This window comes from Kitasatospora sp. NPDC002227 (genome assembly GCF_040296285.1).
GTDB lineage: Bacteria > Actinomycetota > Actinomycetes > Streptomycetales > Streptomycetaceae > Kitasatospora.
The window spans coordinates 1-57,537 of the sequence record NZ_JBEOWY010000052.1 but is presented as its reverse complement, the minus strand read 5'-3'; the positions used below and the strand labels follow the sequence as shown (position 1 = coordinate 57,537).

General features: G+C 71.4%; 50 protein-coding genes and 1 tRNA gene (1 of these 51 only partly in view). 38 read left to right on the top strand and 13 right to left on the bottom strand.

Annotated elements, in window-relative coordinates; all coding sequences use genetic code 11:
- Positions 1-829, bottom strand: the 5' portion of a protein-coding gene (locus tag ABT095_RS31995) for a ketoacyl-ACP synthase III family protein (protein ID WP_350533065.1). It extends 200 nt beyond the left edge of the window; only the first 829 of its 1,029 coding nucleotides appear in the window; its start codon is at positions 827-829; its stop codon lies beyond the left edge, outside the window.
- A 102-nt stretch (positions 830-931) separates the two neighbouring features.
- Positions 932-2,362 carry a DHA2 family efflux MFS transporter permease subunit gene (locus tag ABT095_RS31990; protein WP_350533064.1) on the bottom strand — a complete coding sequence of 477 codons (1,431 nt, stop codon included), beginning with the start codon at positions 2,360-2,362 and terminating at the stop codon, positions 932-934.
- Positions 2,363-2,657: 295 nt separating this feature from the next.
- Between ABT095_RS31990 and ABT095_RS31985 the strand changes: the two genes are divergently transcribed.
- The 17 genes from ABT095_RS31985 to ABT095_RS31905 all read left to right on the top strand — a co-directional run bounded on the left by ABT095_RS31985 (position 2,658) and on the right by ABT095_RS31905 (position 21,576).
- Positions 2,658-3,947, top strand: coding sequence for an FAD-dependent monooxygenase (locus ABT095_RS31985; protein ID WP_350533063.1), 1,290 nt, complete (start codon positions 2,658-2,660; stop codon positions 3,945-3,947).
- Between the two features lie 52 nt (positions 3,948-3,999).
- Positions 4,000-5,199 (top strand): cytochrome P450, encoded by a 1,200-nt coding sequence (locus tag ABT095_RS31980; protein WP_350533062.1) that lies wholly within the window; start codon positions 4,000-4,002, stop codon positions 5,197-5,199.
- On the top strand, positions 5,196-5,753 hold the full coding sequence (locus tag ABT095_RS31975; protein ID WP_350533061.1) for an SRPBCC family protein: 558 nt from the start codon (positions 5,196-5,198) through the stop codon (positions 5,751-5,753). Before ABT095_RS31980 ends, ABT095_RS31975 begins: the two co-directional genes overlap by 4 nt.
- On the top strand, positions 5,710-6,078 hold the full coding sequence (locus ABT095_RS31970; RefSeq protein WP_350533060.1) for a YrdB family protein: 369 nt from the start codon (positions 5,710-5,712) through the stop codon (positions 6,076-6,078). Before ABT095_RS31975 ends, ABT095_RS31970 begins: the two co-directional genes overlap by 44 nt.
- Positions 6,079-6,264: 186 nt before the next feature.
- Positions 6,265-8,142, top strand: coding sequence for an HAD-IIIC family phosphatase (locus ABT095_RS31965; protein WP_350533059.1), 1,878 nt, complete (start codon positions 6,265-6,267; stop codon positions 8,140-8,142).
- Complete coding sequence (locus ABT095_RS31960; protein WP_350533058.1) at positions 8,117-8,341, top strand: DUF6059 family protein; 225 nt, start codon at positions 8,117-8,119, stop codon at positions 8,339-8,341. The genes ABT095_RS31965 and ABT095_RS31960 overlap by 26 nt, the downstream gene beginning before the upstream one ends.
- Before the next feature lie 119 nt (positions 8,342-8,460).
- Complete coding sequence (locus ABT095_RS31955) at positions 8,461-10,239, top strand: fatty acyl-AMP ligase (protein ID WP_350533057.1); 1,779 nt, start codon at positions 8,461-8,463, stop codon at positions 10,237-10,239.
- Between the two features lies 1 nt (position 10,240).
- Positions 10,241-11,995 (top strand): acyl-CoA dehydrogenase family protein, encoded by a 1,755-nt coding sequence (locus tag ABT095_RS31950; RefSeq protein WP_350533056.1) that lies wholly within the window; start codon positions 10,241-10,243, stop codon positions 11,993-11,995.
- The gene (locus ABT095_RS31945; protein ID WP_350533055.1) at positions 11,989-13,746 is read left to right on the top strand and encodes an acyl-CoA dehydrogenase family protein; all 1,758 of its coding nucleotides are present in this window, start codon (positions 11,989-11,991) and stop codon (positions 13,744-13,746) included. The genes ABT095_RS31950 and ABT095_RS31945 overlap by 7 nt, the downstream gene beginning before the upstream one ends.
- A 34-nt stretch (positions 13,747-13,780) precedes the next feature.
- Positions 13,781-14,086: an acyl carrier protein gene (locus ABT095_RS31940; RefSeq protein WP_350533054.1), complete on the top strand. Its 306-nt coding sequence runs from the start codon at positions 13,781-13,783 to the stop codon at positions 14,084-14,086.
- Positions 14,083-17,091, top strand: coding sequence for a type I polyketide synthase (locus ABT095_RS31935; RefSeq protein ID WP_350533053.1), 3,009 nt, complete (start codon positions 14,083-14,085; stop codon positions 17,089-17,091). The genes ABT095_RS31940 and ABT095_RS31935 overlap by 4 nt, the downstream gene beginning before the upstream one ends.
- A 20-nt stretch (positions 17,092-17,111) precedes the next feature.
- Positions 17,112-18,125: a 3-oxoacyl-ACP synthase III family protein gene (locus ABT095_RS31930; RefSeq protein ID WP_350533052.1), complete on the top strand. Its 1,014-nt coding sequence runs from the start codon at positions 17,112-17,114 to the stop codon at positions 18,123-18,125.
- Positions 18,126-18,151: 26 nt separating this feature from the next.
- Positions 18,152-18,382: an acyl carrier protein gene (locus tag ABT095_RS31925; protein WP_350533051.1), complete on the top strand. Its 231-nt coding sequence runs from the start codon at positions 18,152-18,154 to the stop codon at positions 18,380-18,382.
- Entirely contained in the window at positions 18,379-19,236 is an 858-nt protein-coding gene (locus tag ABT095_RS31920; protein ID WP_350533050.1) for a 2-oxo acid dehydrogenase subunit E2, read from the top strand. The genes ABT095_RS31925 and ABT095_RS31920 overlap by 4 nt, the downstream gene beginning before the upstream one ends.
- Positions 19,145-20,011 (top strand): 4'-phosphopantetheinyl transferase family protein, encoded by an 867-nt coding sequence (locus ABT095_RS31915; RefSeq protein ID WP_350533049.1) that lies wholly within the window; start codon positions 19,145-19,147, stop codon positions 20,009-20,011. The genes ABT095_RS31920 and ABT095_RS31915 overlap by 92 nt, the downstream gene beginning before the upstream one ends.
- Positions 20,012-20,022: 11 nt before the next feature.
- Positions 20,023-20,421, top strand: a complete 399-nt coding sequence (locus ABT095_RS31910) for a DUF4260 family protein (RefSeq protein WP_350533048.1) — start codon at positions 20,023-20,025, stop codon at positions 20,419-20,421.
- A 21-nt stretch (positions 20,422-20,442) separates the two neighbouring features.
- The gene (locus tag ABT095_RS31905) at positions 20,443-21,576 is read left to right on the top strand and encodes an alpha/beta hydrolase (protein ID WP_350533047.1); all 1,134 of its coding nucleotides are present in this window, start codon (positions 20,443-20,445) and stop codon (positions 21,574-21,576) included.
- Here the strand turns inward: ABT095_RS31905 and ABT095_RS31900 are convergent.
- Positions 21,573-22,058 (bottom strand): SseB family protein, encoded by a 486-nt coding sequence (locus tag ABT095_RS31900; RefSeq protein WP_502885075.1) that lies wholly within the window; start codon positions 22,056-22,058, stop codon positions 21,573-21,575. The two genes, ABT095_RS31905 and ABT095_RS31900, sit on opposite strands and share 4 nt — an antisense overlap.
- Before the next feature lie 171 nt (positions 22,059-22,229).
- Here ABT095_RS31900 and ABT095_RS31895 point away from each other — a divergent pair, with 171 nt between their 5' ends.
- Together ABT095_RS31895 and ABT095_RS31890 are read left to right on the top strand one after the other, a co-directional pair.
- Positions 22,230-24,059, top strand: coding sequence for an acyl-CoA dehydrogenase (locus tag ABT095_RS31895; protein ID WP_350533046.1), 1,830 nt, complete (start codon positions 22,230-22,232; stop codon positions 24,057-24,059).
- Between the two features lie 233 nt (positions 24,060-24,292).
- Complete coding sequence (locus ABT095_RS31890; RefSeq protein WP_350533045.1) at positions 24,293-25,588, top strand: M18 family aminopeptidase; 1,296 nt, start codon at positions 24,293-24,295, stop codon at positions 25,586-25,588.
- A gap of 126 nt (positions 25,589-25,714) precedes the next feature.
- Here ABT095_RS31890 and ABT095_RS31885 read toward each other — a convergent pair whose 3' ends face one another.
- Positions 25,715-27,535: an NHL domain-containing thioredoxin family protein gene (locus ABT095_RS31885; protein ID WP_350533044.1), complete on the bottom strand. Its 1,821-nt coding sequence runs from the start codon at positions 27,533-27,535 to the stop codon at positions 25,715-25,717.
- On the opposite strand from ABT095_RS31885, the gene ABT095_RS31880 reads away from it, so the two are divergent.
- The 8 genes from ABT095_RS31880 to ABT095_RS31845 all read left to right on the top strand — a co-directional run bounded on the left by ABT095_RS31880 (position 27,534) and on the right by ABT095_RS31845 (position 32,880).
- Complete coding sequence (locus ABT095_RS31880; protein WP_350533043.1) at positions 27,534-27,899, top strand: hypothetical protein; 366 nt, start codon at positions 27,534-27,536, stop codon at positions 27,897-27,899. The genes ABT095_RS31885 and ABT095_RS31880 overlap by 2 nt on opposite strands.
- Before the next feature lie 42 nt (positions 27,900-27,941).
- Positions 27,942-28,220, top strand: a complete 279-nt coding sequence (locus ABT095_RS31875) for a hypothetical protein (protein WP_350533042.1) — start codon at positions 27,942-27,944, stop codon at positions 28,218-28,220.
- Positions 28,217-28,606 (top strand): twitching motility protein PilT, encoded by a 390-nt coding sequence (locus ABT095_RS31870; RefSeq protein WP_350533041.1) that lies wholly within the window; start codon positions 28,217-28,219, stop codon positions 28,604-28,606. The genes ABT095_RS31875 and ABT095_RS31870 overlap by 4 nt, the downstream gene beginning before the upstream one ends.
- Positions 28,607-28,722: 116 nt before the next feature.
- Positions 28,723-29,832 carry a hypothetical protein gene (locus ABT095_RS31865; RefSeq protein ID WP_350533040.1) on the top strand — a complete coding sequence of 370 codons (1,110 nt, stop codon included), beginning with the start codon at positions 28,723-28,725 and terminating at the stop codon, positions 29,830-29,832.
- Between the two features lie 75 nt (positions 29,833-29,907).
- Positions 29,908-30,450, top strand: coding sequence for a hypothetical protein (locus tag ABT095_RS31860; protein WP_350533039.1), 543 nt, complete (start codon positions 29,908-29,910; stop codon positions 30,448-30,450).
- Positions 30,447-31,691: a serpin family protein gene (locus ABT095_RS31855; protein ID WP_350533038.1), complete on the top strand. Its 1,245-nt coding sequence runs from the start codon at positions 30,447-30,449 to the stop codon at positions 31,689-31,691. The genes ABT095_RS31860 and ABT095_RS31855 overlap by 4 nt, the downstream gene beginning before the upstream one ends.
- Before the next feature lie 70 nt (positions 31,692-31,761).
- Complete coding sequence (locus ABT095_RS31850; protein ID WP_350533037.1) at positions 31,762-32,340, top strand: Uma2 family endonuclease; 579 nt, start codon at positions 31,762-31,764, stop codon at positions 32,338-32,340.
- 51 nt (positions 32,341-32,391) lie between these two features.
- Complete coding sequence (locus tag ABT095_RS31845) at positions 32,392-32,880, top strand: LURP-one-related/scramblase family protein (protein WP_350533036.1); 489 nt, start codon at positions 32,392-32,394, stop codon at positions 32,878-32,880.
- Between the two features lie 94 nt (positions 32,881-32,974).
- On the opposite strand, the gene ABT095_RS31840 is transcribed toward ABT095_RS31845, so the two are convergent.
- Both ABT095_RS31840 and ABT095_RS31835 read right to left on the bottom strand, forming a co-directional pair.
- The gene (locus ABT095_RS31840; RefSeq protein ID WP_350533035.1) at positions 32,975-33,574 is read right to left on the bottom strand and encodes a GNAT family N-acetyltransferase; all 600 of its coding nucleotides are present in this window, start codon (positions 33,572-33,574) and stop codon (positions 32,975-32,977) included.
- A gap of 126 nt (positions 33,575-33,700) precedes the next feature.
- Entirely contained in the window at positions 33,701-34,984 is a 1,284-nt protein-coding gene (locus ABT095_RS31835) for an adenylosuccinate synthase (RefSeq protein ID WP_350533034.1), read from the bottom strand.
- 126 nt (positions 34,985-35,110) lie between these two features.
- On the opposite strand from ABT095_RS31835, the gene ABT095_RS31830 reads away from it, so the two are divergent.
- The 3 genes from ABT095_RS31830 (at position 35,111) to purM (ending at position 39,083) form a co-directional block, all read left to right on the top strand.
- Complete coding sequence (locus ABT095_RS31830; protein ID WP_350533033.1) at positions 35,111-35,926, top strand: diacylglycerol kinase; 816 nt, start codon at positions 35,111-35,113, stop codon at positions 35,924-35,926.
- Between the two features lie 344 nt (positions 35,927-36,270).
- Positions 36,271-37,848, top strand: coding sequence for an amidophosphoribosyltransferase (purF, locus tag ABT095_RS31825; protein WP_350533032.1), 1,578 nt, complete (start codon positions 36,271-36,273; stop codon positions 37,846-37,848).
- A 146-nt stretch (positions 37,849-37,994) separates the two neighbouring features.
- Positions 37,995-39,083 (top strand): phosphoribosylformylglycinamidine cyclo-ligase, encoded by a 1,089-nt coding sequence (gene purM / locus ABT095_RS31820; RefSeq protein ID WP_350533031.1) that lies wholly within the window; start codon positions 37,995-37,997, stop codon positions 39,081-39,083.
- A gap of 117 nt (positions 39,084-39,200) precedes the next feature.
- Here the strand turns inward: purM and ABT095_RS31815 are convergent, their stop codons facing one another.
- The gene (locus ABT095_RS31815) at positions 39,201-39,449 is read right to left on the bottom strand and encodes a DUF3073 domain-containing protein (RefSeq protein WP_350533030.1); all 249 of its coding nucleotides are present in this window, start codon (positions 39,447-39,449) and stop codon (positions 39,201-39,203) included.
- Between the two features lie 377 nt (positions 39,450-39,826).
- Positions 39,827-40,978, bottom strand: a complete 1,152-nt coding sequence (locus ABT095_RS31810; protein WP_350533029.1) for a Glu/Leu/Phe/Val dehydrogenase dimerization domain-containing protein — start codon at positions 40,976-40,978, stop codon at positions 39,827-39,829.
- Positions 40,979-41,129: 151 nt separating this feature from the next.
- Here ABT095_RS31810 and ABT095_RS31805 point away from each other — a divergent pair, with 151 nt between their 5' ends.
- Both ABT095_RS31805 and bldC read left to right on the top strand, forming a co-directional pair.
- Positions 41,130-42,077 carry a DUF8083 family protein gene (locus ABT095_RS31805; protein WP_350533028.1) on the top strand — a complete coding sequence of 316 codons (948 nt, stop codon included), beginning with the start codon at positions 41,130-41,132 and terminating at the stop codon, positions 42,075-42,077.
- Between the two features lie 501 nt (positions 42,078-42,578).
- Complete coding sequence (bldC, locus tag ABT095_RS31800; RefSeq protein WP_014137253.1) at positions 42,579-42,785, top strand: developmental transcriptional regulator BldC; 207 nt, start codon at positions 42,579-42,581, stop codon at positions 42,783-42,785.
- A gap of 321 nt (positions 42,786-43,106) precedes the next feature.
- On the opposite strand, the gene ABT095_RS31795 is transcribed toward bldC, so the two are convergent.
- A tRNA-Asp gene (locus ABT095_RS31795) sits at positions 43,107-43,180 on the bottom strand.
- A 154-nt stretch (positions 43,181-43,334) separates the two neighbouring features.
- On the bottom strand, positions 43,335-47,345 hold the full coding sequence (gene hrpA / locus ABT095_RS31790) for an ATP-dependent RNA helicase HrpA (RefSeq protein ID WP_350533027.1): 4,011 nt from the start codon (positions 47,343-47,345) through the stop codon (positions 43,335-43,337).
- Between the two features lie 101 nt (positions 47,346-47,446).
- Here hrpA and ABT095_RS31785 point away from each other — a divergent pair, with 101 nt between their 5' ends.
- From ABT095_RS31785 to ABT095_RS31765, 5 genes are all read left to right on the top strand, one after another.
- A complete protein-coding gene (locus ABT095_RS31785) occupies positions 47,447-48,244 on the top strand; it encodes a class I SAM-dependent methyltransferase (protein ID WP_350533026.1) in 798 nt (265 codons plus the stop codon).
- A gap of 86 nt (positions 48,245-48,330) precedes the next feature.
- A complete protein-coding gene (locus ABT095_RS31780) occupies positions 48,331-48,675 on the top strand; it encodes a WXG100 family type VII secretion target (protein ID WP_350533025.1) in 345 nt (114 codons plus the stop codon).
- Positions 48,676-48,716: 41 nt separating this feature from the next.
- Complete coding sequence (locus ABT095_RS31775) at positions 48,717-49,844, top strand: hypothetical protein (RefSeq protein ID WP_350533024.1); 1,128 nt, start codon at positions 48,717-48,719, stop codon at positions 49,842-49,844.
- Between the two features lie 124 nt (positions 49,845-49,968).
- On the top strand, positions 49,969-50,574 hold the full coding sequence (locus ABT095_RS31770; protein WP_350533023.1) for a hypothetical protein: 606 nt from the start codon (positions 49,969-49,971) through the stop codon (positions 50,572-50,574).
- 106 nt (positions 50,575-50,680) lie between these two features.
- Positions 50,681-53,461 carry a PKD domain-containing protein gene (locus ABT095_RS31765; protein WP_350533022.1) on the top strand — a complete coding sequence of 927 codons (2,781 nt, stop codon included), beginning with the start codon at positions 50,681-50,683 and terminating at the stop codon, positions 53,459-53,461.
- Here the strand turns inward: ABT095_RS31765 and ABT095_RS31760 are convergent.
- A complete protein-coding gene (locus ABT095_RS31760; protein ID WP_350533021.1) occupies positions 53,446-54,645 on the bottom strand; it encodes an MFS transporter in 1,200 nt (399 codons plus the stop codon). The two genes, ABT095_RS31765 and ABT095_RS31760, sit on opposite strands and share 16 nt — an antisense overlap.
- Positions 54,646-54,745: 100 nt before the next feature.
- Here ABT095_RS31760 and ABT095_RS31755 point away from each other — a divergent pair, with 100 nt between their 5' ends.
- The gene (locus tag ABT095_RS31755) at positions 54,746-55,825 is read left to right on the top strand and encodes a DUF5937 family protein (protein ID WP_350533020.1); all 1,080 of its coding nucleotides are present in this window, start codon (positions 54,746-54,748) and stop codon (positions 55,823-55,825) included.
- Positions 55,826-55,829: 4 nt separating this feature from the next.
- Here the strand turns inward: ABT095_RS31755 and ABT095_RS31750 are convergent, their stop codons facing one another.
- Positions 55,830-56,168 (bottom strand): carboxymuconolactone decarboxylase family protein, encoded by a 339-nt coding sequence (locus tag ABT095_RS31750; protein WP_350533019.1) that lies wholly within the window; start codon positions 56,166-56,168, stop codon positions 55,830-55,832.
- Between the two features lie 189 nt (positions 56,169-56,357).
- Positions 56,358-57,537 (bottom strand): IS110 family RNA-guided transposase (locus tag ABT095_RS31745; protein ID WP_350533018.1); only part of this gene is annotated, 1,180 nt, incomplete at its 5' end.

The window sequence follows — 57,537 nt, the reverse complement described above, 5'->3', positions numbered from 1 at the left end:
GGGGCTTGTGGAACTGGGCCTCGGCGAAGGGGGTGCCGAAGTTGGCGTGCACCAGGTGGTTGATCTCGCCGAGGGTGGCGCCGGCCTCCCGCAGAGCCGCGCCGACCACGGTCAGCATCCGCTCGGCCAGGCCGGCCATCGCCGCCGCCGGGTTGGCCTCCTTGGCGAACCAGGCCATCTTGCGGCCGCGGATGTCCACCGGTCCGGGCCGCTCGAACGGGGTGTCCGTCCAGCCGTCGTAGCCGCGGCAGACCGGCTCCAGCTCGGGGATGGAGACGGAGGTGCTGGCCAGCAGCTGCAGCGGGCCGCCGTAGCGGGAGAGGACGAGGGCCGCCGCGCCGTCCCCGAAGACGCCGTTGTTGTCGGATCGCCAGCGGTCGAAGCGGGGCATCCGGAAGGCGTCCGCGCAGGTCACCAGGACGGCCCGGTGGTCCGGGTGGGAGGCCAGGTGGCCGGCGGCGAGGTCGAGGCCGGCCAGGCCGCCGTTGGCGCCGGGGGAGATGTCCAGGGCCAGGGCGTTGCCGCCGAGCACCTCGCGCTGGACGTAGTGGGCGGGCGTCCACATGTCCTGGCCCTGGTGGTACATCGAGGCGTGCAGGACCAGTCCGAAGTCGGGCGTCTTGTGTCCGCTGCGCCGGACGGCTCTGGAGGCCGCGGCCACCGCCATGTCGACGGCGGGCATCCCGGGCGGGGCGGCCGTCACGGCGCGGATCTGGTAGTCCAGGAAGTCCTGCTGGTCGTAGGCGCCGGAGGCGGCCGCGTCAGCCGCGCTGACCGTCGGCGGCAGGTAGGCACCCAGACCGGCTATGTAGAGATTGTCCCATCTCATGCTGCTCCTAGGGCAGTTCGGTTGTGGGAAAGGAACAGGCCGCCGGTTCCGCCAGGGGGATGGGCGGAAGCGGCGGCCTGGGTCGGTGGCCCGGTGGGGCCGTCAGTGGGCGGTGATCTGCTCGGCGGCGGCCGGGTCCGGCTTGCCGAGGCCGCGGAAGCCGACCAGACCGTTGACGATGCTCAGGCCGAGCATCACCAGCAGGGCGGTGGCCGCGATGCTGATGCCGCTCACCAGCGAGGCGTTGGCGCTGTGGCCGGTGGCCAGCTGGTGGGTGACGCGGTTGTTGAAGACGGTGACGGCGATCGCCAGGCCGAAGGCGGCGCCCAGCTGGGTGGAGGCGTTGAGCAGGGCGGACGTGGTGCCCGCGTCCTCCTCGGTGGCCTGCGAGGTGCCGACCACCGGGGTGGCGATCAGGCAGAGCACCAGACCGACCCCGAAGAGGCCGGAGAGCGGGAGCATGAAGCCCCAGAAGCTGCTGTGCTGCGGGATGCCGATGGCGACGGCCAGCGTGCCGCCGAGCACCGCGGTGCCGACCAGGTACATCGGGCGGGCGCCTACCTTGGTGATCAGCTGGGAGGCGATCGGCGCGCAGATCATCAGGCCGAGGCTGGTCGGGATCCAGGCCAGACCGGTCTGCAGGGTCGAGTAGCCGAGCACGTTCTGCAGGTAGAGCGGGATGAGGAAGAAGAGCGGCATCATCAGGCCGGCGGTCAGGAACTCGCCCAGCGCGCCGGAGACCACGGCCCGGCTGCGGAACAGCCGCAGCGGGACGAGCGGGGCGGAGCTCTTGCTCTCGACCACCACGAAGGCGATCAGGAGGACGATCGCGGCGGCGAAGCAGCCGAGCGTGGTCGCCGAGCCCCAGCCGTGCTGGTCGGTGGTGACGATGCCGTAGACCAGCAGCAGCACCCCGCCGGTGGCCGTGACGGCACCGACCAGGTCGACCGGCTGACGTGCGCCGGTGCGGGTGGAGCGGGCGACCAGGGCCACCGCGCCGAGACCGACCACCAGGCCGACCGGCACGTTGATCCAGAACGCCCACCGCCAGTCGGCGTTGGCGATCGCGCCGCCGATGATGGTGCCGACGCTGGCGCCGATACCGATCACCGCGCCCCAGATGCCGAACGCCTTGCTGCGCTCACCGGGGTCGGGGAAGGAGGTGACGAGGATGGAGAGCGAGGCGGGCGACAGGGCGGCCGCGGCGATGCCCTGAGCGGCCCGCGAGGCCAGCAGCTGGCCCTCGCTGTGGGCGAAGCCGGCGGTGAAGGACGCGATGGTGAACACGGCCAGACCGCCGATGAACATCGCCTTGCGCCCGATCACGTCGGACAGCCGGCCGCCGAGCAGCAGCAGACCGCCGAAGAGCAGGACGTAGATGTTCATGACCCACTGGAGGCCGGTGGTGGACAGGCCGATCGACTCCTTCAGCCGCGGGCCCATCACGTTCACCACCGAGGAGTCGATGGCGATGATGAACTGCGCGAGGGAGACGACGATCAGCACCCACCACCGCTTGGGGTTCGCTTCCACAGCGGCGGCTCCTGGCGCCTGGTCGGCGGAGGCCCCGGAACCAGGGCCTGAGGCACGCGCTGCCTCGGCGGACTCGGTCTTCATGGTGGCTGCTCCTTAGACGGATGACGGTGGAGGACGGTCGCCTTCGTCACGGTAGGCAGACGCTCTGTAGCCGCGCTAAAGCGCTGAGTTGACCATCCGTTGACCATACGTGTGCTGATCATCCGTACCCGGCGCGGTCGTACAAGACGGGCTTTAGCGCCCCCGCCAAGGCTGGGCCCCGGCTCTGTGGGACTCCAGGAGAGGGAAGGCGATGACAGCTGCACTGAACACCCAGGTGTGTGTGGTGGGAGGCGGCCCGGCGGGTCTCGCCCTCGCGCTCGAACTCGCCCGGTACTCCCGCGAGGTGGTCGTCGTCGAGCAGAGCGGCCACTTCAACCGCTCGTTCCGCGGGGAGTCCATCTCGCCCGACTCGGTCTGGATGCTCGAACAGCTCGGCATCCTCGACCAGGTCAGACACAGCACCCTGCGCACCGAGCGCACCGTCATCACCGACGGCGGCCGCGACGTGCTCTCGGCCGACTTCGCCGACTTCGACGAGCCCAGCCGCTTCCCGATGGAGCTGCCGCAGCCCGTGCTCCTGGAGGCACTGGCCGCCGAGGCGGCGTACCACCCCGGCTTCTCGCTGCTGCGCCGCACCACCGCGACCGGGCTCGTCTACGACGGCGAGCGGATCGCCGGCGTCTCCTGCACCGGCCCGGACGGGCCGCTGGAGATCCGGGCCAAGCTGGTGGTGGCGGCCGACGGCCGGTTCAGCAAGATCCGCGAGATGGCCGGGATGCGCTACGACAAGATCCCGCTGGAGCGGGACTTCGTCTGGTTCAAGGTGCCGATCCCGGAGGGCTGGGACGGCCACACCCTGCGGGTGCGCATCCTGGGCGACCGGCACGGCCTGTTCATCCCCACCGTGCCCGACCTGATCCGGATCGGCTTCAACATCCCCAAGGGCGGCCTGCGCGAGCTGCGCAAGGAGGGCATCGGCGCGCTGCACCAGCGGATCGACGAGCTGGCCCCCGAGCTCTCCCAGGGCGTCCGGGAGCACGTCAAGGGCTGGTCCGACACCTCGATGCTGGACATCTTCACCGCCGTGGTGCCCGAGTGGTCGATGCCGGGCCTGGTGCTGATCGGCGACGCCGCCCACACCCTCACCCCGGTGCTCGGCCAGGGCGTCAACCAGGCCATGGTGGACGCGATCACGCTCGCCCCGCTGGTCAACCGGGCGCTGTCCTCCGTCGACCCGTACCGGGCGCTGGACGCGGCAGGCCGCACCTTCCAGGCCGCCCGCGAGGAGGCCGTCTCCACCGCCCGGCGCCTCCAGATGCGCCAGGAGCGCGCCTTCGCGCTCTCCCACCCGCTCGCGGTCGCGCTGCGCCGGGCGGTCTACCGGGTGGTCTCGCTGAGCCCGGCCCTGAAGCGCACGATCGTCGGCGGCGTCTACTACCAGCTGCAGGAGCAGGTCCGCCGCAGCGGCAAGCCGCTGGAGCTGGCCCCGACCGCCCGGCCGGTCGCCGCTCCCGCCCCCGTGGCGGACAACGCCCGCTGAAACAGCGCCACTTGACGCCTTCCCCGCCCGCCGCCACGAACGGAGAGCCCCGATGACCGGAGCCGAGCCGCAGGACTTCCCCTTCGAACGCACCTCGCCCCTGCACCCCTGCCCGCACTACGCCCGCCTGCGCGAGGAGGCGGCCCTGACCGCCGTCAGGATGCCCAGCGGCGACGTCGGGCACCTGGTCACCCGGTACGAGGACGTCCGCTCGGTGCTCTCGGACCCGCGCTTCAGCCGGGCCGCCACCATGGCGGACGGCGCCCCGCGCTACGGCCCGGCGCCGCAGAAGTTCAAGACCCTGCTCAACATGGACGACCCGGAGCACAGCAGGGTCCGCCGGCTGGTCTCCCGCGAGTTCACCGTCCGCCGGGTGGCCGGGCTGCGCCCGCGGATCCAGGAGTACACCGACCGGCTGCTCGACGAGATGGCGGCCACCCCGGGCCGCGAGATCGACCTGGTCAAGGCCGTCGCGTTCCCGCTGCCGGTCCTGATGATCTGCGAGCTGCTGGGCGTGCCGTTCGAGGACCGCGAGCAGTTCGCCGAGTGGTCCGACGCCTTCATGGCGATCACCGCCCGCTCGGTGGAAGAGATCCTGGCGGCCCAACGGGCGCTGTACGTCTACCTCTCCGGCCTGATCGTGGCCAAGCGCGAGAAGCCGGGGCAGGACCTCCTCTCCGCGCTCACCCAGATCTCCGACTCGGACGACGGCCGGCTCAGCGAGGAGGAGCTGACCTTCCTCGGCGTCAGCCTGCTGCTGGCCGGGCACGAGACCACGGCCAATGCGATCGGCAACAGCATGCTGGCGCTGCTGACCCACCCGGAGCAGCTCGAAATCCTCCGCAAGGAGCCCGAGTTGATGCCCGGCGCGGTGGAGGAGCTGCTGCGGTTGTTCCCGCCCGGGGACGAGACCCTGCTGCGGATCGCCCTGGAGGACGTGGAGGTCGGCGGCTCCCTGGTGAGGGCCGGCGAGGCCGTACTGCCCTCGCTGGGCTCGGCCAACCGGGACGAGCGCCACTTCGAGAGCTCCGAGGTCTTTGACGTGCGCCGCCAGCAGGTGGACCACATGACCTTCGGCCAGGGCGCCCACTACTGCCTCGGCTCCGGCCTGGCCCGGGCCGAACTCCAGATCGTCATCGAGTCGTTGATCACCCGCTTCCCCACCCTCCGGCTGAACGCGAAGCTGGAGGAGATCCCCCGCCACACCGGCCGTCTCGTGCACGGTGTCAGCCGGCTCCCGGTGGCGTGGTGAACGGCCGTCTCTCGGGGCTGCTCCGGGTCGGGCCCTCGCTGGCCACGCTGGACCGGGACTACGCCCGGGCCGGACGTGTCGACAGCGCGGCTCCCGTCCAGGCGCGGCACCAGGTCGCCGTCGCCGCGCCACCGGGTCAGGTCTTCGCCCTGATCACCGACTTCGCCGGCTGGGCCGGCTGGTTCCCGGCGGTCTCCGGCATCGAGGTGACCCCCGGCCCGGTCCAGCCCGGGACACAGTTCCGCTGGCGCAGCGGGAAGGACCGCATCCGCTCGACCGTGGCCACGCTGATACCCGGGCAGGAGATCAGCTGGACGGGAGTCTGCTCCGGAGCCCGTGCCGTCAGACGGCACCTGCTCGCCCAGGCGGCCGACGGCGGCACCGTGCTGACCGTCGAGGAGTCCATGTCGGGTCTTCTGCTCACCCTGTTCTACGACAGTGACCGACTCCAACAGGCCACCGGCGCATGGCTGGAGGCCCTGCGGACCACAGCGGAAAGAGGTTGGCGAGATGGGCTTCAGCCCGGTCAGTCTGGGAGTTCGATTCCTGCTTGAACTGTCCGCCCTGGCGGCGTTCGGCTACTGGGGGTGGCGGACGGCGCCCGGGGGCACGCGGGTGATCGCGGCGATCGCGCTGCCGATCATCACGGCCGTCCTCTGGTCGGTCTTCGCCACCCCGGGAGACCCGTCCCGCAACGGCGGCACGGTGGTGGCCACTCCGGGGCCGCTGCGGTTCCTGCTGGAGCTGGTGATCTTCTTCGGTGCGGCCTGGGCGCTGTACCACGCGGGGGCGAAGACCCCGGCGATGGTGCTCGTGGTCATCCTGGTGATCTACCACCTCACGGCGCTGGACCGGGTGTTCTGGCTCTTCCGCCACTGAAGGCAGCCACGTTCAGTTGCACCACCCAGGGGCGCGGGGAACTGCGCGCGCAGGCATGCACGGAGTTGCATGGCCGGTCGCGCAGTTCCCCGCGCCCCTTGATAGTGCAACTCACCCTTTAGTCACGGGCGACAAGGTTTCAGGGCCACCCATCCGAGCTCCGAGAGCCAGAGCGGGGAGACTCCCTTGACCATCGCCACCAACGAAGCGACCGTGCAGGAACGGCTGCGAGCCCTGGCCGCCGACGGCGGACTGGCCGTCCACTACCCGGCGGTTGCGCCGCTGCTCTCCGGCGCCGGCCCGGAGGACGTCGCCCGCGCCGGGCGCCAGCTCTCCCGTCTGAAGCCGGCCGAGGTGCTCGAGCTGCACCCCGGCACCGACACCGTGGCCGTCGCGGTGACCGGCTCCTCGACCCTGGGCGGCCTGCTGCCCGCCCTCACCGGGGAGTTGGCCCGGCACAGCCTGCTGCTCGACCCCTGGGTCGGCGACTTCGACGGCTGGATAGCCGAACTGCAGGACACCACCAGCGAGTTGTACCAGGCCAAGGCCGACCTCACCCTCTGCGTGCTGGACGCCGCCGCCGTACTGCGCTCGCTGCCGAACCCTTGGCAGGCCGCCGACGCCGCCACCGCGACCGCCGCCACCCTGGCCCAGGTGGACCGGCTGGCCGCGCACTACCTGGAGCACGGCACCGGCACGCTCGTCCTCAACACCGTGCCGCTGCTGCGCACCTGGACCCACCAGCTGGTCGACCTCGCCTCGCGGGCCGAACTCGGCGTGATCTGGCGAGAGTTCAACACCGGCCTGCTCAAGCTCGCGGCCAAGTACGAGCGGGTCGTGGTGCTCGACCTGGAGCCGCTGCTGGCCGAGGCCGGCCCGGTCAACGACCCGCGGCTGGCGGTGTACGCCAAGGCCGAGTACAGCGACGAGCTGCTCGGCCGGTACGCCCGCGAGGTCGGCCACCTGGCCCGCACGGTCAAGGGCCGGACCAAGAAGGTGCTGGTGGTCGACCTCGACAACACCCTGTGGGACGGCATCCTGGGCGACGACGGCGCGGACGGCATCGCGGCCGCCGTGACCTTCCGGGGCGAGGCCTTCGGGAAGTTCCAGCAGCTGGTCAAGCAGATCGGCTCCCAGGGCGTGCTGCTCGCGGTGAGCAGCAAGAACGACCAGGAGCCGGTGCTCGACGTGCTGGGCAACCACCCGGACATGGTGCTGCGTACCGGGGACTTCGTCCGGATCAATGCCAACTGGCAGCCCAAGGACGCGAATCTGCAGGACATCGCGCAGCGGCTCAACCTCGGTGTGGACAGTTTCGTCTTCGCCGACGACTCCTCCTTCGAGACCGGCCTGGTGGCCAGCTCGCTGCCCCAGGTGGCGGTGGTCCGCCTCGACGAGGAGCCGGCCCTGCACGTGGCGAAGCTGCTGGCGGACAACTGGTTCGACGTCCGGGCGCTGACGGCGGAGGACCGGGCCCGGGCGGGGCTGTACCGCAGCGAGGAGGCCCGGCAGACGCTGCTGGAGAGCACCGGCTCGATGGCGGAGTACCTGGCGCAGCTCGACGTCACGGTGGACCTCTCCCCGGTGCGCGAGCACGAGATCGCCCGGCTCGCCCAACTCACCCTGCGTACCAACCAGTTCAACCTGACCACCGAGCGCCTGCAGGTGGCCGACGTACGGGAGCGCCTCGCCGACGACGCCCAGCTGGTGCTGGCCGTCCGTACCGCCGACCGGTTCGGCGACCAGGGGCTGGTGGGCGGGGTGTTCGCGCACACCGAGGGTGACACGCTGCGGATCGACAACGTGATCCTCAGCTGCCGGGTCTTCTCCCGCGGCATCGAGCAGACGGCGATCGCCACCGTGCTGGCCGAGGCGGCCGGGCGGGGCCTGCGGCGGGTGACGGCCTCCTACCGGCCGACCAAGAAGAACCACAAGGTGCGGGAGTTCTACCCCTCGGTCGGGTTCGTCCGCGACGGCGGCTCCGACGACGAGCCCGACTTCTCGCACGACCTGGCCGAGCGGCTGGAGGTGCCCGGCCATGTCCGGGTCGCAGCCCGCTCCTGAGCCCGAGGAGCCGGCCTCCTGGTCCTGGTGGCGCGGCATGGTGGTCTTCGGCATCTTCCACGGCTACGCCAACGAGGACCTGGCCGCTCTGGTCCTCGGCCTGCGAGGACCGGCCCCCGGCCACCCGGAGCGGCCGGTCCCGTGGCTGCCTCCGACGGAGGAGGAACGCTCCCTCTGGGCGCGAGCCACGCAGCAGTGAGAGGCGTGCAACTGACTGGTCCGCCGCAAGGGCGCCTAAAGCCCTTCGGCGGAGCATCACACCTGTTGGTCCAGATCCGACGGCCTGCCGTCGGCGAAGTCAGAGGCGAGGGGAAGACGTTGACGGGTTTCGAGACATTCACCGAGCTGGTGCTGCACCGCACGGCGGATCTTGGCGACAAGGACGCCTTCATCTTCCTGCACGACAACGCGGCCGGCTCCGGTGCCGAGCACCTCAGCTACACGGGCCTCGACGCCGAGGCCAAGCGGATCGCCTCCTGGCTGCAGGCCCAGGGTGCCGAGGGCGGCCAGGTGCTGCTGCTCTACCCCTCCAGCGCCGACTTCGTGAAGGCCTTCACCGCCTGCCTGTACGCCGGCTCGGTGGCCGTCCCGGCCCCGCTGCCGGGCGACCAGGGCCACCACTTCGCCCGGGTCTCCGGCATCCTGCGCGACGCCGAGGTGAAGGCGGTGCTGACCGACAGCGCCAACGAGCCGAACATCAGCGCCTGGCTGCGCGAAGCCGGCTTCACCGACGTGGCCTGCCTGGCCACCGACCTGCCCGGCCACGGCGACGCGGCGGCCTGGAAGGCCCCGCGGCTGACCCCCGAGTCGCTGGCCTTCCTGCAGTACACCTCGGGCTCGACCAGCAGCCCCAAGGGCGTGATGGTCTCGCACTTCAACCTGCTCTCCAACGAGGCCGCGATCCAGCGCTCGGCGGGCAGCGGTGCGGACGACCGGCTCGGCGGCTGGCTGCCCTTCTACCACGACATGGGCCTGATCGGGCACATCCTGCAGCCGCTCTGGCTGGGCAGCTCGGCGGCGCTGATGTCCCCGGTGTCCTTCCTCAAGCGGCCGTTGCGCTGGCTGCAGATGATCGACCAGTACAAGGTGGCCATCGGCGGCGGTCCCAACTTCGCCTTCGACCTGTGCGTGCGCCGGGTCACCGACGAGCAGCTGGCCACCCTGGACCTGTCCAGCTGGAAGGTCGCCTGCAACGGCGCCGAGCCCGTCCGGGCCGAGACCATCCGGGCCTTCACCGAGCGGTTCGCCCCGGCCGGCTTCGACCCGGCGGCGTTCTTCCCCTGCTACGGCATGGCGGAGACCACCCTGCTGGTCTCCGGCACCCCGTACGGCCAGGTCCCGCTGGTGCGCCAGGCGGACATCGCGGCCCTGGAGCTCGGCACCCTGCGCGAGCCCGCCGAGGGCGCCCCGGCCCGCACGCTGGTCTCCAGCGGGGTGATCCAGCCGCAGGACTTCGAGGTGCGGATCGTCGACCCGCAGGAGCACACCGAGCGCCCCGAGGGCGGGGTCGGCGAGATCTGGGTCAAGGGCGACAGCGTGGCGAGCGGCTACTGGAAGCGCCCGGAGACCAACAAGGAGATCTTCCAGGCCGTGATCGAGGGCGGTGGGGACGGCCCGAGCGGCGGCTGGCTGCGCACGGGTGACCTGGGCGTGCTGGAGAACGGCCAGCTCTACGTCACCGGCCGGCTCAAGGAGATGATCCTGATCAACGGCCGCAACATCTACCCGCACGACGTCGAGCGCACCGTGCAGGCACTGGACCCGGCGCTGGCCCCCGGCAACGGCGCGGTCTTCTCGGTGGACACCGGCGAGGAGCACCTGGTCATCGTCCAGGAGATCAAGCCCAACTCCCCTTCGGCGGCCGACCTTCCGGCGCTCGCCGCGCAGGTCCGCACGCTGATCAGCAAGGAGTTCACCGTCGCGGGCAGCGTGGTGCTGGTCAAGCCGGGCACCATCCGCAAGACGACCAGCGGCAAGCTGCAGCGCACCCTGATGCGCCAGCTGCTGATCGAGGGCAAGCTCACCCCGCTGCACGAGGTGCTCGAGGACGGGGTCAAGGCCCTGGTGGACGCCGCCGCGCTGGCCACGGTGGGCTGACATGGACCACGCTCCCTACCTGCTGGCCGAGCAGCTGGAACACGACCTCGGCGACCCGGAGGGCCCGGGCGTGGTGTTCAGCCACGCCAACTCGCTGGCCCTGGACGAGACGGAGGAGTTCCCGGCCGCGATCTGCCGGCGGCTGGAGGAGCTCGGCGTCCACGAGTACTACGTCCCGGCGCAGTACGGCGGGCGGCTGGAGTCCTACGAGCAGGTGCTGCAGCTGATCCGCACGGTGGCCCGGCGCGACCTGACGGTGGCGATCGGGCACGGCAAGACGTACCTGGGCGGGGTCTGCGTCTGGGTGGCGGGCACGCCCGAGCAGGCCACGGCGCTGGGCGCGGACATCAAGGCCGGGCTGCCCGTCTCGCTCGGGCTGACCGAACGCGCCCACGGCAGTGACCTGTTGGCGGGCGAGGTGCAGGGGGTGCCGACCGGTGACGGCGGCTACCTGGTCTCCGGCGAGAAGTGGCTGATCAACAACGCCACCCGGGGCAGCCTGCTCTCGCTGCTGACCCGCACCGACCCGGAGGCCGGCCCGCGCGCCTTCAGCGTCCTGCTGGTCGACAAGCGGGCCATTCCGCAGGCGAGTTACCGGCACCTGCCGAAGATCCACACCCACGGCATCCGGGGTGCGGACATCTCCGGCATCACCTTCACCGAGGCGCCGGTGCCGGCCGGGGCCGTGGTCGGCGAGGCCGGCACCGGCATCGAGGTGGTGCTCAAGGCCCTCCAGCTGACCCGCACCATGTGTGCCGCGCTCTCGCTCGGCGCCGCCGACCACGCGCTGGCGATCGTGCTCGACTTCGTCGAGGAGCGCGAGCTGTACGGCCGCAAGCTGGTCGAACTCCCGCAGGCCCGGCACCTGTTGGCCGGAGCCGCCGCCGACGTGCTGCTGGACGAGGCGCTCTCGCTGGCCGCCTCGCGCAGCGTGCACACCCTCACCGAGGAGCTGTCCGTCACCTCGGCCGTCACCAAGTACCTGGTGCCCACCGGCACCGAGGGGGTGATCGCCGACCTCACCAAGCTGCTCGGCGCCCGCGCCTTCCTCAAGGACGTGCACGCCCGGGGGATGTTCCAGAAGGTCGACCGGGACCACCGGATCGTCGGCCTGTTCGACGGCAACACCCTTGTCAACCTCAGCTCCCTGGTGAGCCAGTTCCGCTCGCTGGTGCGCGGGTACCGCCGGGGCACCGGCGGACTCGACGGTGCCGGTGCGGCGTACGACCTGGCACGGCCGCTGCCGCCCCTGGCGCCCGAGCGGCTCTCGCTCGTCGCCCGGTACGGCAGCGGCGTCATCGCCTCGCTGCCCGGCTCCGTCGAGGCGCTGCGCGAGGCGGCCGACGCCAACCCGGCGTACAAGCCCGCCCTCGCGCACGCCGAGCGGCTGCTGGCCTTGGTCGGCGAGGTCCACGAGGCGATGGAGACCCACCAGAACGCGCTCACCGACATCCCGCCGGCCGCCTTCGAGGCCGCCCGCCGGTACGCCCTGTGCTTCGCCGCCGCCGCCGCGCTCGGCATCTGGCGGCACAACCACCAGGCGGCCGAGCAGGGCCGGACCAAGGGGCTCTGGCAGGACGGACTCTGGCTGAGAGCCGCGCTCGCCCGGGTGCTGACCCGGCTCGGCGAGCCCACCGACGACCGGGACGCCGCCGAGGCGCTCCTGGAGCAGGTCAGGGCGGTGCGCGGCGAGGGGCTGCTCCCCTCGCTCCTCCCGCTGGCCCTGAAGCACAAGGACGAGGGGACGTCATGCTGAATCAAGCCGCCGACCACGTGGTCGGCCCGGACCTCGGGGCGGAGGCCCGCGCCGTCGCCCGGGTGGCCGAGATCGAGCGGGCCTTCGGGGACCCCGCGGACGCCACCAACCCGGTCGGGTTCGCCCGGCTGCTGGAGGCCGACGAGGCCGGGGAGATCTCGACCGAGGGCGAGAAGATCCTCGACGAGCTGGTCTTCAACGCCGAGTTCGTGCCCGTGGCCCTGGGCGGCCGGCTGGAGCAGCTGGACACCCTCACCAGGGTCGTCCGCCAGGTCTTCCGCCGGGACATCGCGCTGGGCCTCGGCTACGGCGTGACCTCCTTCATGGCCTCGGTCAACGTCTGGGCCGCGGGCAACCCGGACCAGCAGCGCCGCCTGGCGGACATCCTGCTGCGCGGCGGCAAGGTCTCGGTGGCCTACCACGAGCTGGCGCACGGCAACGACTTCGTCCGCAACGAATTCCGGGCCGACCCGGCGCCGGAGGGCGGGTACGTCCTCGGCGGCGAGAAGCAGGTCATCAACAACGCCGCCCGCGCGGCTGCCTGGCTGCTCTTCTCCCGCACCTCGGACGACCCGGGCAGCCGCAGCCACTCCGTGCTGATGGTCGAGCGGGCCGGGATCGACACCGAGCGGCTGCGGGTGCTGCCCCGCTACGGCACCGTCGGGGTGCGCGGCTGCCACCTCTCCGGCCTGGACTTCGACCAGGCCCCGGTCGGCCCCGAGGCGCTGGTCGGCGCCGAGGGCCAGGGCGTCGAACTCGCCCTGCGCTCCTTCCAGATGACCCGCAGCGCGATCCCCGGCATGGCGCTCGGCGCGGCCGACACCGCGCTGCGCACGGTGGTCGGCTTCGCCCTCGGGCGCCAGCTGTACCGCAAGTCGGTGATGGAGATCCCGCACGCCCGGGCCACCCTGTCCACCGCCTTCCTGGACCTGCTGATCAGCGACAGCCTCTCGCTGGTCGGCACCCGCGCGGTGCACCTGCTCCCGGACGAGACCAGCGTCTACGCCTCGGCGGTCAAGTACCTCGTCCCGAAGATCCTCACCGAGACGATGTACGAGCTGTCCATCGTGCTCGGCGCCCGGTTCTACGTCCGCGAGGGTGAGTTCGGGATCTTCCAGAAGCACGTCCGCGACCTGCCGGTGCTCAGCCTCGGCCACGCCGGTTCGGCCGCCTGCCAGGCCACCATCATCCCCCAACTCCCGCGCCTGGCCCGGCGGTCCTGGTTCAAGGCCGAGCCCGCGCCCGCCGAGCTGTTCCAGCCGCGCACCCCGCTGCCGCCGATCCGCTACGAGCAGCTCGCGCTGGCCACCGGCCGCGACAGCCTCTCCGCCGCGCTGGTGGCCGCCGTCGACCAGCTGCCCACCACCAACCCGGAGGAGCGGGCGATCCAGAGCCTGGCGCTGCGCCTGATGGACGAGCTGCGCCAGCTCCAGGAGGCCGCCCTCCAGCTCTCCCCGCAGGACCGCACCGCGCTCGCCAGCCCGAGCAGCTTCTCGCTGGCCGACCGCTACGCGGTGCTGCTCGCCGCCTCCGCCGTGCTCGGCGTCTGGCGCGAGGCCCGCGGCGGTGGCGATCCGTTCCTGGCCGACCCGGCCTGGGCCGCCGCCGCCCTGCACCGCCTGGCCCGCCGGCTCGGCCACCAGCCGCCGCCGCTGCCCGCCTCCTGCGAGGAGCGGCTGCACGAGGAGGTCGTCCGCCGCTTCACCGAGCACCGCAGCTACGACCTGTACGACACGCCCCTCGCGGGCTGAACCCGTCATCTGAAAACGACCCGAGGAGCTCACCATGTCCGTCCCCACCACCAACCGGCCCGCAGGCGGGGCCGGGCACACGGCCGAGTCCCTGACCGTCTGGCTGGCCGACCGGATCGCCGTCTACCTCAAGCGCAACCCCTCCGAGATCGACCCGACCGTCCCGCTCGCCGAGTACGGCCTCAACTCCGTGGCGGCGCTGGGCCTGTGCGGCGACATCGAGGAGGACTTCGACCTCATCCTGGAGCCCACCGCGGCCTGGGACTACCCGACGGTCGAGGCGCTGGCGGGGCACCTGCTGGACGAGTTCGCCGCCCAGGCCGCCGAAGGCGCGCGATGAGCAGTCCCGAGGAGAAGACCGGGCCGGACCGCCGCATCGCGGTGGTCGGCCTGGACTGCCGCTTCCCCGGTGCGCCTGACCCCGCCGCCTACTGGGAGCTGCTGATGCGCTCCGGTGACGGCGTGGGCCAGGTGCCCGGGACCAGATGGTCGGGCAGCGACTTCTACTCGCCCGAGGGCGCGGAGGGCCGGACCAACACCACCGAGGGCGGGTTCATCACCGACCCGGACGTCTTCGACAACGAGTTCTTCACCATCTCGCCCCGCGAGGCCGCCGCCATGGACCCGCAGCAGCGCCTGCTGCTGCACACCGCCTGGCGGGCCCTGGAGAACGCCGGGGTCGCCCCGAGCAGCCTCGCGGGCACCCGCACCGGCGTCTTCGTCGGCATCATGGGCAACGAGTGGGCCCAGCTGCACCTGACCGACTACGACCGGATCACCGCCCAGGTCGGCTCCGGCAACGGCTACTGCATGACCGCCAACCGGATCTCCTACCACCTCGACCTCAAGGGGCCCTCGCTCGCGGTCGACACCGCCTGCTCCTCCTCACTTGTCGCCGTCCACCTGGCCGGCAACGCGCTGCTCTCCGGCGAGTGCGACTACGCGCTGGCCGGCGGGGTCAACGTCCAACTCACCCCGGCGCTCGGCATCTTCTACACCCAGGCCGGGCTCTCCGCCCCGGACGGCCGGTGCAAGCCGTTCAGCTCCGAGGCCAACGGCATCGGCCGCGGCGAGGGCGTCGGCGTGGTCGTGCTGCGCCGCCTGGAGGACGCGCTGGCCGACGGGCAGCAGGTCTACGCCGTGATCCGCGGCACCGCCGTCAACCAGGACGGGCGCAGCAACGGCATCACTGCCCCCAACCGCTGGTCCCAGCAGGAGGTGCTCGCGGCCGCGTACGCGCGGGCCGGGGTGGAGCCCGCCGACGTCGCCTTCACCGAGGGCCACGGCACCGGCACCGAGCTCGGCGACATGATCGAGGTCAAGGCGCTCGGCGGGCTGCACGCCCGCCGGGAGAAGCCGATGGCGCTCGGCTCGGTCAAGGGCAACCTCGGGCACACCGAGGGCGCGGCGGGCATCGCCGGGCTGATCAAGGTCGCGCTGTCGCTGCACCACCGGGTCGTCCCGGCCAGCCGCTTCGCGACCAAGGAGAACGCCAAGCTCAACCTCACCAGGCACGGCCTGAAGCTGCTCAAGGCGCCCCTGCGGCTGCCCGCCGGCAGCACGGTGGCGGGCCTGTCCAGCTTCGGCATGGGCGGCACCAACGCGCACGCGATCCTGGAGTCCGCCCCGCCGAGCGCGGTGCGCCCGGCCGGCGCCGGCGACTCGGTCGGCGTCTTCACCCTGAGCGCCACCAGCCCGGAGGCGCTGGCCCGCAACCTGCTGGCCCAGGCCGCCGAGCTCGGCCGCCGACGGGTGCCGGTCGGCCCGGTCTGCTGGAGCAGCAACCGGGTCAAGGGCGGCCACCGGGTCCGCTTCGCGGTGCCCGCCACCGACACCGCCGAGCTGGCGGCGAAGCTGCGCGCGGCCGCCGAGGACGAGGACGTGCTCGCCCAGCTGGCCGCCCAGCCGGCCGGGCGCCCCCGTACCGCCCTGTTCTTCACCGGCCAGGGAGCGCAGACCCCGGGCATGACGGCCCGGCTGTACCGCGAATCCCCGCGCTACCGGGCGTACCTGGAGGAGGCGGACACCGCGCTGCGCCCGCACCTGGACGAGTCGGTGCTGCAGCTGATCCTGGCCGGGGACGAGCGGGTGCACCTCACCCGCTACACCCAGCCGGCCCTGTTCGCCGTCGGCTACGCGCTCTCCCGCACCCTCGGCGAGCTGGGCGTCGCCCCGGCGCTGCTGCTCGGCCACAGCGTGGGCGAGTACGCGGCGGCCGTCACCGCCGGGGTGTTCGGCCTCGAGGAGGCGGCCCGGCTGATCGCCGCCCGCGGCGCGCTGATGCAGGCCCTCCCGGCCGGGGGCGGCATGCTCTCGGTGCAGGCACCGGTCGCCGAGGTGCGCGAACTCATCGACGCCGAACCGCTGGTGGGCATCGGCGCGGTCAACGGCCCGCAGGGCACGGTCCTTTCGGGCGACTTGAAGGCGCTGGAGCGGATCGCCGCCGTGCTGGCGGAGCGTGCGGTCGAGACCAAGCCGCTGCAGGTCTCGCACGCCTTCCACTCCCCGCTGATGCGGCCGATGCTGGAGCGCTTCGGCCTGATCGCCGAGGAGGTCGGCGGCGGCATCCCGCAGTTGCCGGTGTACTCCACCGTGCGGGGGCGGCTGCTGCGCGACGACGAGCCCATGGACGCGGCGTACTGGGTCGAGCACGTGGGCGCCCCGGTGCTCTTCGCCGAGGCCGCCGAGCGGCTCTTCGAGGCCGGGCCCACCCATGTGGTGGAGATCGGCCCGAGGCCGGTGCTGAACGGCCTGGTCCGCCGGCTGCGCCCGCCCGCCGGGTTGCGCACCCTGCACCCCGCCCAGGCCCCCAAGGGCGAGCAGCCGGGCCTGCCGCACCTGGCCGAACTGCTCGCCGCCCTGCACCGGGACGGCCAGGCGGTCGACTGGGACGCCTTCTACCCGGAGACCGACCGGCAGGCGCTGCGCCTGGCGCCGTACGTCTTCTCCGACGCCCACCGGTACTGGAGCAAGCCCGTCCGCCGGGGCGCCCCCGCCGCCGCCGAGCCGGTGGCCGAGACCCCGGTGGCGGCTCCGCAGCCGGCCACCACCCGGCTCACCCTCGGCCGGGGCGCCGGGCTGACCGGCCCGACCGCCGAGGCGGTGCTCGCGGCCGTCGCCACGGTCGGCGGCTACGCCGTGAGTGAGCTCAATGCGCACTCCCGGCTGTACGAGGACCTGGGCTTCGACTCCGTCATGGTGATGGAGCTCAAGACCAGGATCGAGAAGAAGCTCGCCCTCCCCGAGGCGATCCCGGTGCAGGACCTGCTGCCGCACCTGGGCTCGGTCGGCACCCTGATCACCTTCTTCGAGGAGCGCCGCAGCCGGGTCACGGTGGCGTCATGAGCACGGGAAAGGACACAGCGATGAACGAGGCCTACATCGCCTCGATCGGGACGGCCCTGCCGGGCGCGCCCGTGGACAACGAGCAGCTGGCCAAGGCCCTGGGGGTCAACCAGGAGTGGGTCGAGCTCTTCATCGGCACCAGGACCAGACACTTCGCCCGGGACATCGGCACCAACGAGGTGCGCTGGTCGCTGGCCGACCTCGCGGCCCAGGCGGGGGAGAAGGCGATCGCCTCCGCCGGGATCGACCCGGCGCAGATCGACTTCATCGTGATGGGCACCGCCACCCCCGACACGCTGATGCCGGCCACCGTCAACCACGTCGCCGACCAGCTGGGCCTGGACCAACTGCCCACCTACCAGCTGCAGTCGGGCTGCGCCGGGGCCGTCCAGGCGCTCGAACTCGGCCGCACCCTGGTCACCGCCACCGGCGCCACCGGCCTGGTGATCGGCGGCGACGTCTGCAGCAAGCACCTCGACCTGCGCCGCGACCTGACCGACGCGCCCTCCAGCGAGCTGGTCAACTTCGTGCTCTTCGGCGACGGCGCGGGCGCCGCGGTGCTCACCCCCGAGCCGATCGGCCAACGCGTCGCGCTGCGCCGGGTGCTGAACCGCCTCACCGGCCTCGGCCGGGCGCCGGGCCAGACCATCGAGTGGTTCGGGGTGGCCGACAAGGACACCGACAAGCAGGCGATCAACGAGGACTACAAGGCCATCGAGGAGTCCGTCCCGGTGATGGCGGTGGAGATCCTCTGGGAGCTCCTCGGCGAACTCGACTGGTCGGTCGAGGAGTTGAACTACATCCTGCCGCCGCAGCTGTCCGGCCGGATGACCAGCCTGATCTACGACCGGCTCGACATCCCGAACGTGCGCGAGATCTCCTGCGTGGCCGACACCGGCAACAACGGCAACGCGCTGCCCTTCCTGCAGACCGAGCGGCTGCTCGCCGAGATGAAGACCGGTGAGAAGGCCCTCGCCGTCGCCATCGAGTCCAGCAAGTGGATCAAGGGTGGCTTCGCCCTCGAAAAGCTGTAACTCCAGAAGACCCTAGGGAGCCCCACATGAGCATCACCACCGAGGAGTTCGTCCAGCTGGTCAACGACGACATCGGCATTCCGGTCGAACTCGCCGAGCTGGAGGCCGACTTCGACGCGCTCCCCGGCTGGGACTCGCTGCACCTGCTCAAGCTGGTCACCGCGCTGGAGAAGGCGACGGGCCAGAAGGTCCCGGTCGGCCGCCTGCTCGAGGCCCGCTCGCTCGGCCAGATCCACCGACTGGCCATCGCCTCATGACCGCCGGCCAGGTGAGCACCGAGCCGGTCAGCACCCGCCGGCACACGCTCTTCTTCCTGGAGTACGCGGCCGACCAGCGCCCGGTCTACCTCGACACCGAGGTGGACATGAGCCTGGTCACCGCACACCGGGCGCGAAGCGAACGCCGGTACTCCCTGGTCAGCTACCTGCTGCTCGCGGTCGGCGAGGTGCTGGGCCGCCACCCGGAGGCGAACGCGGTGCTCGCCCCCGGCTGGCCGTCCCGGTTCAGCACCCCGAAGGTCACCCGCTTCCCGTCCGTCACCGCCAAACTCGCCCTCGACCGCCCGGTCGAGGGGCAGCGCACAGTGCTCTCCGCCCTGCTGCCCGGTCTGGAGCACCAGACCCTGGCGGGCATCCAGGACACCGTCGACCGCTACCGGGGGCCGGACGCCGCCGACCTCCCGGAGTTCGCCGCCGTGCGCAAGCTCGGCAAGCTGCCCGCCCCGCTCGGCCGGCTCGCCTTCACCGCCGCGCTGCGCCGGCCGGCGCGCCGGGCCCAGATCCTCGGCACCGTCGCCGTCAGCTCGCTCGGCCACCGCCCGGTGGACGGCTTCCACTCGGTCGGCGGCACGGCCGTCACGATCAACGCCGGCCGGATCACCGACCGCCCGGTGGCCCGGGCCGGCCAGGTGGTGATCGCCCCGGTGATGCGGCTCGGGCTGGCCTTCGACCACCGGGTCGTCGACGGTGCCACCGCCGCGGACGTCCTGGGCGATCTCAAGAAGACACTGGAGGAGTTCCATGACCGGAGCGGAGACGGCCGCGGCGAAGCCGTTCGGCCCACCGATCAGGATCAAGGGGCGGACCGGCCCCTGGCCGCCCGTCCTCGGTAGCGTCGCCCGGCACGGCACCGCCCTGGTCTACGCCCACCTGGAGGACTGGCGCCCCGACAAGGCGCCGGGCCCCCGGCTGCAACGCCTGCTCGGCCGGGACTGGTCCAAGTACCTGGAGCTGACCCACGCCGACGTCCGGGTCCGCTTCGCGGCCTCCCGCATCCTGCTCAAGACCGCCGTCGGCAAGCTCTACGACGTCGGCCCCGAGGAGGTCGAGCTCGGCTACCGGGAGAAGGGCCGCCCCTTCATCCGGGGCAACGACTCGGTGGACGTGAGCATCAGCCACACCGACGGCCTGCTCCTGGTCGGCCTCTCCACCCAGGGCCAGATCGGCGTGGACGTGGAGCCGGCCGACCGCGAGCTGTACGCCCAGGGCCTGGCCCGGCACCTGTGCACCGAGGCCGAGCTGGCCCGGGTCGAGGCGCTCCCGCTGGAGCGCCGCAACGCCGAGCTGATCCGGATCTGGACGCTGAAGGAGGCGTACACCAAGGCCATCGGCACCGGCCTGATGTCCTCCTTCGGCAGCTTCAGCGTGGACGGCGGCGGTGGCTGCCAGGGCCTGCGCGGCCCGGACGGCACGCTGGCCGACACCGGCCGCTGGTCCTCCCAGACCTTCACCGACGACCCCGACTACGTGCTGAGCGTGGCCGTGGTCGACTCCGGCTTCGGCACCGACACCAAGACCACCACCCGCCTGGACGAAGGCCTCTTCGAGGCACTGATCGACGCCCTCGGCGAGGAGGAACCCGAGTACGGCGGCGCCGCCGACTGGTGAGGAGATCCGAGATGAGCATCACCGCGCACGAAGCCCCGCCGGACATCTGGACCTGGCGCCACCCCGAGGGCCGCCTGCTCAGCGCGGTGGTCGGCGTCGGCGCGCTCGCCACCGCCACCGCGCTGGCCGGGCCGGTCACCTGGACCTTCTGGGCCGGGCTGATCGGCCCGGACCTGGCCTTCCTCAAGGGCAGGGGCCGGCCCACCAAGGGCCCCGGCTACGTCCCCACGGAGACCGTGGGCCTCTACAACGACCTGCACCACCCGATCGCCCCGGCCGCCACCATCGCGCTCGGCCTGGTCACCCTCAACCAGCCCCTCGTGGTCGGCGGCCTCGGCTGGCTGGCCCACATCGCCATCGACCGGGCCACCGGCATCGGCCTGCGCCACCCGGACGGGCACATCCACTGACGACTTGTCGGAAGGTCAGCCATGTACGACTTGGACGAACTCAAGGCCTACGCGCGCCTGCACGCCCGGGGCCAGGGCGTCGACGCCCGGCGGGTCGCCGAGGTCCTGGACCGGATCACCAACGACACGCCCGGCGACGAGCACTCCTGGGCGCACGTCTGGCACGCCGTCGGCGACGCCCTGGCCGCCCGGGGCCGGGAGCTGGAGGCCTGCGCCCACTACGCGACGGCCCGCTTCCCCTACCCCTCGGACGAGCCCCGCGCCGAGGCCCAGCGCGCCGCCGTGGCCGCCTTCGACCGCTGGCGCAGCGCGCACGGCGGCATCGAACCGCTGGAGGTGGCCGTCCCCGGCAAGGGCAAGGTCCGCGCCTGGACGGCCGGCCTGGACGCGGCCGACCCGCGCCCGCTGATCGTGGTGATGGGCGGCATCGTCTCAACCAAGGAGCAGTGGGCCCCGCAGCTGCCCAAGTTCGCCAAGCAGGGCTTCGCCGCCGTGGTCACCGAGTTCCCCGGGGTGGGGGAGAACGGCCTCACCTACGACGCCGACTCCTGGCGCCTGCTGCCCGCCCTGCTCGACGCCCTGCAGGGCCGCGCCCGGCTCACCGACGTCTCGCTGCTCACCCTCAGCTTCAGCGGCCACCTCGCGCTGCGCGCCGCCGCCACGGACGACCGGATCGGCCGGGTGCTGACCGTCGGCGCGCCGGTCTCGGCCTTCTTCACCGACGACGAGTGGTGGGAGACCAGCGTCCCCGCCGTCACCAAGCAGACCCTGGCCCACCTCACCGGCATCACCGACCCGGCCGCCCTGCGCGCCGAGTTGCACGGCTGGGCCCTGACCGAGGAGGAGCTGGACGCCGTCCAGGTCCCGGTCGGCTACGTGGTCTCCACCCGGGACGAGATCATCCCGCGGGCCGACAGCAAGCTGCTGGCCGACCGGATGCCTCAAGCCCGCTTCAAGGAGTTCGACGACGTGCACGGCTCGCCGGACCACCTGGGCGAGATGCGGCTGTGGCTGATGCACGCGCTGCTCAGCAGCCAGGGCATCGAGGACCACCGCACGGCGGCGCTCGAAGTCGGCCTCGGCCTGCACAAGCTCGCCGCCATCATCCAGGACGAGAGGGGCATCAAGGACGAGCGGGCCGGCAGGTCCTCCTAGCCGTACATCCGGCGCATGGTGAAGTCCACCATCTGCTCCACGGCCTTCGCATCGAAGACCATGCGGTGTTCGCCCTCCATGTCGAGGGCGAACCCGTAGCCGGTGGGCAGCAGGTCGAGCACCTCGGCGCCGGAGACGCTGAAGTGCTTGGAGTCCTTGCCCGCGTACCGGCGCAGCTCCTTCAGCGAGGAGAACATCGGGATCACCGGCGTCGGCGTGTTGTGCAGCGCCAGGAAGCCCGGGCGGTCGCCGCGCGGGCAGTGCACCTTGGAGGTGATGAAGATCGCCTGGAAGTCCTCGACCGGCATCGAGCCCGTGGTGAACGCCCGGACGGCGTCGGCGAGGGTGGGCGGCGAGGGTTCGGGGTACAGGGACTGCTGGGGCACACCCTGCTGCGGGTCGCCGTACGGGCCGGGGCCGGGCATGCCACCCTGCTGCTGGTAGGGGGCGCCCTGGTACCCGGTCTGCTCGTAGCCGTACACGTGCCCAAGGTTAGCGGCCGACGTGACCACCTTCATAGCGCGCTTCGGCACGCTTTTAGCCCCTGGCCTCTTGAACAAGTTACTTACGGGTAGCATCATGATGTCTACTGGTGGGTAAGTGGGGCGCTCGAAGCGGCGTTCCCCCGGAAGCGACGAACCGGAGAAACGGCCATGGGTCACTACAAGTCCAACCTGCGGGACGTGGAGTTCAACCTCTTCGAGGTGTTCGGCCGCGACCAGGTGTACGGCACCGGTCCGTTCGCCGACATGGACGTCGACACCGCGAAGAACATCCTCAGCGAGATCGCGCGCCTGGCCGAGAACGACCTGGCCGCCTCCTTCGTCGACGCCGACCGCAACCCGCCGGTCTTCGACCCCGAGACCAACACCGCGCCGATCCCGGCCTCGTTCAAGAAGAGCTACCAGACCTTCATGGACGCCGAGTGGTGGCGCCTGGGCATCCCGGAGTCCATCGGCGGCCAGGTCACCCCGGCCTCGCTGATCTGGGCCTTCGCGGAGCAGATCCTCGGCTCCAACCCCGCCATCTGGATGTACTCCTCCGGCCCGGCCTTCGCCGGCGTCATCGCGGACGAGGGCACCGAGGAGCAGCTCAAGATCGCCCAGCGGATGACCGACCGCCTGTGGGGCTCGACCATGGTCCTCACCGAGCCCGACGCGGGCTCCGACGTGGGCGCCGGCCGCACCAAGGCGATCAAGCAGGAGGACGGCTCCTGGCACATCGAGGGCGTCAAGCGCTTCATCACCTCGGGCGAGCACGACATGTCCGAGAACATCATCCACATGGTGCTGGCCCGCCCCGAGGGCGGTAAGCCGGGCACCAAGGGCCTCGGCCTCTACATCGTGCCGAAGTTCGACTTCGACTGGGAGACCGGCGAGCTCGGCGAGCGCAACGGTGTCTACGCCACCAACGTCGAGCACAAGATGGGCCTCAAGGCCTCGAACACCTGCGAGATGACCTTCGGTGCCAAGCACCCGGCCAAGGGCTGGCTGCTGGGCGAGACCGTCGACGGCATCCGCCAGATGTTCAAGATCATCGAGTTCGCCCGCATGATGGTCGGCACGAAGGCGATCGCCACCCTCTCCACCGGCTACCTGAACGCTCTCGAGTACGCCAAGGAGCGCGTGCAGGGCGCCGACATCTCCAACTTCCTGGACAAGAACGCCCCGCGCGTCACCATCACCAACCACCCCGACGTCCGCCGCTCGCTGATGACGCAGAAGGCGTACGCCGAGGGCATGCGCGCCCTGGTGCTCTTCACCGCCTCCACCCAGGACGACGTGATGGCCGCCCGCCTGCGCGGCGAGCACGACGAGGCCGCCGAGCGCCTGAACGACCTGCTGCTGCCGATCGTCAAGGGCTACGGCTCCGAGAAGTCCTACGAGCAGCTCGCGCAGTCCCTGCAGACCTTCGGTGGCTCCGGCTACCTGCAGGAGTACCCGATCGAGCAGTACATCCGGGACGCCAAGATCGACACCCTCTACGAGGGCACCACCGCGATCCAGGGCCTGGACTTCTTCTTCCGCAAGATCGTCAAGGACGGCGGCCAGGCGCTCACCGCCGTCTCCGAGCAGATCCAGAAGTTCCTCGGCGCGGCCTCCGGCGGCGACGCCCTGGCCACCGAGCGCGAGCTGCTCGCCAAGGCCGCGGGTGACCTGGAGGCCATCGTCGGCAAGCTCCTGGCCGACCTCTCCTCGGTCGAGCAGGACGTCAAGAACATGTACAAGGTGGGCCTCAACACCACCCGCCTGCTGATGGTCTCCGGCGACGTGGTGGTCGGCTGGCTGCTGCTGCGTCAGGCCGTCGTGGCCCTGGCCAAGCTCGAGGCCGGCGCCTCCGAGAAGGACGTCCCGTTCTACCAGGGCAAGGTCGCCGCGGCCCGCTTCTTCGCCCGCAACGTCCTCGCCACCACCGCTGCCCAGCGCCTCATCGCCGAGGGCATCGACAACGAGATCATGGAGCTCTCCGAGGACGTGTTCTAAGACCTCCTGACCCACCCTCAGCACGGAGGGGGTCTACGCACAGCGCGTAGACCCCCTCCGTGCTTGTGCGACCATCGAGTGCCGGGCCATCTCCCCACGGTCCGTCGTGGCCCTTCACCGTTGTGTCACCGTTGTTGAAGACAACCTCGACGTGTCCGTGTACGGGCATATGCTCGGGGTCGGAGACCGGGTTCCCCGTCCGGCTTTCAGCCCTCCCTCAACCCAGGAGCAGCATGTCGACCGCCGCCCGCCCGGCCCACTTCGACCGGGCGCACACCGACGACCTGATCGCCTTTCTGAGTGCGTCGCCGTCGCCGTTCCACGCCGTGGCGAGCGCGGCAGAGCGCCTGGAGAAGGCGGGCTTCCGCCGGGTGGCCGAGACCGACGCGTGGGAGGCCGGTACCGGCGGGCGGTACGTCGTCCGGGGCGGCGCGCTGATCGCCTGGTACGTGCCCGAGGGCGCCACCCCCGCCACCCCGTTCCGGGTGGTCGGTACCCACACCGACTCGCCGAACCTCCGGGTGAAGCCGGTGCCTGACACCGGGTCGGCCGGATGGCGTCAGATCGCCGTGGAGATCTACGGCGGCGTCCCGCTCAACACCTGGCTCGACCGCGACCTCGGTCTCTCCGGCCGCCTCGCCATGCGCGACGGCTCCACCGTGCTGGTCCAGATCGACGAGGCGCTGCTGCGCGTCCCGCAGCTGGCCATCCACCTCGACCGCCAGGTCAACGACGGTCTCAAGCTCGACCGCCAGCGTCACCTCACGCCGATCTGGGGCATCGGCGAGGTCTCCGAGGGCTCGCTCATCGAGTTCGTCGCCGAGCGGGCGGGCGTGGCCGCCGCCGACATCCTCGGCTGGGACTTGATGACCCACGACATCCAGCCGCCCGGCTACCTGGGCCGCGACAAGGAGCTCCTGGCCGGCCCCCGACTGGACAACCTGCTCTCCGTCCACGCCGGCGCCGCCGCCCTCGCCTCCGTCGCGGGCGAGGACCTCCCTTACATCCCGGTCCTGGCCGCCTTCGACCACGAGGAGACCGGCAGCGAGTCCGACACCGGCGCGCAGGGCCCCCTGCTCGGCAACGTCCTGGAGCGCAGCGTCCTCGCCCGCGGCGGCAGCCCGGAGGACCGCGCCCGCGCGCTGGCCGGCACCGTCTGCCTCTCCTCCGACATGGGCCACGCCGTCCACCCCAACTACAGCGAGCGCCACGAGCCGGGCCACCAGCCGCTCCCCAACGGCGGCCCGATCCTCAAGGTCAACGTCAACAACCGCTACGCCACCGACGCCCTGGGCCGGGCCGTCTTCGCCACCGCCTGCGAGAAGGCCGGCGTGCCGTGGCAGACCTTCGTCTCCAACAACGCCATGCCCTGCGGCACCACCATCGGCCCCATCACCGCCGCCCGCCTCGGCATCACCACCGTCGACTGCGGCATCGCGGCGCTCTCCATGCACTCCGCCCGCGAACTCTGCGGCGCCGAGGACCCCCACCACCTGGCGAACGCGATCCGCGCTTTCCTCCAGGGCTGAGGGGCACACCCTTTCGGCAAGCGGGTCAGCTGCACTATCTGCTTTCAGGGGCGCGGGGAACTGCGCGCTTTGGAAAGGCACTCAGGTGCCACCCTCCGCAGCGCGCAGCCCCCACCCCCGCGGGCGCTACTCCATCCCGGCCAGTACCAGCGGCAGCCGGCTGACCCCGCCGGCGGTCACCCGCACCGGCACACCCCAGTCCTGCTGGTGCACATGGCAGGCCGGGTACTCGATCTCCGGATCGTCATCGCACGAGGCGGCCATCGCCGACACGTGCAGCACGCCTTCGCTGATGCCCTCGGCGAGTACCAGCTCCCGGGACAGAGCGCTGTCCGCCCCCGCCCCGGACACCAGCAGCTCCGGCGGGGTCGAGCTCACCAGCAGCCGCGTCGACGGCCCGTACCGCTCGTCCAGCTTCTGCCCGCTCGGTGCCTCGAACACCACGTCCAGCCGCAGCGCCCCCGGCGCCACCTCCGTCGCGGCCCGCTGCGTCCGGTGCGCGACCGCCTCGACCCGGACGGCCTCCTCGGGCAGCCGCAGCCTGGTCAGCCGGTGCCGCGCCGACTCGATCACCACCAGGTCGTCCTCGACCAGCACCGCGCCGGAGGGCTCCCGCAGGTCGGTCGCCAGCGTCGAGACCTCCCCGCTCGCGGGGTCGAAGCGCCGCAGTGCGTGGTTGTAGGTGTCGCAGATCGCCACCGAACCGTCCGGCAGGACCGTCACCCCCAGCGGGTGCTGCAGCAGCGCCTGAGCGGCCGCACCGTCCCGGTGCCCGAAGTCGAACAGCCCGGTGCCCACGGCCGTGTGCACCTCGCCGGTTTCACGTGAAACCCACCGGACCGCCGAAGTCTCCGAGTCGGCGACCCAGAGCTTCTCGCCGTCCGCCGAGACCGCCAGCCCGCTCGGCTGGGCGAACCACGCCTCGGCCACCGGCCCGTCCACCAGGCCCTCGTTGGTCGTCCCGGCCGAGACCCGGACCGTCCCCGCCACGGGGTCGTACGCCCAGAGCTGGTGCACCCCGGCCATCGCGATCCAGACCTCGCCGTCGAAGAACGCCACGTCCCACGGCGAGGACAGCTCCACCTCCCGGGCCGGCCCGCTGGTCGGCGAGCCCTGCCACCACTGCTTGCCCGTCCCGGCCAGCGTGGTGACGTGTCCGTCGCTGAGTCGTACGCCCCGCAGCGCGTGGTTCACCGTGTCGGCCACCACCACGTCGTAGTCCAGCCCGAGGTCCGCCGGTACCAGCGCCAGCCCCTGCGGCTCGCTGAACCGCGGCTTGTCACCGTCCACCAGCCCGCGCTCGCCGTCACCGATCCGCCGCACGACCGTCTCGCCGTCCTCGGCCAGCTCGACCAGCGAGTGGTGCCCCGAGTCCGCCACCAGGAAGTGCCCGTCGGCCAGCCGCACTGCCTTCCCCGGGAACTTCAGATCCCCCGCGACCGGCTCCGGCGCCACGTAGGGCCCGTCCCCGCGCCGCAGCGTCCCCTTCGCCCCGTGCTCGGCCTCCAGCTCCTCCACCAGCCGCTCGATCGCGTGCGCGTGCCCCTCCCCGGCATGCTGCGCGACCACGTACCCCTCCGGGTCGATCACCACCAGCGTCGGCCAGGCCCGCACCGCGTACTGCTTCCACGTCACCAGCGCCGGATCGTCCAGCACCGGGTGGTGCACCTCGTACCGCGCCACGGCATCCACCACCGCCTGGTGGTCGGCCTCGTGCACGAACTTCGGCGAGTGCACGCCGACGATCACCACGGTGTCCCGGTGCTTCTCCTCCAACTCCCGCAGCTCGTCCAGCACATGCAGACAGTTGATGCAGCAGAAGGTCCAGAAGTCCAGGATCAGAATGCGACCTCGGAAGTCCGCCAGGGACAGATCCTTGCCGCCGGTGTTGAGCCAACCACCAGCCCCGACCAGTTCAGGGGCGCGAACGCGTGCACGAGAAGCCATGCCCCAATCAAACCGCACGATGTCAGGCGGCATTCCGGGCGTGCGCACTGGGTGTGGGAAGCCACCGGGCGAGCAGGAAGTCGAAGCGGCTCTCCTCGAACGCCCCTACTGGACGGACCTGCCGGTCGAAGCGGACTCCGTGAACAGGTCCGCCCTCGTGAAGGAATGGTACGAGGCCGCCCTGAGGGAGTTCGCCCGTAATGAGGATCTGGATGTCCGGCGCTGCATCCTCCCCGGCCTGCCCCTCCGCAAGGAGTCGTACCCGGCCGAGCTGCACGATCTCGTGGACCGCGCCGCCGCGATCGCCCGGTCACACGCCGACGAGTACCTCCGCCACCGGGCGGAGATTCAGGTTCGCTCCTGACGGGCATGGACGGGGCTCGCCCAATCGTATTACGGTTGGAATATGAGCGAGAAGTCCAAGCTGAGCATCAGCATCGAGGAGGAACTCGGGGCCCGGCTGCGCGCCGTTGCGGCGCAGCGGCAGGAGCAGATCTCCACCGTGGTGACGCATGCCCTGGTGGACTACTTCGCCAACGAGGAGCGCCGGCTGGACGGGCTGGCCGCCATGGCCGAGTACCAGCACGAGCACGGGGCTTTCACGGCTGACGAGCGCCGGGCCGCCTCGGAGCGGGTGGACGAGCTGATGGGGTGGGCGGCCGGGGCGGAGCGGCAGGCCGGGTGAGTGCGATCGTCTACGACTCCGGCGCGTTGATCGCGGCGGAGAAGAACGACCGGGCCTTTGTGGCCCAGCACGAGACGCTGCTCTCCGCCCGGGTCCGGCCGCTGGTACCGGCCGGGGTGTTGGCCCAGGTGTGGAATGTGCGGGCGTCCTCGGCTGTCTTGCACCGGGTGCTGCGTGGTTGCGAAGTCCTCGCACTGACGGAGGAGCGCGCCAAGGCGGCTGCGGAGCTCTGCCATCGGGCGGGCAGCTGCGACGTGGTGGATGCGAGTGTCGTCCTTGCGGCGATCGAGCACCTGGAGGCGCCGATTCTCACCGACGACCTGGGGGACATCGGGCGGTTGGTCAGCGCCTCGGGCCACACGGGGATCAAGGTGGGCCGGCCGTAGCGGCCCCGGTGCCGCATGAAGGCTGATGGTCGGTCACGAAGCACCCCGGTGGGAGCACCGGCGGCCGCTCTGGAACGATCTCGGCCATGACTCGAAGATCTTGGACCGGTGGACCCGTGGCATTCCGCGCCCTCGCCGTGTTGGTCGGCTGCGGCGCCTACGGCTTCACGCTTCTGGGGGCGCCCGTGACCTTGGGGCGGATTCTCGGTGCGTCGGCGGGCGTGGTGGCCGGGGGGTGGCTGTCGATGCTGGTGTGGGCCCTGGCGGTGCTGCTCCTGGGGCGGTGGTGGGGGCTGACGGCGAAGGTCGTCTCGCTGGGGGTGGGGCCCGCAGCGCGGATCTGGCAGCGGGAGAAGCGGGTCGTGATCCTGCGTCGGGTGCCCTTCCCGAGGATCCTGGTCGCGGCCGGGCCAGGGCCTGGCGGGGTGAGACGGGCGGGCTACGTGCTCGCCGCGGCCGTGACGTTGGCAGGCCAGGCCGCTGCGGGCTGGGCCCTGCTGGCGGTCGCGCCGCCTTTCGGGCCGGCGGCCTCGATCTCCTGCCTGGGGATAGCTGTGATCAAGACAGGTCAGCTGCTGCAGGCCGCGACACCCGCAGCCTCCGCGCGTACCGACAGGCTGATGGTCGGGGACGCCGAGGCCGGTGAGGCGCTCAGGGCCGCCAACCGGAGCGTGGCGGAGGCCCGCCGTCTGATCGACGGCTGGACGGATCCGGCGGTCGCGGAGTCGGTCCATGGCAGGCTGGCCGAGTTGGCGGTGCTGATGGGCGAGGGACGCTACCGCGAGGCCGCCACACACGCCGAACAGCTCGGGCAGGACCCCGATCTGCTGCCGGTACAGCACCTGAGCTGCCGGCTGACCCGGGCCCGGGCGCTGGCCTACCTGATGGAGCTCGGGCCGTCCGACCCGTCCGATCGGGAGGACTTCCTCTCCCTGCACCGTGGACTGCGCCGGGCACCAGGACAGCTGACCTCGGGGAGCGACCTCCAGGCCCTGTACCACCTGGTCGTGGACCAGCCCGTGCTGGCGGTCGGTGAGGCAAGGTCCGCAGCTCACGTGGGCAGTGTGCCGCTGCGCCGCTCGATGGCCTACTGCACGTTGGCCCTTGCGCTGCACCGCACCGGCCGTACCGCCGAAGCCCAGCGGGCCGTGGCCTCCGCCCGGAAGGTCGGGCCCGACATGGCGCGCATCGACCACGTCGCCGGGGTGCTCGCGGACGCCGGCTGAGGGTGCCCGTCAAAAGCCGGTGGACGCGTGACAACCGGCGGCCTACGGTCGGCTGACGCTTGAGGGGGCTGGAGCATGGGGCCGTACGACGCGGTGGTGCCGGAGGGGTGGACCGAGGCGGCGGAGGAGCCGGGGCCGCCCGAGCGGCGGAGGCGGTTGCTGGGGGTGGTGCTCGGGCCGCTGTTCGTGGCGATCGGGGGAGTGCTCGGGGCGGCGGACATCGCCGACCGGGTGCACTTCGACGGGGCGGCCCGGGCGGATGCCGTGGTGGTGCGGGCCGATTACGCGAAGACCGGCAGGGAGGATGCCGAGGCAGTCGAGGTGCGGCTGGCCGGGGACGGCAGGACGGTCGAGGTGGACGACCCGCGCACGGCGCCGGACGGGCTGGTCGAGGGCCGGGAGGTGACGGTGCTGGTGGACGGCCGGGGGCATGTGCTGTTCCCCGGCCAACTCGGCTGGGGCAAGACGCTCTTCCCGCTCGGCTTCACCGGGATCGGGCTGGCGGCCACCGTCGACGGAGTGGCCGCGCTGGTCCGGCGGCGGAGTGGAAAACCGGTGCTGACGGGTGGCGTGGAGCCCGTAGGGTCGGCTGATCGGGACGAGCCGGGGGCGGGATGAGCAGCAGGGCAGCAGTGGTCAGGGCCGTGAACGGGCTGGCCCGGCGGTGGGGTTCGACGATGGCGGGGGAGAGCACGGTGTACTCCCCGGTCGGGGTGTGGCCGTTGCTCGGGGTGTTGGCGGCCGGGGCGGACGGGCCCGCCCGGGCGGAGCTGGCGGCGGCGGTCGGGCTGCCGGCCGAAGCGGCGGCGGAGGGGGCTCGCCGGCTGCTGGCGGACGTTGGCCGGATCCCCGGGGTGTCCACGGCGGTGGGGCTGTGGACGGACCGCCGGGTGGTGCTGGAGCCGGACTGGGCGGCAGCGCTGCCCGAGCACGGTCACGGTGAGCTGACCGGTGTCGAGGCGGTGGACCGGGCCCGGCTCGACGAATGGGCGGCAAAGGTGACGGGTGGTCTGATCCCGGCCATGCCGGTGGAGCTGGACGAGGGGACCCGCCTGGTGCTGGCCAGCGGGTTGAGCGTCCGGACCCGCTGGATCCGCCCCTTCGCCGAGCGTGCTTTCGTACCGAGCCACGGCCCGTGGGCCGGGCGGACGCTGACCGCGCTGACCCGCAGCACCGCGCTGCTGAACCGCGCGGCCGTGCTGCGCGGCGAGGCCGGGGCGGTCACCGAGCTGTCCGTGCTGGGGTACGACGGGGTCGAGGTCCGGCTGCTGCTCGGTGAGAAGGGGCGTGCGCCGGGTGAAGTGCTCCGGACGGGCATCCGGGCTCTCACCGGCGAGGTGGAGCGGGTCACGGCCGACGTGCTGCCCGCCGCCGAGGCCGGCCCGGGGATGACGGTGGAGTGGGCGTTCAGCTGGCAGCCCGAGCCGGAACTCCGTTGTACGACAGTGCCGTTCTCCGTCGAGGCCGAGCACAATCTGCTTCAGCAGCATGCCCTCTTCGGCCTCACCGCCGCCGCCGACCTCAGCCGGGGCCACTTCCCCGGGGTCAGCCGCAGCATGCCCCTGGCCGTCGGCTCCGCCAAGCAGCGTGCCATGGCGGCCTTCAGCGCGAAGGGCTTCGAGGCCGCGGCCGTGACGGCGATGGGAATCGCCGTCGGCGGCGCGGCCTGGCGCCAGCCGCCCTACCGCGTCCGCCACGTCGCGCTCTCCATCGACCGTCCCTTCGGCTTCCTGGCGGTGCACCGTCCCACCCGCCTGGTCCTGGCGGCGGGCTGGGTGAACGACACCCCCGACCACCAGGAGCCTGACTACGACTTCTACGACGACGACGAAGAGGACGACTTCCCCCACCGCCGCTGACCGGGCTCGTAGACTGCCAACGGTGCCCGCACCGCTGGTGCCGCCGTCGGACCGTGACGAGGAGCCGGGGATGACCGCAATCATTGATCCGCCCCAGATGGATGTCTCGGCGTTCGAGAACATCGCCGCCACCGCCGAGCGTGACGACGTCCGAATGGAGTTCGTTCAGGGCAGGATCGGAGTGAAGCCGGTGCCGGACGGGGATCACGACGAGATCATCAAGTGGCTCCAGAAGCGCTGTATGCAGCAGCGTCCCGATCTCTGGCTCTATCCGGAGCGCGGGCTCACGGTAGAGAGCTACCGCGCCGGCCGGGCCCGCCCGGATGCGGCGCTGGCGTCCGATGGCGCGTTCACCGGCAAGGGCGAGTGGGCGGACCCCGACGACGTGCTGATGGTCGTCGAGGTCACCTCCTACGACCGGGACGCCGACCGCCGGGACTTGGTGGAGAAGCCTGCCGCGTACGCCGAGTCGGGCATCCCGGTCTACCTGCTGATCGACCGCGAGCGGGGCCGGATCGTCGTGCACACCGAGCCGGTGGACGGCCGGTACCACGAGCGGACGTACTTCTTCGGTGACACCGTGGCCCTGCCCGCCCCGGTGGGGATCACGCTGGACGACACCGAGGTCCTCAAGGGTCACGTCCGTTGACGGCCGGTGCAAGATGTCGGGAGACAGCCCGGCTCACAGCGGAGGTACGGCGTGAAGTACGTGATGAAGGAGCGGATGTTCTCGCTCGGTGACGATCACTGGATCGAGGACGAGCACGGCGAGAAGGCCTTCCTGGTGGACGGGAAGGTGCTGCGGCTGCGGGAGACCTTCGAGTTGAAGGACCAGGCCGGGCAGGTGGTGGCCGTGGTGAAGAAGAAGGTCGTCACGGTGCGGGACGCGATGAAGATCGAGGACGCCGAGGGCGAGGTGATCGCCACCGTGCGGGAGAAGCTGTTCACGCCGTTCCGGGACAAGTACAAGGTGGAGCTGGAGAGCGGCGGCGAGCTGGAGATCCACGGCAACCTGCTCGACCGGGACTACCGGATCGAGGACGAGCACGGGCGCGAGCTCGCCGAGATCTCCCGCCGCTGGTTCAGCATCCGCGACGCCTACGGGATCAAGGTCCATGAGGGCGGCGACACCCCGCTGCTGCTCGCCATCGCGGTCTGCATCGACCACATGGTGGCCGAGGAGCACTGACCGCTCCTCAGATGAGAACCAGTTGCACCGTCCAGGGGGCGCGAGGCCCCCGAACCCCCTGGGGGACGGTGCAACTCCCCCTCAGCTTCAACTCTCACCCCTCGGCCAGGCGGCCGGTGAGCCGTTCGCGCGCGGCGGGCCATTCGGCGTCGCGGAGCATCGAGAAGTGCACGCTGTCGCGCCAGGTGCCGTCCGGCATGCGGCGGTGGCGGCGGAAGGTGCCCTCGTAGCTGGCGCCGAGGCGGCGGATGGCGTTCTGGGAGCGCTCGTTGTTGTGGTGGGTCTTCCACAGCACCCGGCCGAAGCCCAGCTCCTCGAAGGCGTGGGTCAGCAGCAGCAGCTTGGCCTCGGTGTTGACGGCCGTGCGCCAGTACGGCCGGGCGTACCAGGTGCCGCCGATCTCCAGCTCCTCGTGCTTGGCGCTGAAGCCGAAGTAGCAGGTGATGCCGATGACCCGCCCGCTCATCAGGTCCGTCACGCCGAAGGGCACGCAGTCGGCGTCCCCCAGCCGGTTCTCGACCAGAGTCCGCATCTCGGCCTCGGTGTGCGGCGTCGCGTCCAGCTGCCAGCGCCAGATCTCCTCGTCACCCCCGGCGATGCCGAAGAGGTCGGGCACGTCGTCCAGGGAGAGCGGCTCCAGGCTGATGTGATCACCGGTCAGGACGGTGGTGCGGGAGGGCAGCTTCGCAGTCATGATCCCCACGGTAGCCACTCTTTGCACTAGAGGCAATAGGCATCTGCACTAGTGCAAAGATGCCAACCCATGCAGAAGCCCCGCCCACCCGGCAGCGGGTGGACGGGGCTTCCCAGGGCCTGCGACCTACAGGAAGGAGTTGATCTGGATGGTCTCGGTGCGGCCGGGGCCGACGCCGATCGCGGAGATCGGGGCGCCCGACATCTCCTCCAGGGCCTTCACGTACGCCTGGGCGTTCTTCGGCAGGTCGGCGAAGGTCTGCGCCTTGCTGATGTCCTCGCTCCAGCCGGGCAGGTTCTCGTAGATCGGCTTCGCGTGGTGGAAGTCCGACTGGTTGTAGGGGAGCTCCTCGACCCGCTGGCCGTCGATCTCGTACGCGACGCAGACCGGGATCTGCTCCCAGCCGGTCAGCACGTCCAGCTTGGTGAGGAAGAAGTCGGTCAGGCCGTTCACGCGGGTCGCGTAGCGGGCGATCACGGCATCGAACCAGCCGCAGCGGCGGTCACGGCCGGTGGTCACACCGCGCTCGCCGCCGATCCGGCGCAGCGCGTCGCCGTCGGCGTCCAGCAGCTCGGTCGGGAACGGGCCCGAGCCGACGCGGGTGGTGTACGCCTTCAGGATGCCGATAACCCGGTCGATCTTGGTCGGGCCGATGCCGGCGCCGGTGCAGGCGCCGCCCGAGGTCGGGTTCGAGGAGGTGACGAAGGGGTACGTGCCGTGGTCGACGTCCAGCAGGGTGCCCTGGCCGCCCTCGAGCAGGACGACCTTGTTCGCCTTGAGCGCCTGGTCGAGTACCAGGGTGGTGTCGGAGAGGAAGGGGCGGATCTTCTCCGCGTAGCCCAGGTACTCCTCGACGACCAGCTCGGCCGGGATGGCGCGGCGGTTGTAGAGCTTGACCAGCAGCTGGTTCTTGTCGTGGAGGGCCGCCTCGACCTTCTGGCGCAGGATCGACTCGTCGAAGAGGTCCTGCACGCGGATGCCGACGCGGTTGATCTTGTCGGCGTAGGTCGGGCCGATGCCGCGCCCGGTGGTGCCGATCCGGCGCTTGCCCAGGAAGCGCTCGGTGACCTTGTCCAGGGTGCGGTGGTACGGGGTGATCAGGTGGGCGTTGCCCGAGATCAGCAGCTTCGAGGTGTCGATGCCCCGCTCGTTCAGGCCCTTGAGCTCGGAGAGCAGCACGCCCGGGTCGATCACGACGCCGTTGCCGATCACGGGGGTCACGTTCGGGCTGAGGATGCCGGAAGGCAGCAGGTGGAGGGCGTACTTCTGATCGCCGATGACCACCGTGTGACCGGCGTTGTTGCCGCCCTGGTAGCGGACGACGTAGTCGACGGAGCCACCGAGCAGGTCGGTCGCCTTCCCCTTGCCCTCGTCTCCCCACTGAGCGCCAACGAGCACGAGTGCCGGCACAGGCGTACACCCCTTCCGGTTGGGGCATCCTGCGTAGGCCGCAGTCTGCCCCGAGATAGACGAAGCCCCTGGCGCAGTAGCGCAAGGGGCTCTTGCACCGAGAGATTACCTGAGGAAGGACCGGTCGTGTCGTCCCTGTCCACGCCCGAATCCCGTGCCGTTTCTCCAGGTGGGCCGGACCCGCTGCTCGTGCTGCTCGACCCGGCGGCCAAGCAGGCCGACGGCGAGTCGGTGCGGATCGCCAAGGACGTGCTGTGCGGCGGCGCCGACTGCAAGGTGGCCCTGCCGGAGAGCCGGTCCGAACTCGACCGGTTGCTGGCTCATCGTGGCCGTCGCCGACCGGTGGTGATCGGCTCTGACCTGGCACTTCAGCGGGTGCTGCAGTCCCTCCACCTGCAGCGCGAGCTCGGCGCGGACGCCGTGGGGTTCGTCCCGGTGGGCCGCCCCGGCGCGGTCGGGGTGGCCCGGGCGCTCGGCGTGCCGGGCGAGCCGGTGGCGGCGGCCCGGGCCGTGATCAGCGGCGGTGCCCGCAAGCTCGACCTGCTGGTGGACGACGGCGGCGGGGTGGTCCTCGGCGGGGTCCGGATCCAGCCGCGGGGCCACCACGGCCCACTGCGTTCGCTCTGGGCGAAACTGGCTGCAGCCGAGCGGGCGACCGCTCCGGAGCCCACCAGCCTGCGGGTCGAGGCGGACGGCCGGCTCCTCGCCGACCTGCACCAGCCGATCCGGCTGCTCCAGGTCAACCTCCCCGCCGACACCGGCGCGATGGAGCTGGTGCTGCGCCGCCCCGGCGCCGCCCACCGGCTGAGCGCGGCCCGGCTGACGGTGGCCGGGCGGGGTTTCGGCTACGAGGCGGACGGCTGCCCGCTGGGCCCGGTGCACCGCCGGACCTGGACGGTGCACCCGGGCGCCTGGTCGCTGGTCCTGCCGGCGGCGGCGTGAGCGAGCGGATGCAGCGTGAGCGAGCGGATGCGGGGTGGACGAGCGGATACGGGGTGGACGAGCGGATGCGGCGTGAACGGGCGGACACGGGCAGTGGCGCGCACAGCCGGGTGAACCCCGTGTGAAGCCTGGGTGAGCAGCGTCACGTTCCGACCCCCGCGGACGGCGTGTCGCGAGCGGCCCAGGCCCGTACAGCGCTGGTCGCGCAAGGGCCGCCGAATTGCCCGGGCGGAAATGCGCCCCCCGGTAAGGGGTTATGTCTACGCGCGTTGCTATTCGAACGGCCAATATCCACGGGCTCCCCTGTTCGGGAACGCGTACGGAACTGCCCTAGACTCGAAGGCGTGCCACGTGGTGACGGAAGACTCAACCACGATCTTCTTCCCGGTGAGAAAGGCCCCCAGGACGCTTGCGGCGTCTTCGGTGTCTGGGCTCCCGGCGAGGAGGTCGCAAAGCTCTCGTACTTCGGCCTCTATGCCCTGCAGCACCGCGGACAGGAATCCGCGGGCATCGCAGTGAGCAATGGCTCCCAGATTCTCGTCTTCAAGGACATGGGACTCGTCTCCCAGGTCTTCGACGAGGCCGCCCTGGGGTCCTTGCACGGGCATATCGCCGTCGGACATGCCCGCTACTCGACCACCGGTTCCTCGGTCTGGGAGAACGCCCAGCCGACCTTCCGGGCGACCGTTCACGGTTCGCTGGCCCTCGGGCACAACGGAAACCTGGTGAACACCGCCGAGCTCGCCGCCATGGTGGCCGAGCTGCCCGGTGAGGAGCACGTCTCGCGCTCCGGCCGCTCCGCGGCGACCAACGACACCGACCTCGTGACCGCCCTGCTCGCGGGCCACCCGGACCTCTCCATCGAGGAGACGGCCCAGCTGGTGCTGCCCAAGGTCAAGGGCGCGTTCTCGCTGGTCTTCATGGACGAGCACACCCTCTACGCCGCCCGTGACCCGCAGGGCATCCGCCCGCTGGTGCTCGGCCGGCTGGAGCGCGGCTGGGTGGTCGCCTCCGAGACGGCGGCGCTCGACATCTGCGGCGCCTCCTTCATCCGGGAGGTGGAGCCGGGCGAGCTGATCGCCATCGACGAGAACGGCATCCGCACCTCGCGCTTCGCCGAGGCCAAGCCCAAGGGCTGCGTCTTCGAGTACGTGTACCTGGCCCGGCCGGACACCACCATCGCCGGCCGCAACGTGCACCTCTCCCGTGTGGAGATGGGCCGCAAGCTGGCCGCCGAGGCGCCGGTCGAGGCCGACCTGGTGATAGCGACGCCCGAGTCCGGCACCCCCGCCGCGATCGGGTACGCCGAGGCCAGCGGGATCCCGTACGGCTCCGGCCTGGTGAAGAACGCCTACGTGGGCCGCACCTTCATCCAGCCCAGCCAGACCATCCGCCAGCTCGGCATCCGGCTCAAGCTGAACCCGCTCAAGGAGGTCATCCGGGGCAAGCGCCTGGTGGTCGTGGACGACTCGATCGTCCGCGGCAACACCCAGCGCGCGCTGGTCCGGATGCTCCGCGAGGCCGGCGCGGCCGAGGTGCACATCCGGATCTCCTCCCCGCCGGTGAAGTGGCCCTGCTTCTTCGGGATCGACTTCGCCACCCGGGCCGAGCTGATCGCCAACGGGATGAGCGTCGAGGAGATCGGCCGCACGCTCGGCGCGGACTCGCTCGCGTACATCTCGCTGGACGGCATGATCGAGGCCACCGCGCAGCCGAAGGAGCGGCTCTGCCGGGCCTGCTTCGACGGGGAGTACCCGATGGAGCTGCCCGACCCGGCGCTGCTGGGCAAGCTGCTGCTCGAGGCGGAGATCGCCGGCGGTCAGCAGAAGCCCGCGACGCGGGGCAAGCCGACCTCCGACCTGGACGGTGTCCAGACGCTGATCGGCGGGCACGGCGCAGCGGACGCTCTTCGTCGACCGTGAGCAACAACAGCAGGGGCGTGGGGGACTACGCGATCAACAGTTCACGTTCGTCGTGGCTGGTCGCGCAGTTCCCCGCGCCCCTGCTGTGCTTGCTGTGATTGCCAAAGGTTTTCCAACCCCCACCTGACCCGGAAGGGCCATCGCACGTGACCAGCAACCAGAGCGCCGGCGCCACCTACGCCGCTGCGGGCGTCGACATCGAGGCGGGCGACCGCGCCGTCGAGCTGATGAAGGAGTGGGTCAAGAAGGCCAACCGCCCCGAGGTCGTGGGCGGCCTGGGCGGCTTCGCCGGGCTCTTCGACGCCTCCGCCTTCAAGCGCTACGAGCGCCCGCTGCTGGCCTCCGCGACGGACGGCGTGGGGACGAAGGTCGCCATCGCCCAGGCGATGCAGAAGTACGACACCATCGGCCACGACCTGGTCGGCATGGTCGTCGACGACCTGGTGGTCTGCGGCGCCGAGCCGCTGTTCATGACCGACTACATCTGCGTCGGCAAGGTGTTCCCCGAGCGGGTCGCCGCGATCGTCAAGGGCATCGCCGAGGGCTGTGCGCTGGCCGGCTGCGCGCTGGTCGGCGGCGAGACGGCCGAGCACCCGGGCCTGCTGGCCGAGGACGACTTCGACGTCGCGGGCGCGGGCACCGGTGTGGTCGAGGCCGACCAGCTGCTGGGCGCCGCGCGGGTCCGCGCGGGTGACGTGGTGATCGCGATGGCCGCCAGCGGCCTGCACTCCAACGGCTACTCGCTGGTGCGCCACGTGCTGCTGAACCAGGCCGGCTGGTCGCTGGACCGCAAGGTCGAGGAGTTCGGCCGGACTCTCGGCGAGGAGCTTCTCGAGCCGACCCGGATCTACTCGCTGGACTGCCTGGCGCTCACCCGCGCCACCGAGATCCACGCCTTCTCGCACGTCACCGGCGGCGGCCTGGCGGCCAACCTGGCCCGGGTCATCCCGGCCGGCCTGCACGCCCGCCTGGACCGCGGTACCTGGACCCCGCTGCCGGTCTTCCAGACCGTCGCGCAGGTCGGCGGGATGTTGACCCTGGAGATCGAGAAGACGCTCAACATGGGCGTCGGCATGGTCGCCGTCGTGCCGCAGTCCTCGGTGGACGTGGTGCTGTCGATCCTGGCGGACCGGGACGTCGAGGCCTGGGTGCTGGGCGACATCGTGGACCGCACCGACGAGCACGCGGACGGCGCGGCGCTCTACAACGCGTACGAGGGCTTCGAGCTGGCGTAAGGCGCGACGGGCACCCCAGGACGTCCTGGGGTGCCCGTTACCGCGGAGCAGTCAGGTGCGGGTACGACGAAGACCGGCTCAGCGCCTCAGGGGGCCGAGCCGGTCTTGTGCAGGCACTCAGGCGCGACGGCCGGACGGGCTGCTGCCCGCGTCCGCCTCTTCGTCGTCCTCGTCGTTGTAGTAGTCCGCGTAAGCCGCGTAGGGATCGTCGTCCTCTTCTTCTTCGATCGGTGCTGGCTTGATCGAAGCAGTGGAGGGCGATACGCCCAGCTCGCTGGACAGACGGTTGGCGTCGAAGCCGCCGCTGTTGTACTTCAGCTCGCGGGCGACCTTCGTCTGCTTGGCCTTGGCCCGGCCGCGCCCCATGGGTCGACCCCCTCAACGATGGGGCTCACGGCCCCGAGTCTGACACGTGTTCATGATCAGGAGCGGCGCTGCCCGAAGTGGGAGTGCCGTCCCTTGGAGCATTAACGGTACCTGTTTCCGTCGCCGAACGGTACGTCGCCGGTGTGACGTGGCGCGCACTGTCGCCCCTCGAAACCAGGTCTTTCCAGGTCATGAGGGGATTGCCGGAAGTTGGCAGGCTGGTTGCAGCATGCCACGGTCCGTCGTTCCGGGACCGATTATCCCCCGGGAGGGGGCTCGGCATAGCCCGTTCGGCGGACAAAGCGAGAATCCGGTTCCACATCGTGACCCGGAGCGGGGGGTGCCCACGGACGCCCGCGGGCACCCCCCGCGGGGGGTCAGCCCTTGCGGGCGCCCGGGAGCAGGATCGTGCGCAGAGCGCTGATCTCCCGCATCCGCTTCTCGGCCAGGCGGTCGGCGGCCACGGCCGGCGGCACGCCGTCGGAGACGGCGCGGGTGAAGATCTCCAGGGTGGTGTCGAAGATCTTCGTGGCCTTGTTCTTGGCGCGCTCGAAGTTGAAGCCGTCGATCTCGTCGGCGACCTGGATGACGCCGCCGGAGTTCACCAGGTAGTCCGGGGCGTAGAGGATGCCGCGGTCCGCCAGGTCCTTCTCCACGCCCGGGTGGGCCAGCTGGTTGTTGGCCGCGCCGCAGACCACCGAGGTGCCGGCCGCGCCGAGCGCGCCCACCGTGTGGTCGTCGAGCGCGCCGCCCAGGGCGCAGGGGGCGTAGACGTCGAGGTTCGCCTGGAGCAGGGCCGCGGTGTCGGCGACCACCTCGACGTCCGGGTGGGCCGCGCGGACGCGGTTCACGGCGGCCTCGAACGGGTCGGTGACGACGACCGTGGCGCCGTCGGCGACCAGGTGGCCGACCAGGTAGTGGCCGACCTTGCCGACGCCCGCGACGCCGACGCGCTTGCCGCGCAGGGTCGGCTGGCCCCAGCGGGCCTGGGCGGACGCGCGCATGCCCTGGAAGACACCGAAGGCGGTGAGGATGGAGGAGTCGCCGGCGCCGCCGTGCTCGGGGGAGCGGCCGGTGACGAACTCGGTCTCGCGGGCGATCACGTCCATGTCCTGGACGTAGGTGCCCACGTCGCAGGCGGTGATGTAGCGGCCGCGCAGCGACTGCACGAAGCGGCCGTAGGCGCGCAGCATGGCCTCGTTCTTGACCTTGTTCGGGTCGCCGATGATGACGGCCTTGCCGCCGCCGAGGTCGAGCCCGGCGAGGGCGTTCTTGTAGCTCATGCCGCGCGAGAGCCGCAGCGCGTCGTCCAGCGCCTCCTCCTCGGAGGCGTAGTCGAAGAAGCGCGTGCCGCCGAGGGCGGGGCCCAGGGCGGTGGAGTGGATGGCGATGATCGCCTTGAGGCCGGACTCGCGGTCGTGGCAGAGCACGACCTGCTCGTGCCCGTCGCCGGCCTGCTCGGTACGGAAGATCCTGCTGAGCACGCCGGGTGCGGAGTGCGGAGCGGACACGGTCTGTACGTCGGTCACTGTGGTGACTCCAGTATCTGTGGCCCACTGCTGTGGTGTGGGCGCCTATGGGAAGCCTAGCTTCGGGGCGGGCGCCGGTTCTGCCCCGTCCGGATAACGATCGGCGGCCCCGTGACGGCACTCTCCCGGGCGGCGGTGGGTGCGTGCGACCATGCAGAACGTGACCGCCGTGCGCACTTCGGTGCTCCCGCCCTACACCGCCCACCTGCGGGTCTACGAGCCGCTCGCCGCCTATCCGGAGCAGGAGCGGGCCCACTGGCAGGCCTACGTCGCCGCCCACGGCCCGGACGCCGTGGGCCCCGGGCAGCCGGTCGCCGCCGCGGCGCTGACCGAGCAGCGGGCGGCTCTGGCCGAACTGCTGGCGCGCACGCCGCGGGCGCTGCCGGAGAAGGAGAGCGGCCGGGCCTACGTCCGGGTGGTCGACTCGGTCACCTACGTCTGCCCGTGGTCGACCAGGCTGCGCAGCTGGCTGGCGCTGGAGGAGCTGGCGGCGGCCCTGCCGGTCGCGCTGCTCGACACGGTGCTGCCGCCCGCCGCCCGGGAGGCGGCCGAGGCGGACCGGGAGCGCTGGCAGGGGGCCCACCCGGACGCCCGGCCATGGATCCTGACCAGCCGCTGGGAGGTGCCGCTGAGGTGGTTCCTGCCGTTCGGCGCGGAGGACCGCTGCTTCGTACCGGAAGGCCATGGCGGGAATCCGCTGGAGTCCGTTTCGGCGAACGGGGAGAATGGGGAGAGGCCGGAGGGGGGCCGGAGGGCCGCGGCGCTGTTCTATCTGACGCCGATGGCCCAGGCTCGCCGACGGGTGGCGCGGGGTTACCGGGTGCTGCGGGAGCGGATCCCGCTGGGGCCGCTGGTACGGGAGGTGGAGCAGGTCGGGCGGTGGCTGGAGGAGTTCCATCCGAGGTCGCTGGTCGAGCTGGACTACGGGGGGTTGGTGCATCTGCTGGGGGCGGAGCGCTTGGCGGCCGAGGATTCGGTGGCCGAGCTGGAGCGGGGGCTGGGGGCGTTGAAGGCCGGGGACGGCGCTGAGGCCGCCCGTGCGTACCGGCTGGTGGTGGACCGCTGGCGGCAGGTGCTGGCGCTGCGGTACGCCAGCTGACGGGCGCTCAAAGGGCTTGTCAGTGCGGCCGGTGACGATGGACGGGCCCTTCGGCCCCCGAAGGGGGACCTTGGTCCCGGTTCGGGTCAATACCCCTCGAACGTGACACTACTCACCGTTGACGCGTACTTACCCCTATGTGTAAAAATGGGACAACCAGCCCAAGTTCACTCTGGTGTGTCCACTATTGGGTGGATCTGACGGTGGTGCGTGCTTTGCGGGGAAACGAAGGGTCTGGTCCGCTCGTAACCGATTGTCATCCTGGGATGACTGTCCGTTATGGGGTGGTCCATGGCCATCCGCCGCTCTTGGGCCCGTGAGGGGTCAATTTTGGCGGTTTGGCCGATAGGGCTGGACGGATGGTGTAGTTGTAGACACCAGGACAAGCCGTTCGTCCTATAACCGACTCGGCCCGTCTATGCCATTTCGGGCATCGCGGGCCAAGGTGCAGAATTTGAAGGATAGAACCGCCCTGGTTCGGTTCTCCCGAGGAGGCCGCTCATGACCGCTCGTACCCCTGATGCTGAGCCCCTGCTGACTCCGGCAGAGGTAGCCACCATGTTCCGCGTTGACCCGAAGACGGTGACGCGTTGGGCCAAGGCCGGCAAGCTCACGTCTATCCGCACTCTCGGCGGCCACCGCCGGTATCGCGAGGCGGAGGTGCGTGCTCTGCTGGCTGGGATTCCGGCGCAGCGTACCGAGGCCTGAGGGGCCCGCTGAAGCATTTCTGAAGGGGCTGTACGCCTGACTCCGCCGGGTCGGGGGTGCAGCCCCTTCGGCATGCCCGGAATCAATGCCTCCAAATGTTCCCTTTCCAAGGGAGGGGGGAATGCGTGGGAAAGCCAGTACAATTTTATATATTAAATTATGCGGCTCCCAGGGGACTCCCAGGGAGCTGAGAGTCAAGAAAATATAAGTGACGAGCGTCACGGGGGGTCGCTCTTGACGCGCCATCACCAGGAGTACCCGGGAGTACCCAGGAAACGCAAGAGGCCCGGAGCCTTTCGGCTCCGGGCCTCTCACCTACGGCGATCCTGACGGGACTTGAACCCGCGACCTCCACCTTGACAGGGTGGCGAGCTAACCAACTGCTCCACAGGACCAGATCTTTACTGCCTTGCCCGCCTGCTCTCGCCTGCGAACAAGACAGATCGTACGGCATCCGGGGCCCTGAAGTCGAACCGCGTCCTCCGGGGCCCCGGACACCCGGTTCCAGGGCCTGCCTTCCGGGTTACGCCGGGGCCCGGAAGGCAGGCCCTACCCGGCCGCCGCGGCGGCCTCCATCGCCTTCAGGATGCGCTTCTCCGAGACCGGGGTCGGGGTGCCCAGGCCCTGGGCGAAGAAGCTCACCCGGAGCTCCTCGATCATCCAGCGGATCTGCCGGACGGCCGGGGAGGGCTCCTGGCCGGGCGGCAGGGAGGCCAGCAGCTCGCCGTAGGCGTGCTGGACCTGCTGGACCTTCTGCAGGTGCAGCAGGTCGCGCTGCGGGTGGTTGGGCAGCGCCTCCAGGCGGCGGTCGACCGCGAGCAGATAGCGCTTCAGGTCGGGCAGCCGCTGCCAGCCGGTCTCGGTGACGAAGCCCGGGCTGCCGGGGGTGGCCGGGTGGATCAGCGAGGCCAGGTGCAGCCGGATGTCGTTGACGGCGGTGAGCAGCACCGGGCTGCTGACCGCCTTCAGCCGGGTCGAGGCCTTGTGGAAGGCGATCAGGGCCGAGGCCGTCTTGAGGGTGGCGTCGGCGGACAGCTCGTACAGGTCGGCCCGGACCTTGTCGTACAGCTTGGTGTACGCCGCCTCGTCCCAGGCCGGCCCGCCGTTCAGGGTCATCAGCCGGTCGGTCGCGGCGGCGACGATGTCCTCGAACAGGGCCGGGATCGAGCCGTGCGGGTTGTGCGAGAGCGCCAGCTTGGCCTGGTTGCCCAGGCGGCCCTGGATCGACTTGGCCGGGGAGTTGGTGCCCAGCATCAGCAGCCGCCGGGTGCCGGCCCACATCGCCTGGGCCTGGGCCTCGGGGGTGTCGAAGAGCCGGATCGCCACCGACTCCGTCTCGTCCACCAGCGCCGGGTAGGCCCGCAGCGAGTGGCCGCGCGAGCGCTGCTCGAAGGTGCGCTGGAGCACGGGCAGGCTCTCCGGCCAGCCGGTCAGACCGCGCTGCTCGATGCCCTGGCCGGAGGCGGCCGAGGAGAGGGTCTCCTTGAGCTTGGGCCCCAGCCCCAGCCGCAGCTCCTCCAAGTCCTTGGACTCGGCGAGCTTGCGCTTGCCGTCCACCACCCGGAAGGTCACCCGCAGGTGGTCCGGCACCCGCTCGTCGTCCCAGGCCTCCGGCGGGATGGTGATCGCCGTCATCCGCTTGAGGATGTGCTCGAGCGTCGGGAGCAGCGGCTCCTGACGGTTCTGCACCTGCTTGAGTGCGGCGGTCGCGAAGTCCGGCGCGGGCACGAAGTTGCGCCGGATCGCCTTGGGGAGGGAGCGGATGTACGCGGTGACCAGCTCGGCCCGCAGGCCGGGGATCTGCCAGTCGAAGCCCTCGCCGGTGACCTGGTTGAGCACCGGGAGCGGGATGTGGACGGTCACGCCGTCCGCGTCGCTGCCCGGCTCGAACTGGTAGGTGAGCTTGAAGCGGAGCTTGCCCTGCTGCCAGTAGTCCGGGTAGTCGGCCTCGGTGACTCCGTCGGCGGAGTCGTTGATGAGCATCGACTTCTCGAAGTTCAGCAGGTCCGGCTGCTCGTGCCGCTCCTTCTTCCACCAGGAGTCGAAGTGCCGGGTGGAGACGATCTCCTCCGGCAGGCGGCTGTCGTAGAAGTCGAACAGGGTCTGGTCGTCCACCAGGATGTCGCGGCGGCGGGCGCGGTTCTCCAGCTCCTCGACCTCGGAGAGCAGCTTGCGGTTCTCGGCGAAGAACTTGTGGTGGGTCTCCCAGTCGCCCTCGACCAGGGCGTTGCGGATGAACAGCTCGCGGCAGAGCTCCGGGTCGATCCGGCCGTAGTTGACCTTGCGCTGGGCGACGACCGGCATCCCGTAGAGGGTGACCTTCTCGTACGCCAGGACGGCCCCGGCCTTCTTCTCCCAGTGCGGTTCGCTGTACGTCTTCTTGATCAGGTGGCCGGCGATCGGCTCGACCCACTCGGGCTCGATCTTGGCGTTGATCCGGGCCCACAGCCGGGACGTCTCCACCAGCTCGGCCGACATCACCCAGCGCGGGGGCTTCTTGAACAGCCCGGAGCCGGGGAAGATCGCGAACCGGGCGCCGCGCGCGCCGCCGTACTCGCGCTTCTCCACGTCGAACAGGCCCAGGTGCGAGAGCAGACCGGCCAGCAGTGACTGGTGGATCCGGTCGGCGTCCGGTTCGGCATCGGGGTGGGGCTCGTCGATGGTGACGCCGAGCTGCTTGGCGACGGTGCGCAGCTGCGAGTAGATGTCCTGCCACTCGCGTATCCGCAGGTAGTTGAGGTACTCGCTCTTGCACATCCGGCGGAAGGCCGAGCTGGAGAGCTCCTTCTGCTGCTCGCGGACGTACCGCCAGATCGCCAGGTAGGCGAGGAAGTCGGAGGTCTCGGAGTTGAAGCGGCGGTGCCGCTCGTCGGCCGCCTGGCGCTTCTCGGCGGGGCGCTCGCGCGGGTCCTGGATGGAGAGGGCGGCGGCGATCACCATGACGTCGCGGACGCAGCCGTTCTTCGACGCCTCGATGACCATCCGGGCGAGCCTCGGGTCGACCGGGAGCTGGGCCAGCTGGCGGCCGAGCGGGGTCAGGCGCTTGCGGTGGTCCTTCTCGGCCGGGTCGAGGGCGCCGAGCTCGTGCAGGAGGTTGACGCCGTCCTTGATGTTGCGCGAGTCCGGCGGGTCGAGGAACGGGAAGGCGGCGATGTCGCCGAGCCCGGCGGCGGTCATCTGGAGGATGACGGAGGCCAGGTTGGTACGGAGGATCTCGGCGTCGGTGAACTCGGGGCGGGCGAGGAAGTCCTCCTCCGAGTACAGCCGGATGCAGATGCCGTCGCTGGTACGGCCGCAGCGGCCCTTGCGCTGGTTGGCGCTGGCCTGGCTGATGGCCTCGATCGGCAGGCGCTGCACCTTGGTGCGATGGCTGTAGCGCGAGATGCGGGCGGTGCCCGGGTCGATCACGTACTTGATGCCGGGGACGGTGAGGGAGGTCTCGGCGACGTTGGTCGCCAGCACGATCCGGCGGGAGTTGGAGCGCTGGAAGACCCGGTGCTGCTCGGCGCTGCTCAGGCGGGCGTAGAGCGGCAGGATCTCGGTGCCCTGCCAAATAGCGGCTCCGCCGCGGGTGAGCTTGAGTTTCGTGAGCGCGTCCGCGGTGTCGCGGATCTCGCGCTCGCCGGAGAGGAAGACCAGGATGTCGCCCGGGCCCTCGGCCTGGAGCTCCTGGGCGGCCTCGCAGATCGCCTGGATCTGGTCGCGGTCGCGGTCGACCGTCTCGTCGTCCTCCTCGGCGTCGTCGACCAGCGGGCGGTAGCGGACCTCGACCGGGTAGGTGCGGCCGGAGACCTCGATGATCGGGGCGTCCGAGAAGTGCTTGGCGAAGCGCTCCGGGTCGATGGTCGCCGAGGTGATGATCACCTTGAGGTCGGGGCGGCGGGGGAGCAGCTGCTTGAGGTAGCCGAGCAGGAAGTCGATGTTGAGGCTGCGCTCGTGCGCCTCGTCGATGATCAGGGTGTCGTACTGGCGCAGCTCGCGGTCGGTCTGGATCTCGGCGAGCAGGATGCCGTCCGTCATCAGCTTGACCAGGGTGTCCTGGCCGACCTGGTCGGTGAAGCGGACCTTCCAGCCGACGGCCTCGCCGAGCGGGGTCCGCAGCTCCTCGGCGACGCGGTCGGCCACCGTGCGGGCGGCGATCCGGCGGGGCTGGGTGTGGCCGATCAGGCCCTTCACACCCCGGCCGAGCTCCAGACAGATCTTGGGGATCTGGGTGGTCTTGCCGGAGCCTGTCTCGCCCGCGACGATCACCACCTGGTGGTCGCGGACGGCCGCCAGGATGTCGTCCTTCTTCTGGCTGACGGGCAGCTCCGCCGGGTACGTGATCTCCGGGACGGCGGCCCGGCGCTGCTCGACCCGCAGCTCGGCCCGGTCGATGTCCTTGGCCAGCTCCTCGGCGATCTTCTGCCGGGCCTCCGGCTTCCGGACCCGCCGGGCGCCGTCCAGCCGGCGGCCGATCCGCTGCTGGTCGCGCAGCATCAGTTCGGGCAGCCGGGCGGCCAGCCCCCCGATGGTGGGTGCATCGGCGGGCGTGGCTACGGGAGAACTCAACTCGGACATCCCTCTAGGTTCGCAAGGAGGCACGGGCGGGCGCACCTCGGTTTTCGAGCCCCTCCAGTGTCACAGACCGCCGGAGGAGGAGCCGGGTAGCCTCCCGGGGCATGAGTGCTTTTGACGATCATGAGCGGGCGATGTGGGCGGGCAAGGCGGAGGCGTACGGGCGCAGCTTCGCCGCGCTGTGCGGGCATGCGGTGCCCGCGCTGTTGGACGCGGCGAGGGTCTTTGAGGGTGTCCGGGTGCTTGACGTGGGCACCGGGCCGGGGTCGGTGGCCGTGGCGGCGCTGGAGCGCGGGGCGGTGGTAAGTGCGGTGGACGCCGAGCCGGGGATGGTCGCGCTCGCCTCGGCGCTCGGGGTGGACGCCCGGGTGGCCGTGCTGCCGGAGCTGCCGTTCGAGGACGGTGCGTACGACGCGGTGGTGGCCAACTTCGTGGTCAACCACGTCGGGCACCCGGCGGTGGCGATGGCCGAGCTGCGGCGGGTGGCCCGGCCGGGCGGGCGGCTGGCCGCGACGGTCTGGGCGGACGCGGGCAACGGCGCGATGGACCTGATAGTCCAGGCGCTCACGGCGGCCGGGGTGGAGTGGCCGGCGCTGCCCCGGGTGCCGGAGGAGCTGAACTTCGAGCGCACCCCGGCGGGGTTCGCAGCGCTGGCCGAAGCGGCCGGCTGGGGCGAGGTGGCGGGCCGGGAGCTGGTGGTGTCGCACCGGGTGGCGCCCGAGGCCTGGTGGGCCGGGGTGGCGGACGGCGTCGCCAACCTCGGGCTGGTGGTGACGGGGCTGCCCGAGGAGGTGCGGGCCCGGGCGAAGGCCGAGTACGACCGGCTGGCCGCGGGGGCGGTGGGGGAGGACGGGCTGCTGGTGGTCCCGGGGCTCGCGGTGCTGGTGGCGGGCCTGGCGTAGGCCCCCGCAGTCTCCTCAGCGTGGGCGGGGTCGGATAGCCTCTTGACTGATTATCAGCCAGGCTTTGGGGGATTGGGGGGAGAGCCATGGGCTTTCTGAGCACGCTCGAAGGCATCGGCAAGGGGATCGTGCACGGGGTCGAGGACGTCGTCCTCGTACCGAGCGAGGTGGCGCACTGGGCGCTCGGCAAGATGTTCGGCGACTCGGACGCGGAGCTGGAGAAGCTCGCCGGGGAGCTGGACGCGATGGCCAAGCAGGTCGACCGGCTGGACCAGGACATCCGGACGGCACTCGGGCAGCTGACCTGGCACGGGCCCGCCTCGGACGCCTTCATCGCGCACGCGAACGACCGGCTGCGCGAGCTGGCCACGGTGTCCGAGGAACTGCAGGGCCTCGGCAAGGCGATGAAGCAGCTCGCCCATGTCTACTGAGATGCCCACTGAGATGTCCACCACCACGGGGAGTGTGCCGGATGGCCGGTGACCAGTTCGGTTTCCAGATGGGCGAGTTGGCCAAGATCCAGCAGGACTGGCAGCAGCTCAACCAGCAGATGGCCGCGATGACCGCGAAGATGGGCGAGATCGAGCACGTGATCGCCAAGGCGGCGGCCACCGACCTCTTCGCGGGCATCCCCTCCGGCCTGCTCGGCTTCGGTGTGATCGCCAACCGGCTGACCAAGGACGTGCACGAGATCAAGGCCCGGGCCGAGGCCCTCAAGGCGACCAAGGACCAGCTCACCAAGGAGCTCGGCGAGGACGCCGAGAAGCTGGGGAGCGTCGCCAAGGAGTACGAGGCGATCGAGAAGAAGATCCTCGAGGACCTGCAGAAGCAGAAGGACAAGCAGCCGCCGAGCAGCCCGCAGCCGCCCAAGCAGGGCGGGGGCGGCGGTGACGGCGGTGGGTCCGGCGGCTCGGGCGGGTCCGGTGGGTCCGGCGGTTCCAAGGGCGGCCACGGCGGCCACGGCGGTTCCGGCGACGGCGGTGGCAGCACCGGCTCCGGCGGCGACGGCGGGACGGGCGACGCGGGCGCGCCGGGCGGCAAGTTCGACGGGCCGACGCTCAAGGACCACAGCACCGGCAACTGGGAGACCCATCTCACCGGCCGGAGCTGGGACTCCTGGAGCGACCACGCCCACCCCACCAACGGCCACGGCGACGGCGTCAAGGACAAGCCGGACCTGGACGGCCTCGACCCCGAGCGCAAGGCGATCGTGGAGCGCGGCCTGGAGCGCGCCGAGCACAAGCTCGGCTACAGCCAGGGCGCCATCACCAACGGCTACCGGGTGGACTGCTCCGGCCTGGTCTCCGCGGCCTGGGGCATCCCGCCCGGCCCGGAGGGCGGCATGAACACCTGGGACCTGGAGAGCTCCAAGGTCTCGCACCACATCACCAAGGACGAGCTGAAGCCCGGCGACGCGCTGGTCTGCAACACGCCCAAGCACGAGCACGTGGTGCTGTTCGGCGGCTGGGCCAACGCCGAGCACACCAAGTTCGTCTGCATCGAGGACAGCGGCAGCCACGGCTGCGTCTCGCACGTGCTCGACTACCCGTACCCGGCCACCGGGCCCTACCGGCCGATCCGGAAGAACGGCGTGGAGTGAACACCGCCCGGTCCGGCGGGGCGTAGGGAACCGCCGGGCCGGGTAATCCGTCCGACCGTCGGACCGACGACCGTCGAGCCCACGAAGAACGTGAGCAACCTTCACCCAGGGGGAGTCAACCGCCTTGTCCACACGTCGAGTTATCTGCGCCACCGCCGGTACGGCCGTGGCCGTCCTGGCCCTGGCGGCCTGCGGCTCCAAGTCGCCCGCGCTCTCGGCCGCCGCCCCGGCCGCGCCCTCCACCGCCGCGAGTGCCGTCTCCTCCGCGCCCTCCGCCCCCGCCCCCGGCATCGCCAGTGGTGAGCCCGCGCCCAACGCGGCGAGCTCCAACCCTGCGGTCTCCTCCAACGCCCCGCTCAAGCCGGGCGCCACCCCCTGCAAGCCCGACAAGCCGGTGGCCCCCGGCCACAAGGTCGTGGTGGCCACCAAGGCCGCCACCACGAGCACGCTGTACGCCCAGGACGGCGTCTTCGACTGCGGAAAGGCCCCCGACTACGGCTGGTGGCCCAAGGGCGACGAGAAGACCTACACGATCCTGCCCACCGCCAAGGCCCAGCTGGCCGGCGCCGAGGGCAACAAGACCGTCACCCTGGCCCAGCTGGTCGCCCACCTGACCGCCTGCGTCACCAACACCGGTGACACCTCCAGCTGCGGCTCCGGCAAGACCTACGACATCGCCCTGGACTCCTCCGGCAAGGTCACCGGCCTCACCGAGCTCTTCAGCCCCTGAAGACCTCTCATCGCGGTGGCGTGACACGTATGTTCGACCTGCTGGATGATGTCTCCCGCCTGTCGCCTCCGGCGCGGGCGGGAGAACTTGATCAGGGGGGTCAACCGTGCGCCTGCGAATCCTCGCCGGCCTCGTCACCGTCACCGGCGTCGTCCTGGGCACAGCCGTGCCCGGACTCGCGGTGGCGGACGCTGCGACGCTGTACGTCGACAGCACCAACCCTCGGTGCACCGACAGCGGTGCGGGGGCGGGCGGCCCGTCGGCGCCGTTCTGCACGATCCAGGCGGCGGCCGATGCCGTGCAGGCCGGCCAGACCGTGGAGGTGGTCCACGGGTCCTATCCGGAGAAGGTGACGGTCACCCACTCCGGGGAGCCCGGCAAGCCGGTCACCTTCCGGACCGGCGTCCTGCCGACGGTGAGCCAGCCGGTGGTCGGCCAGAAGGACGGCGTGCACGCGGACCACGGCTTCGTGCTGGCCTCGGTGCACGACATCGTGATCTCGGGCTTCACCGTGACGCCGACCGCCGAGCCGTTCGTGCTGACCGGCACCAGCCGCGTCACGCTGGAGTCGAACCGGGTGCGCGCCACCGGCGGGGCCACCCCGGCCGTCCGGATCGGCGGCGGGGCGGACGCCACCACGCTCAGCAGGAACTTTCTCTTCGACGGTCCGAACGCCGTGGTGGTCGAGGGCGGGGCCACCGGTACGACGGTGACCGGCAACGTGGTGGACTCCCGGAACGGCGGCGGTGGAGTCCGGATCACCGACTCGACCGGCACCGTGGTCACCGGGAACACCGTAAGCACCCTGTGTGCTCCTGGCATCGCGCTGCTCGGCGACTCCTCGAAGTCCGTGATCGAGAACAACGTCGTCGCGCCCGGTACCGTCATCCTCGGCAAGCAATACACCGACTGCGCGCAGCAGGTCAGTCCGGTCAAGGTGGTGGTCTCCGCGTTCTCGGCGGTGGGCACCAAGCTGGACTACAACCTCGTCCAGCCCGTCCCCGGCAGGGACGCCTACGAGTGGTCGGACGCACCGATCGCCGACCACGGTGCGCTATTCACCCGGCTCGGCCAGGGTGAGCACGACATCAACACCGACCCGAAGTTCGGTGCGATCTACGGTGTCTCCCCGGGGGATGGCTCCCCGGCGGTGGACTCCGCGGACGCCAACGCCCCCGGTGCACTGTCGGTGGACCTGGTCGGCCACCATCGGATTGACGACCCGAACGCGGTCAACTCCGGTAGTGGTGTGCCGTACTACGATCGTGGCGCGATCGAGCGGACCGACCAGGTGGGCGTCTGGCTGATGGCCTCCACCAGCCAGATCCCAACCGGACACTCGGTCGGCTTCACGGCCTCGGTCACCCCCTCCTGGTCCGCGCCGGTCTCCTACAGGTACGACTTCGGGGACGGCACTCCGCCGCTTGAGACCGACCGGCCGACGGCGGACCACGTCTACACGACCGCCGGGTACATGCTTCCGAGCCTCACGGTGACCTTCGCCAACGGCAACACCCTCTCGGTGACCAGCTACTCGCTGCAGATCACCGAACCCGGGCCGATCGTCCCGAGGTTCATGGTGGTGCCCCGGGACGATGCGCTGGCCTACGGCGTCGAGGACTTGGGCTCGACCTCGGCGTGGCCGATCACGGGCCGGATGTACGACTTCGGTGACGGCACCGGCCAGCAGGGCGACCTCGGCCACCAGTACACCAAGGAGGGCGACTACACCGTCACGATGTACGTGACGGACCAGGGCGGCCAGACCGCCAAGCTCAGCCAGCAGCTGCACGTGGCCTATCGCCCGTCCACCTTCCACGCGCTCGCTCCGCAGCGGGCCCTGGACACCCGCCGGGGCACCGCCGGCCGGACCACGCTCGGCCCCGGCCAGTCGCTCACCGTGCCCCGGCCGGCCGGTCTGCAGTCCGAGGCCACGGCGCTGGTGCTGAACGTGACGGCTGTCAACCACACGGGTGGTGGCTACCTGGCGGTCTACCCGGCGGGCCAGGACCGTCCGACGACCTCGAACGTGAACTTCGCGGCCGGGCAGGTGGTGCCGAACCTGGTGACCGTCCCGGTGGGCCGGGACGGCGAGGTGTCCGTCTACAACCGCTTCGGCTCCACCGATGTGGTGGTGGACGTGGCCGGGTACTACTCGGTGAGGACGGAGAGCGGTGACCGTTTCACCGCACAGGCGCCGGTGCGGCTGCTCGACACCCGTACACCGGGCCACTCGGCGGTGGCGTCCGGGGTTCCGGCCTCGGTGCGGGTCCGTGGTCTGAACGGTGTGCCGGCCGACGCGACGGCGGCGGTGCTGAACGTGACGGCGACCCGGGGGACGGGGCCGAGCTACTTCTCGCTGTACCCGGAGGCCGGGAAGCCGACCGGGACGAGCAACCTGAACTTCGGTGCCGGGCAGACGGTGGCGAACCAGGTCGTGGTGCCGATCGGGGCGGACGGGTCGGTGCAGTTGAGCAACTTCGCGGGCCGGGCGGACGCGATCGTCGACCTGTTCGGGTACTACAGCCCGAAGGGTGCGGCGCTGTTCCAGCCGGTCACGCCGCGCCGGTTGGCGGACACCCGTACTCCTGGCAAGGGTGCGCTGGGCCCGGGCGGGCAGCTGTCGGTGGCGACGGGTGCGCCGGCCGGGGCGACCGGTGCGGTGGTCAACCTGACGGCGACGGCGCCGACCGTGGGCGGGTACCTGACGGCCTGGGCGGACGGCTCGGTGCGGCCGGGGACGAGCAACCTGAACTTCCTGGCCGGGCAGACGGTGCCCAACCACGTGACCACGCCGCTGAGTTCGGACGGCAGGTTCGACGTGTACAACTTCGCCGGGAACACCCAGGTGGTGGCCGACCTGTTCGGGTACTACGTCAAGGGCTGAGTGCGCTTCACGGCGGCCGCGCCGAGCAGGGTGACGGCCGCCAGGGAGAGCCAGAGAGCGGCCGGGCCGCAGGCGTACAGGGCGGTCAGCACGGCCGGGGAGAGCGCCACCCCGATGCCGCTGGAGAGCTGGAACCGGGCCAGGGCCCGGCCCAGCCGCTCCGGCTCGGTGGTGGCGATCACCAGGGCGGTGGCGGTGCCGGTGTACCCGATCTCCCCCGCCGTCAGCAGCACCGAGACCACCGCGACGGCCGCCGCCGCGCCTCGGCCGCCCAGCGAGCCGGCCGCCCAGAAGCCCAGGTAGGAGAGCGCGAGCAGCGCCCCGGCGGCGGCCAGCGCGGTGTGCCGGGAGTACCGGGACAGCCACCGCACCACGGCGACCTGGCCGGTCACCACCAGCACGGTGTTGCCGACGAAGACCGCCGCCGACCAGGCTGGCGCGGCGTGCAGCTGCGTCACCAGGACGGCGGGCAGGGCGACTTCGAGCACGTTGAAGCAGAACGCGTACGGGAGGTTGGCGAGGTCCAGCACGGTGGGACGGGCCCCGCCGGTCCGTACGGTCTGCGGACGCCGGGCGGCCGTGGTCCGCAGGGACCAGGCCAGTGCCCCGGCGAGGGCGTAGCCGAGGGCCGTCGCGGCGGCCATCGTCCGCAGGGCGCCCGTGCCGCCGGTGGTGCCGAGCGCCGCGAGCAGGGCGCCGAGGCCGAGCCCGGCGTTGCGCAGCGAGCGGCCGGCCGCGAGGGCGGCGTCCCGGTCGCGGGCCGGGGCGAGTGCGGTGACCAGGGCGGCGTGCGCGGGCGCCCAGCACTGGTTGCCGGTGCCGAGCAGCAGCGAGGCCAGCACGAAGGCGGGCAGGGCGCCGCCGCCCGGGCGGGCCGCCAGCAGTGGGAGCACCCCGAGCGCCCGGACGGCCATCGCGGCGGCCACCACCGCCGTCCGGCCGCCCCGGTCGATCCAGCGCCCGGCGAGCGGCACCGCCGCGAGCCCGAGCACCATGCCCACCGACATCGCCGCCCCGGTCTCCGCCACTCCCAGGTGCAGCACCCGCATCCCGTACAGCAGCAGGAACGGCCGGAGCAGGCCGGTGCCCAGGGCGTCCACGGCGAGGGCGGCGGCGTAGCGCGGGCCGCCGGCGGCGGTGAGCAGCCGGGGCAGAGGGGTGGGGGTGAGTACGGCGGTCGTCATGGGGGCAACCGTGGGGCCGGGCTCCCGGGGCGGTCACGTCGATTGACGATTGCCGTCAATCGTGGCTGACACACCGGCGGTGAGCTGCCACGATGGCCCGGTGAGCCTGACCGTGGACATCTCCGGGGTGCCGCCGGAGCGGATGCTGTTCGCCGTCTCTCCCCTCGCGGAGCTGGCGGCGATGCTGCACGTGCTCGCCGTGCCCGGGCACCACCCGAGCCTGCAGGGCTGGGTGGCCCGGACCAGGGAGGCGCTGCCCGGGGAGCTCGCGGCCCGGCTGGCCGGTTCGGCCTTCCTCTGGCGCTCCTTCCGGGCCGACTTCCTGCTGCCCGGCGAGCCCGGGGAGACGCTCGCCGAGGAGCTGGACGAGCTCGACAAGCTGGACGACCGCACCTACCTGGCCTCGGCCCTGGTGATGACCTGCGGTGCGGACTCCGGCGCCGCCGCCTCCGACGCCGGGCTGGCCCGGGCCATCGAACTCGCCCGCGCCCGGGGCCCCTTGCAGTCCGGCTTCGCCGAGCGGCTGGCGGACGACCCGCCGGGTGTGCGGGCCGAGGTGCGGCAGCTCCTGGAGGACTGCGCCCCGGCCTTCTTCACCGAGACCTGGCGGCGGGTGCGGCCCCGGCTGCTCGCCGACCTGCGGGTCAAGCAGGACCTGCTGGCCCGGCACGGCCTGGCCGAGACGCTGGCGGCCGTCTCCCGGGCGATCCGGTTGGACACCTCGGCCGACGGCGCCCGCAGCCGGCTGGTGATCGACAAGCTGCAGGACAACGCGACCACGGCGGTGGGCACCGGCCTGACCTTCATCCCCACCGTCTTCGGCCACCCGCACCTGGTGGCGATGCACTCGCGGGGCCGCCGCCCGGTGCTGCAGTACCCCGCCGCCACCCCGGACCTGCCCGAGCCCGTCCCGCTCGACCAGGTCACCCTGCGGCTTCAGGCGCTGGCCCACCCCGTCCGCCTCCGGCTGGCCCGCACCCTCGCCCGCGGCCCGCACACCACCGGCGAGCTGGCCACCGCCTGGGAGCTCACCGCCCCCGAGGTCTCCCGCCACCTGACCGTGCTGCGCAAGGCGGAGCTGCTCACCACCCGGCGGCGCGGCCGCTACGTGCTGCACGAGCTCGACCCGGCCGCCACCACGGCACTCGGCACCGATCTGCTCGAGGCCCTGCTGCGCTGAGGGCTCAGCCGTGGGCCTCGTACAGCTTCATCGCCTGGAGGCCGTGCGCCAGCGAGCCGCCCGCGCGGACGGCTCCGGCCACGAACACCACCTCGGCCAGCTCTTCGGGCGTGACGCCGTGCCGGCGGGCCTGGGCGGTGTGCACGTCCAGGCAGTACGAGCACTGGGTGGTCAACGCGACTGCCACGGCGACGAGTTCGCGGACCTTGCGGGGGACGGCGCCGTCGGTGCGGTCCACGGCCTGCTGGAAGCCCCGCCAGGCGGCGGACTCCGGCGGGGCGAGCGCCCCGACCTGCCTGGCGCGGGTCAGGTCGGACGGGTCCTGGTAGGTGTGCTGGTGCACGGTGTCTCCTTGCTCCGGTCGGTGGAGTCAGCTCAGCAGGTGGGCGGGGTGGGCGTCCAAGACCGTTTCGGTCCGGCCTTGACCGGCTCGGTATCGGCGGTTGATGCTGAACGGAAAATCGGACCTCAGCCGGGCAGGGTGGCAGCGTCCGTTTCGCGGAGCGGAACGGACATCCGGTGAGTCGGATGGTCAGGCTGCGGGTGCGAGGGTGACCTGGTGGCCGAGGGCCTGGAGCTGGCGGACGAGGTCGCGGGTCCTGCGGGCGCTGTTCAGGTGGCGCTGGTGCCAGTCGGCGCCGAGGTCCTGGTAGCGCGCGTCGGGGTCGTTGATGAGATGCCAGGCGATGACGAGGATCGAGCGGGCGACGGCGACCAGGGCCTTGGCGTGGCCCCGGCGTTTGACGATCCGTCGGTAACGGGCGCCGAGGAAGGTGTCGGTGCGGGCTGCGGCGCTGGCCGCCTCGCCCAGGGCACCCTTGAGCCAGGGGTTGCCTTTCCCGGCCGGGCCGGTCGTGTTCTTCGTCCCGGACTGTACGGTCCGGGGACAGAGCTTCGCCCAGGAGGCCAGGTGCTCGGGGGTGGGGAACCGGCTCATGTCCAGGCCGATCTCGGCGAGGATGATCTGCGCGGTGGCCGGCCCGACGCCGGGGATGGCATCGAGGCGTTCGATCGCCTCAGGCCCTGTGCGCCCTGAGGCGGCGACCAGCACACCGTCATCTTCCGCGCTGCCGGGCGGGCCGGTCATCTCGCCGACCAGCACCTTGATGTGCCTGTCGAGTCCGGCGATCTGACCGGTGAAGTGGTCGACGGTCTCCAGCAGGATCCGCAGCAGGTGGCCGTGGTGGTCCTCGAACTGCCCGGTCAGCGCCTCGGCGAGGGCCGGGCGCTTGTTGACCAGGCTGCCTTTGGCCAGGTCCGCCAAGGCCCGGGGGTTGCGCTCGCCCGCGACCAGGGCGTCGAGCATAGCCCGCCCCGAGGCGCCGAAGAGGTCGGAGACCACGGTGGAGAGCTTGATCTGGGCGTCCTCGAGGAGCTTCTCGACACGGTGCTTGTGCCGGGTGCGGTCCTGCGTGAAGGCGGTGCGGGTGCGAGTGAGGTCCCGCAGCTGCCGCACTGGCTTGGGCGGCACGAACGAGGCCCGGACCATGCCGCGCTCGGCGAGCTTGGCCAGCCAGACCGCGTCCAGCTTGTCGGTCTTCGGCCGGCCCGGGACGTTCTTCACCTCACGGGCGTTGACCAGCCAGCACTCCAGACCGCGGGCCTCCAACAGGTAGAAGAACGGCTTCCAGTAGCTTCCGGTGGCCTCCATCACCACCCGCTGGACGCCCTGGCACAGCAGCCGGTCACCGAGTTCCAGGACCGCGTTGGTG

Coding starts and splice junctions, on each gene's coding strand:
- ABT095_RS31985 (WP_350533063.1), top strand. CDS start 2,658: ATGACAGCTGCACTGAACACCCAGGTGTGTGTGGTGGGAGGCGGCCCG.
- ABT095_RS31980 (WP_350533062.1), top strand. CDS start 4,000: ATGACCGGAGCCGAGCCGCAGGACTTCCCCTTCGAACGCACCTCGCCC.
- ABT095_RS31970 (WP_350533060.1), top strand. CDS start 5,710: ATGGGCTTCAGCCCGGTCAGTCTGGGAGTTCGATTCCTGCTTGAACTG.
- ABT095_RS31960 (WP_350533058.1), top strand. CDS start 8,117: ATGTCCGGGTCGCAGCCCGCTCCTGAGCCCGAGGAGCCGGCCTCCTGG.
- ABT095_RS31950 (WP_350533056.1), top strand. CDS start 10,241: ATGGACCACGCTCCCTACCTGCTGGCCGAGCAGCTGGAACACGACCTC.
- ABT095_RS31945 (WP_350533055.1), top strand. CDS start 11,989: ATGCTGAATCAAGCCGCCGACCACGTGGTCGGCCCGGACCTCGGGGCG.
- ABT095_RS31940 (WP_350533054.1), top strand. CDS start 13,781: ATGTCCGTCCCCACCACCAACCGGCCCGCAGGCGGGGCCGGGCACACG.
- ABT095_RS31935 (WP_350533053.1), top strand. CDS start 14,083: ATGAGCAGTCCCGAGGAGAAGACCGGGCCGGACCGCCGCATCGCGGTG.
- ABT095_RS31930 (WP_350533052.1), top strand. CDS start 17,112: ATGAACGAGGCCTACATCGCCTCGATCGGGACGGCCCTGCCGGGCGCG.
- ABT095_RS31925 (WP_350533051.1), top strand. CDS start 18,152: ATGAGCATCACCACCGAGGAGTTCGTCCAGCTGGTCAACGACGACATC.
- ABT095_RS31920 (WP_350533050.1), top strand. CDS start 18,379: ATGACCGCCGGCCAGGTGAGCACCGAGCCGGTCAGCACCCGCCGGCAC.
- ABT095_RS31915 (WP_350533049.1), top strand. CDS start 19,145: ATGACCGGAGCGGAGACGGCCGCGGCGAAGCCGTTCGGCCCACCGATC.
- ABT095_RS31910 (WP_350533048.1), top strand. CDS start 20,023: ATGAGCATCACCGCGCACGAAGCCCCGCCGGACATCTGGACCTGGCGC.
- ABT095_RS31905 (WP_350533047.1), top strand. CDS start 20,443: ATGTACGACTTGGACGAACTCAAGGCCTACGCGCGCCTGCACGCCCGG.
- ABT095_RS31895 (WP_350533046.1), top strand. CDS start 22,230: ATGGGTCACTACAAGTCCAACCTGCGGGACGTGGAGTTCAACCTCTTC.
- ABT095_RS31890 (WP_350533045.1), top strand. CDS start 24,293: ATGTCGACCGCCGCCCGCCCGGCCCACTTCGACCGGGCGCACACCGAC.
- ABT095_RS31880 (WP_350533043.1), top strand. CDS start 27,534: ATGCCCCAATCAAACCGCACGATGTCAGGCGGCATTCCGGGCGTGCGC.
- ABT095_RS31885 (WP_350533044.1), bottom strand. CDS start 27,535: ATGGCTTCTCGTGCACGCGTTCGCGCCCCTGAACTGGTCGGGGCTGGT.
- ABT095_RS31875 (WP_350533042.1), top strand. CDS start 27,942: ATGAGCGAGAAGTCCAAGCTGAGCATCAGCATCGAGGAGGAACTCGGG.
- ABT095_RS31860 (WP_350533039.1), top strand. CDS start 29,908: ATGGGGCCGTACGACGCGGTGGTGCCGGAGGGGTGGACCGAGGCGGCG.
- ABT095_RS31855 (WP_350533038.1), top strand. CDS start 30,447: ATGAGCAGCAGGGCAGCAGTGGTCAGGGCCGTGAACGGGCTGGCCCGG.
- ABT095_RS31850 (WP_350533037.1), top strand. CDS start 31,762: ATGACCGCAATCATTGATCCGCCCCAGATGGATGTCTCGGCGTTCGAG.
- ABT095_RS31840 (WP_350533035.1), bottom strand. CDS start 33,574: ATGACTGCGAAGCTGCCCTCCCGCACCACCGTCCTGACCGGTGATCAC.
- ABT095_RS31815 (WP_350533030.1), bottom strand. CDS start 39,449: ATGGGGCGCGGCCGGGCCAAGGCCAAGCAGACGAAGGTCGCCCGCGAG.
- ABT095_RS31805 (WP_350533028.1), top strand. CDS start 41,130: ATGCAGAACGTGACCGCCGTGCGCACTTCGGTGCTCCCGCCCTACACC.
- bldC (WP_014137253.1), top strand. CDS start 42,579: ATGACCGCTCGTACCCCTGATGCTGAGCCCCTGCTGACTCCGGCAGAG.
- hrpA (WP_350533027.1), bottom strand. CDS start 47,345: ATGTCCGAGTTGAGTTCTCCCGTAGCCACGCCCGCCGATGCACCCACC.
- ABT095_RS31785 (WP_350533026.1), top strand. CDS start 47,447: ATGAGTGCTTTTGACGATCATGAGCGGGCGATGTGGGCGGGCAAGGCG.
- ABT095_RS31780 (WP_350533025.1), top strand. CDS start 48,331: ATGGGCTTTCTGAGCACGCTCGAAGGCATCGGCAAGGGGATCGTGCAC.
- ABT095_RS31775 (WP_350533024.1), top strand. CDS start 48,717: ATGGCCGGTGACCAGTTCGGTTTCCAGATGGGCGAGTTGGCCAAGATC.
- ABT095_RS31760 (WP_350533021.1), bottom strand. CDS start 54,645: ATGACGACCGCCGTACTCACCCCCACCCCTCTGCCCCGGCTGCTCACC.